We start from the raw sequence: 56,120 nt of genomic DNA on the forward strand, positions 1-56,120 counted from the left end.
CGCCGGGTCGCCGGGTCGCCGGGTCGCCGGGTCGCCGGGTCGCCGGGTCGCCGGGTCGCCGGGTCGCCGGGTCGCCGGGTCGCCGGGTCGCCGGGTCGCCGGGTCGCCGGGTCGCCGGGTCGCCGGGTCGCCGGGTCGGGGTTCATGGCGGTGAGAGCGGGGGAACGTCGGGCGCATGCGTCCTGGGGCGCTCGAAGGTCTTTCATGCCCGACTCTGTTGGTGGGGGCCCAGAGCCCGCCCCGCTGGGGCGAACGTAACCGGGGCCACGCGTGGCCTGTCAAACGGTTGATCCGGGAACCTGTGGATAACGGGTGGATTGTGGATAACTCTCGCGCAAAACGCGCTTGCGGATCGCGCAAGGCTGTCTCATGATCTGTCGGGCTCGGCTTCGGCCGCCTTCGCTCGACCCTCGACCCCTGACCTCCGCCCCCGGCTTCCGGGATCTGGATCTCGGGTGCTCGTTCGGGTCGTCGGAGTCGCCGAGGCCGCTGGACCCGCCAAGCTCCACCGAGTCCCTCGGGCCCTCCGGGCAACTTCCGGCGAACTCGCGGTGGCTTGCGCGTGGTCTCCGGGTGGCCGTCGTGTAAGTGGCGGTCGGGGTTTCGGTCCGTACGCTTGTGACCTCGGCAACGGGGGGTGGGCCGGGCCACTCTCGTTCGGCGTTCGCCGGGCGCGCTCGACCAGTGTTTTCGCTGGTAGCGGGGGTGCGGCTGTCGTCGGCCGGTCATGTGGCGTCCACAGTGGCTTAAGAATCCTCGGCGGGTGAGCGCCCTCACCTTAAAAACGCTGGCATACAAGGGCTTGTGGTGGTGTTATTGAAGGGCATCAAGGAACGAACCTCACGCCCCTGGGGGAAACTGAAATGAACGCCTTCTTCTCTACTCGCAAGCAGCTTCGCGCCGAGCGCGCCCACCGTCGGGCCGTCGCTCGCGCCACCGCTCACGTCTCCTCCCAGGCGGTTCGCCGGGAGATGCTGATGTGGAGCACCACCAGCCGCATGGGGATGTAAATCCCACAAGCCTCTACACTCCTCCCTCCAAGGGGCCGCCACCGACGGGTGGCGGCCCCTTTACTACGTTCACCGCGCGTGCGTCGGTGTGCACCTTGGTCGGGTTCCCGCAGCGTGCATGAGAGATGTAGCGTGTACCACTGTTGAAAAATGGCGCAGCGAGGAGGCGCAATGACTGAGCCGACCAATCCGACCGGCGAACCCGGCGACAAGCCGGGCGCCACGCCGCCGGAGGACGTCGACGCGGAGCGCACTACCGTACTGCGCCCCGCCGAGGCGGCCGCTTCGGAGACTTCGGCGCCCGCTCCGGCGGGCGACGACGAGAAGACCACGGTGATCCCGGTCCCTGCGGCGCAGGTGCCCCCCGCGCCGGTGACCCCGCCCACCGCACCGCCCACCGCCCCGCCCGCCGCGCCGGTGACGCCGCCCGCGGCTCCGCCGGTCGCGCCTCCCGCGCCGCCGGTGGCCCAGCCGCCCGCCGCGCCCGTCCCGCCGCCCGTGGCTCCGCCGGTGACGTCCGTGCCGCCGGTCGCGCCCCCGCAGGCTCCGCCGGTGCCTCCGCAGGCCCCGCCGGTCGCTCCGCCCGCGCCTTACGGCGCTCCGGTGCCGCCGCCTCCGGGCGCGGTTCCGCCGCCGGGCTTCCAGCAGCCGCCGGTCGCCCCGGGCTCGGAGGCCACGCAGCCCATCCAGCTGCCGCAGACTCCGTCCCAGGCCCCGCCGCCGCAGCTGCCGAGCGTCCCGACGCCGCCCCCGGGCGCGCCGGTGCCGCCGCCGCCCGCGCCTTACGGTGCCCCGGTGCCGCCGCCGGTCTCGGGTCCGCCGACCTCCGGCGCGCCCCTCGACCCGAACGCGCCCGTCTGGGGAGCCCCCGGGACGCCCGCCGCGACCCCGCCGCAGGCGGCCGCGACGCCCGGCTACCCCGGCGCGTACGACCCCAACCAGCAGCAGGGTGTGCCCGGCTCCTACGACCCGAACCAGTACGGCGGCGCGTACACGCCGCCTCCCGGCGACCCGAACCTGACGGGGCAGCAGCCCGTCACCGGCGTCCCCGGCGCCTACGACCCGAACGCGCCCATGGGCGCGCCGTGGGGTGCCCCGCCCGCGCCGCAGAAGAAGAAGGGCCCGCTCATCGCGATCATCGCGGTGGTGGCCGTGATCGTGATCGTCGGCGGCATCGTCGGCGGGATCCTCCTCTTCGGCAAGGGCGGCTTCGAGACCGGCGACTGCGTCAAGCAGAAGCCCGGCGGCATGGAGGGCGTCGCGGTCGAGTGCACCGAGAAGGGCGCGGGCGTCTACAAGATCGGCGACAAGGTCAAGACCGCCGCCGACTGCCCCGACCCGTCCCTGCCGACGCTGACCGTCGACGGTGACACCTACTGCCTCACCCCGAACGAGTAAGAGCGCTTGGACGAAGCCCCCGGCCGCGTGCCGGGGGCTTCGTCGTGCCCGGGGCGGGGCGGACGGTGACCCGGCGGCCTAGATCAATCCCCGCCCGGATATGGCACCCTTGCCCCATGACGGCCGCCGTTTCCCCGACTCCCCGCCAGGCCCGTGTCCGCGCCGCCGAGCTCACCGGGCGCGGGTGGCTGAACACCGGCGGGAAGGCGCTCACCCTCGCCGACCTGCGCGGCAAGATCGTCCTGCTCGACTTCTGGACCACGTGCTGCGTCAACTGCCTGCACGTCCTGGACGAGCTGCGCCCGCTGGAGCACGAGTACGCCGACGTGCTGGTCATCGTGGGCGTGCACTCCCCGAAGTTCGAGCACGAGCGGGCCGCGGCGACCGTGACGGCCGCCGTCGAGCGCTACGACGTCACCCACCCGGTGCTGGACGACCCGGATCTCACCACGTGGGGCCAGTACGCCGCGCGCGCGTGGCCGACGCTGTCGGTGATCGACCCGGAGGGCTACCTGGTGGCGTCCATGGCGGGCGAGGGCCACGCCGAGGGCCTGCGCCGGATGGTCGAGGAGCTGATCGCCGTCCATGAGGCCAAGGGCACCCTCCACCGGGGCTACGGGCCGTACGTCCCGCCCGCGCCGGCCGCCACCACGTTGCGGTACCCGGGGAAGGCGATCGCCCTGCCGGAGGGGCGGCTGCTGGTCTCCGACTCGTCCCGGCACCGGCTGGTCGAGCTGGAGGCCGACGGCGAGACGCTCGTCCGCGTCATCGGCACCGGCGAGCGGGGCCGCGCCGACGGCGACGCCCCGGAGTTCTCCGAGCCGGCGGGCATGGCGCTGCTGCCGCCGCACGTCGCCGAGATCGCCGGTTACGACCTGGTCGTCGCCGACACGGTCAACCACCTGCTGCGTGGTGTGCGCCTGTCCGACGGGCACACGACCACGGTCGCGGGCACGGGACGCCAGTGGCGTGGCGAGGTCGACTTCGCCGCGCACGACGCGCTGGCGGTCGACCTGTCGTCGCCGTGGGACGTGGCGTGGTTCGGCGAGCGGGTCGTCGTGGCGATGGCGGGCATCCACCAGCTGTGGTGGTACGACCCGGTGAAGCGCACGGCGGGCGTGTGGGCGGGCACGACGGTGGAGTCGCTGAAGGACGGCCCGCTGCCGGACGTGTTCCTCTCGCAGCCCTCGGGCGTGGCCTCCGACGGCGCGCGCCTGTGGTTCGCCGACTCCGAGACCTCGGCGCTGCGCTACGTCGAGGACGACGTCATGCACACCGCCGTCGGCCAGGGCCTGTTCGACTTCGGGCACGTGGACGGCAAGGCCGCCGACGCGCTCCTCCAGCACCCGCTGGGCCTGTGCGTGCTGCCGGACGGCTCGATCGCTATCGCCGACACCTACAACGGCGCGGTCCGCCGCTACGACCCCGCCACGGGCGAGGTCTCCACGGTGGCGCGGGACCTGGCCGAGCCCAGCGACGTCCTCTTCGCCGACGGCCGCCTGCTGGTGGTGGAGTCGGCCGCGCACCGGATCGTCGCGGTGCCGCTGGAGTCGTCGGTGGTGGCCGGTGAGCGGCACCAGGTCAAGCGCGAGGCGATGGACCTGGCGCCCGGCGAGCTGGCGTTCACCGTCGTCTACGAGCCGCCGCCGGGGCAGAAGCTGGACGACTCGTTCGGCCCGCCGACGCGCCTGGAGGTCACCGCCGACCCGCCGGAGCTGCTGCTGGACGGCACGGGCGTCGGCACCGACCTGACCCGCCGCCTGGTGCTGAACCCGGATGTGCCCGGTGGCGTCCTGCAGGTCGTGGCGCAGGCCGCCTCGTGCGATGTGGACGTGGAGAACGCCGCCTGCCACCTGACGCGGCAGGACTGGGGCGTCCCGGTGCGGGTCGTGGACGGCGCGGTGAGGGAGCTGAGTTTGATCCTGCGGGGTTAGAGCCAGCCGTTGCGGCGGAACAGCCACAGCAGCAGCAGGCAGACCCCGGCCATCAGCCCGAGCACGATGTAGTACCCGTAGTGCCAGTTCAGCTCGGGCATGAACGCGAAGTTCATGCCGTAGATGCCGGCGATGGCGGTGGGGACGGCGATGACGGCCGCCCACGCCGAGATCCGGCGCATGTCGTTGTTCTGCCAGGTGCTCACCTTCGCCTGGTGCGCGGTCAGCACCGAGGTGAGCAGGTCGGAGAAGGACGACACGCGCGTGTTGACGCGTTCGGCGTGGTCGGCGACGTCCCGCAGCCACGGGCGGACGGTGCTGGGCAGGTGCCGGATCTCGGCGAGGTCGGCGAGCATGCCGGGCACCGGTCCCACGCCGTCGGCGAACTCCAGGATCTCGCGTTTGAGGAAGTAGATGGAGTCGGTGACGTCCTCGCGGCTGGCGGAGAACACCCGCCGCTCCAGCCGCCCGATGTCGTTGCCGACCTCGTCGGCGATGACCTGGTACTCGTCGACGACGGCGTCCAGGACGGCGTAGACGATGCCGCCGGGGCCGTGCGAGCGCGCCTTCCCGTCCTCCTCGACGCGGGCCCGGGCATGCTCGAAGACGTCGGTGGGGCCGTGCCGGACGGTGACCACGAAGTCGCGGCCGACGAACATGTCGATCTCGCCGAGCTCGATCTGCTCGGTCGCCTGCACCCACTCCACGGTCTTGATGACGAGGAAGAGGGTGTCGCCGTACTCGTCGACCTTGGCGCGCTGGTGGGCCTGCACGGCGTCCTCGACGGCCAGGGGGTGCAGGCCGAAGCGGATCGCGTCGGCCCGGAACTCCTCCATGGTCGGTTCCACCGAGTCGACCCACAGGTAGGCGTCGCCGCCGAGTTCGCGGACGCGCGCGACGGCGGTGTCCAGGTCCGCGCCGTGCTCTTCGGACCGTCCGGCGTGGATCACGACGCACCGCACGGTGGTCTCCATGGAGACCACTAGAACACGGACAGGCCCGTCGCGGTGGTGAACGCGTCGAGAGCCGCCACGCCCGCCACGGAGTTGCCCTGCGCGTCCAGGCCCGGGCTCCACACGCAGATCGCGCCCACGCCCGGCAGGACCGCGAGGATGCCCCCGCCGACGCCGGACTTGCCGGGCAGGCCCACGCGGTAGGCGAACTCCCCGGCCGCGTCGTAGGTGCCGCAGGTGAGCATGACGGCGTTGACGCGCTTGGCCTCGCTGCGGGTGAGCAGGCGCGTCCCGTCGGCGCGGACGCCGTGCCGGGCGAGGAAACCGCCCGCCAGGGCCAGGTCCCGGCAGCTGGCGGCGATCGCGCAGTGCGCGTAGTAGTGGTCCAGGACCGTGGCGACGGGGTTCTCCAGGTTGCCGTAGGACGCCAGGAAGTGCGCCAGCGCCGAGTTGCGGTGCCCGTGCCCGGCCTCGGAGACGGCGACCTCGGCGTCGGTCCCGATGACCGCGCCCGATTCGGCGCGCAGGAACTCCCGGACCGTCTCGGCGGCGTCACCGGTCAGTGAATGCAGCCGGTCGGTGACGACGAGCGCGCCCGCGTTGATGAACGGGTTGCGCGGGACGCCGTCCTCGAACTCCAGTTGCACCAGCGAGTTGAAGGGCGTGCCGGACGGCTCGCGGCCCACCCGCTCCCACAGCCCGTCACCGCCGAGGGCGAGCGTGAGGGTCAGCGTGAACAGCTTGGAGATGGACTGGATGGAGAACGCGCGCTCGAAGTCGCCGACGCCGTGGACCTCACCGTCCACCGTGGCCAGCGCCATCCCGAACGACGACGGATCCGCCGCCGCGAGCGCGGGGATGTAGTCGGCGACGCGTCCACGGTGGAGATGGGGGACGGCGGCGGCCATGGCGTCGGCGATAAGGCGCTGGTAGGGCATGCGGGTAATGGTGCATTATCTCGCTCACCCCTGAGACGGATAGAGGATGTGCCCGATGGACGTGCCCCCGTACACCGGTGAACGGATCGCGCCCCGCCCGATCGACTGCTTCCGCGCCCGCATGCCGCTGGTCGCGCCGGTGGTGATCTCCGCCGTGGCCGTGGGCGTGTGGTTCTCGTGGCCGATGAGCGCGCTCATGTGCCTGGCGATCCCGGGGCTGGTGCTCCTCGCCGTCGCCGACACCCTCGTGAGCGTGCGCGTCGACGCCGCCGGGATCCTCGCCGAGAACCGGTGGACGCGCGCCCGGGTGCCCTGGCTGGTGGCGGGCTCGGTGGATCTGGCGCTCCCGGAGCCGGGGTCGAGGTCCTTCGCGAGGGCGTACCTGACGACCCGGGCGGGCGAGCGCGTCCCACTGGATGTGGTCGTGACCGGCGCGACCCGCGCCTCGGCCGCCGCGCTGGCGGCATGGCTCGCGGCGGAGGTCGAGGCGCGGCGGCCGGAGGGACCGGCCGCGGGCGACTTCGTGGTGGAGAGGCCGGCGGGGCGGATCGCGCTGCGGGTGGCGGGGATCGTGCTCGTGGCGGTGTCGCTGGGGGCGCTGGTCATGCTGTTCGGGGCGTGGCTGGTGACGACGCTGTTCGAGCTGCTTCCGTCCCTGTGACGAGCGTGGTGATCCGCCGCGTGGGGGAGGTCGCGGTCGGCTACCTCTTCGCGTTCGTGCCGATCGTCCTCTTCGCCGTCGCGGCCGGGCTGAACCTTGCGTGGTGGGCCGGAGCGTGGTTCGGCGCGGTCGCGGCCGGGCTGGTGCTGCTCGCGGCCGCCGACGCGCTCGTGTGCGTGCGGCTCGGCCCGGACGCGCTGGTCGCCGAGAACCGCTGGACGCGGGTGCGGGTGCCGTGGGGCGAGGCGGGGAAGGTCGTGACCGAGGTGCCGGGTCTCGTGCACCGGAAGGGCGCCCGGGTGCGCGCGAGGCTCATGACGAGCGCGGGTCCGCTCGCGCTGGACGTCGCGGCCGTGGGCGCGCGTTCGCGGACGGCCGCGTCGGAGGTGGCCGACCGGCTCGACGACGAGGTCGAGGCCCGGCGCACGGCCGCGCGGGGCCGGATCGTGCGCGAACGACCGTGGGGACGGATCGCGCTGCGCGTGGCCGGGCTGGCGCTCGCGGTGGGGCCGCTGGTGGCGGTGTTCGCGCTGGGATTCGTCTTCCGGGCCCGATGAGTGCCGGGACACCCGCGACAGGCCTCACGCCGCACCGGCGGCGGCTCGGGGTGATGGGACCGGTCGTGGTCGCGCTGCTGATCCTGGTCCGGTCCCGGTGAACGACCTCACCGTCACCCGCCGCAACGAGTGCCTGGCCATGCTCCTCGCCCTGCTCGTGTTCGGCGGGGTGTCCGTCTTCATACCGCCGGGGCGGCCGCTCGCGCCGACCGTCTGCATGGTGCTCGGGATCGCGTTGATCATCGGCACCGACGCCCTCGTCGCGGTCCGTTTCACGCCCGATGCCCTGGTCGCGGACAACCGGTGGTCGCGGGTGCGGGTGCCGTGGCACGAGGTGGGCGAGGTCGAGGCGGACGTGCCGTACTCCACTCGCGGGCGGGCGCGGCTGGCGGTCCGGTTGCGGTCGGGTGGTGAGGTGCCGCTGGATGTGGTGCGGGTGGGGTGGCGGATCCGGAGCCGTCGGCTGGATTGCGCGTGGCGGGTGGGGGAGGAGGCCGCCGCGCGGCGGAGGCGGCGGCCCGGCGACGCGTCCGTCACGGTCGAGCGGCGCTGGGGGCGGGTGGTGGCGCGGGGAGCGGGGATCGGGCTGCTCGTGGCGACCGTCGTGTGGGTGGTGCTGCTCAGCTCTCGCGCTGGGTGAGCATCCGGCCGACGACGTTGCCCATGGCGCGGCGGACGCGTTCGTCCTGGTAGCCCTCTTCGGCCAGGGCCAGGGACCAGTGGTAGGTCCCGGCGACGAACATCATGGTGCCGCGCTTGTTGACGCACAGGCTGGTGTTCTGGATGCGGGTGCCGCGGCCGAGGCTGTCGGGGTAGGGGGAGTTCGACAGGAGGACCTGCTGGACGCCCTTGGGGCGGGGCATGTCGGGGTCGAAGCCGTCGGCCTCACCGGCGACGAGGTTGGGGAGCGCGTCGCCGTCCTTGAGGCCGGTGCCCTCCCAGACCCAGTGGTCGGTGTTCTGGACCAGCATCGGCATGGGGTAGTCGAGGATGCCGTTGTACTGGACGCCCAGGAAGCCCTGCTCGGCGGCCTTGCCCTTCTTCTGGAGCTTGCGCCAGCGGATGGTGGGGCCGTTCTCGCCGCCGTCGGGGTCCTTGAGGTCCTTCTCCTTGTAGCAGGTGACGGTGCGGCCCTCGTCCTCCACGCGGACGTGCCAGTACATGCTGTTGGCGGCCAGGAACGCCTGGTGGGTCCCGGCGGCGTAGGCGGCCTCGGCGTGCCGGCGCATCTCGGTCGACCAGTACTCGTCGTGGCCGGCGTAGACCATCGTGGAGTACTTCTCGGGGTCGATGCGGCCCTCGTGGAGGTCGACGCTGGTGGCGTAGGTGACGTCGTGGCCGTGCTCCTCGGCCCAGCGGGCGAAGGCGGCGTCCAGCTCGAACAGGAGCGGGAGGCCGTGCTGGGCGTAGGGGCGGTTGTAGGACACCTTGATCGCCCGGTACTCCAGGCTGCCGAGGACGCCCCGGTCGTCGTAGCCCTTGTAGAAGCTCTTGCCGGTGACCTTGTCCATCGGCCAGATGTTGTACGCCTGGTAGGTCGTGGTCGGCTGGATCGCCAGGATGTCGGAGCCGCGGTCCAGTTCCCGGACGGTGAAGGGGTGGTAGCCGCGGTGGCCGTCGGCGCCGTCGAAGGCGGCGATGTAGATGCCGGACTTCCAGTCCTTCGGGATCTCCAGGCTCCACGTCTTGGGCCAGGGGCAGTTGATGGTGCCGAAGTCCTTGGCGAACTTCGGGACCTCGCACGCCTTCGCCTGCACGGTCGGGCTGGTGGTCATCAGCCGCGAACCGGTGCCGCCGTAGTGGCCGACGCGGTAGATGGAGATCGTGCAGTCGGGGGACGAGGCGTGCGTCGACACGTGGAAGTCGATCGTCTCGCCGCGGCTCACCGAGTCCGTGGACGCCCAGCCCTGGATCTGCCGCTTGAGGTCGTTCACGTCCTTCTTGCCGTTGGCCTTGGCGCGCCAGTCGTGGCCGGCCTGGGCGTTCTCGGGCACGAGGGGGTTGTCGCCGGTGCGGGCGGCGGGACGCATGGGGTAGCGGATCTCCGAGTCGAGCACCTCGTACGCGGCGATGGCGACGGCACCCGTCCCGAAGACCTTGAAGGCCTGACGCCGGGACACGCCCGGCTTCGACGAGCCGAACAAGCGCATGGATCCCCCTGGAACTCACGAAAGCGGCTAGGGAATTGAACTGCCAACAAGGCGAATCGGCAACACCGCCGGTGAATTGGCCCCCAGTCGCAACGAAACCGTGACCAACATGTATACGTCCCCGTGGCAACCTGATCGGCTTTGCCGTGCTCGCGGGTGACGTGGGCTACCTGACCTGGGGCCTTTCCGGACGAACCGGTGCCAACCAGGTGTGTCCCCGGTCATTTTCGCATAATGCCGAATATGGGCAGGCTCACGCGAAGCGCGCATTTCTCTCCGTTTCGCGGCGAACCCCGATGTGCCGGTCGGCGATTCGTGCGGCGGACGGAAAAGCGCCCCACCGGGACCAGCGTCCCGATGGGGCGAAGTGTTACTCCGAGACCGTCGGCGTCAGTACTCGCCACCCGTGGTGCGGGCCCGCTTACGGCGCGCCACGATCACGAAGGCGGCACCGGCGGCCAGGAGGGCCGCCGCGGCCACGCCCATGATGGTGAGGCCCGCACCGGTGGTCGGCAGGCCGCCGCCGTCGGTGGGCGACGGGGACGGGGACTGCGTCGGGCCGGCGGTCACCTTGAAGGTGATCGGCGCGGTGTTGTTCGCCGCGACGGTGTCCGGCTGGCCGGAGGCGACCTTCACGACGCCGTCGGCGCCGATCTTCTCGACGTCGGCGCGCAGGACGAACTCGAAGTCCTTCGTGGCGCCCTTGTCGAACTTGCCGGTGATGACGCACTTGTAGGTCGAGCCCTCGGCGACGCAACCGGCGGGGGCCTTCAAGACCGTCGTGCCGGTCGGCGCGGTGAACGTGACCGTGTAGGACTCGTCGATCGCCCACGGGCCGTTGTTGGTGACGGTGACCTTGGCGGTGGTCTGGCCGCCGACGGTGGTGTCGGGGGTGGTGGCGGCGATGCCGAGGTCGGCGGTGTCCTCGCGGGTGAAGACGGCGAACTCCGCGGCGTTGTCCTGGCCGGAGGAGTCGTCCTCGAAGTGCTCCTCGATGGCCTTGGCCGACACCGACGGGGCCGCCAGTGCGAGCACCGGCTCACCGCCCTCGGGGGTGGCCTTGCCCTCCAGCGCGTTGGCGATGGCCCACGACACCACGCCGCCCTTCAGCTTCGCGCGCGCCGGGGCGTCGGCGTCGACGGCGTAGGCGAGCCCGCCCGGCAGGACGTACTTGCCGTGCCCGGCGACGGTGGCCTTCGGGAGGTCGCACTGGATGGCGCGCTTCTCGCCGTTGTCCTCGTCGGTGAAGCGGCAGCCCTCGGGCAGCTTCGTCACGCGCATGTGCTGCGGCAGCATGATCGAGAACTGCAGGCCCACGGCGGTGGACGCGGAGTCGTTCTCGATGGCGAAGTCGTCGCCGTCGAGGACGCCGGTCTCGCCCGGGCGGACCACCAGGTCGGTGCCGCGCACCCAGACCGCCATGTCGAAGCCCTTGTCGAGCAGGACGGTGGCGGCGAACTCGGAGGAGTTGTCCGCCTCGTCGCGCTCGGGCTGGTCGGCGGTCACCGACACGCTCACCTGGCCGATGCGCTCGGGCGTGTCACCGATCTCCGACACGTTCGAGGTGACGGTGAAGGCCCGCAGATTGCGGATGGAGCCGGGGGCGATGTCACCGAGGTTGCAGGTGCCCGAGCCGTCGCCATTGACCGCGCACTTGGCGGCCAGGTCGGCGGCGAGGGTGATGCTCCCGGCGTCGGTCGCGGCGGGGAGCTTGAAGTGGAGGACGACGTTGGTCGCGGTCACGGTGGAGTCGGCGTTGTTCCGCACGTCCACGCGGAGGTCCTTGCGGCCGCCGTCGAGGGGGAGGCCGACGACGCGGCCGTCGTCACCGTCATAGGCCGGGATCTCGACGCTCAGGTCGACCTGGCCCTCGTCCGCCATCGCGGGGGCCGCGGCCAGACCCGCGATCAGGGCGGCGGCGCCGGCCAGGGAGGCGGCGCGTCGCAGCGCCCGCCGGGAGGGGGTGAAGGGCATTCGGGGTCTCCACGGAGCAGGAGAGATGGGGGTACGCCGGGGTGACGTTAACGGTGCACACGCCGAAGTGGCACGGCTCTGTTGCCACCGAATCGGGTTCGATGCGCAACCGTTACCGGGAAACTCGGCAAGCCGGACACAAGGTCACCCGGGTGGGAGGTGACCCGCACGAGAGGTCACCGGGACCAGTGGCGCCCGGGGCGGGGCGATGGATGTGGCTCGCGTGGGACGGGGAGGGACGCCTGGCGCGGGGCGGGACAGGGGCGGGCCGTGCGTGGCGGCGGGGGCAGGGCTGAACCCGGCCGGACGCCGCTCGGCCCGGAGGCGCGGTGGCATGCCCCGGCCCGCCGGGAAGGCGGCCCCGGGAGACGCGGTGGACCATGCCGCCCGCGACCACCAACCCACCGCCTGCCACCCACCGCCCGGCGGTCTCACAGGATAAGTGCCCGGCGGAGGGCAGGACCTCGCTTACCACCCACTCGGAGATGCGGCGGCACGCCCCGGCCCGCCAAAAGGCGGCCCCGGGGACGAGTGAGGGGCCGGGTCGTGTTCGCCGCTCGGCGCGGAAGGCGCTGCGGACCCGCCACCCGGCGGCCTCGCGGCGTGAGTGCCCGGCGGAGGGCAGGACCTCGCTCACCGCTCGGCCCGGAGGTGCCCTGGCGCTGCGGGACGCGGCTGGCGGCGGGCCTGCCGCCAGCCGCGCGACGGGTGGGGCCGGGATGCGCGAGACGGTGGGCTGGGTGGGCCGGGTGCTTCGGTGGCTCGGGCGGCCTGCGGCAGGTGGCTCGCGGTGGCCGTGCCGCCGGGTCCCCTGCGGGGGTGGGCCGGGGCCGCACGGACTGGTGCTCGGGGTGGCCCCGCCGGGTCTGGCTCACCGTTCGGTCAGCCCCAGCCCCAGCCCGACCCCGGGCAGCGCGTCACCCACCGAACCACCCCGTCAATCAGCAGGGACCCTTCCCATTGCCGCAACATTTCCGTAGGCTCCCGGGGCATGTCCATCGTGCGCGCACGCGTGGCCGTGGTGGCCTGTTTCATCGCCCACGGCGTCCTTTACACCTCCTGGCTGTCCCGGATCCCCGAGATCAAGGGTGAGCTCGGCCTGTCCGAGGGCGGGCTGGGCCTGCTTCTGCTGGCACCGCCGGCGGGGGCGATCGCGGCGATGCCGTTCGCGGGGACGGCGTGCGCGAGGTTCGGCACCAAGCGGACCGCGAGGGCGCTGCTGGTGGCGTACTGCCTGCTCATCTCGCTGATCGGGTTCACCGGCGGGTCGGTGTGGACTCTCGCGGGGGCGCTGGTCGTCGCCGGTGCGGTGGTGGGGGCGTTCGATGTGGCGATGAACGCGCAGGGCGCGACGGTGGAGCGGACGGCGGGCAGGCCGCTGATGGGTGGTTTTCACGCGTCCTGGAGCCTCGGGGCGGCCGCGGGGGCGGCGCTGGGGGGTTTGTGCGCGCAGTACTCGGTGGCGTTGTGGGTGCAGCTGGGCGGGCTGGGGATACTGCTGCTTCTGGTGGCGTGGCCGCTGACGGCGCCGATGCTGCCCGACCGGGAGCGGGAGGGGGACGGCGCGAAGCGCAAGGGGTTCCGGCTGGAACTGCCCCTGGTCCTGCTGGGGATCGTGGCGTTCGCGGGTCTGCTCGCCGAGGGCGCGGCGGCCGACTGGACGGCGGTGTTCCTCAAGCAGGAGCTGGACGCCTCGGCGCTGGTGGCCGGGTGGGGTTACGGGGTGTTCGCGCTGGCGATGTTCGCCGGGCGGCTGGTCTCCGACGTGATCGTGGGGCGGTTCGGGCGGGGCGCGGCGATCGCGGCGTGCGCGGTGGTCGGCGCGGTGGGGATGAGCGCGGGGATGCTGGTCTCGCGGGTGTGGGCGGGGCAGGTCACGTTCATCGTGGGCCTGGCGCTGCTGGGGCTGGGGCTGGCGGTGATCGTGCCGACGCTGTTCGGGGCGGCGGGCGACGGGCCGGGCATCGCGGTGGTGTCGGCGATCGGCTACGCGGGGTGGTTGCTGGGGCCGGTCATCATCGGCGGGCTGGCGGAGGCGCTGACGCTGCCGGTGGCGATGTGGACCATCCCGGCGCTGACGCTGCTGGGCGGCATCGCCGCGCCGCTGGGCGTCCGCGCGCTACAAAGGAAGGACCGCCGAGAGGTCGGCGCGGGAACCCTCGGCTGAGACCTTCGCGGCGTCCATCGCCTCGTCCCAGGTCTGACGGCCGAGGGCCAGGCGCAGCCAGGTCGCCGGATCGGTCTCGATGACGTTCGGGGGCGTGCCGCGGGTGTGGCGAGGGCCTTCGCCGCACTGGACGGCCCCGTACGGCGGGACGCGGACCTCGACGTTGCGGCCGGGCCACTTCTCGGCCAGCACGGTGAGGGTGTCGCGGACGGCGGCGCGCAGCTCGGCGCGTTCGGGGCGCTCACCGGCGTCGATGGCGTCGAGCACGGCGGCGGCGGAGGAGAGATCGCTCACCCGCTGAGGCTAACCGCACATAACAATGACCGATCGACCGATGGCGGCTCCCGCCCCGAACGCCGGGAGACTGTTGCGGGCACCCATGGCCACTCAGCGGTGGGGCCGTGCGGCATAGTGGCCGTCGGATCGATGTAAGGCGACCCTGGAGGCGATGGACGTGGCGGCAGACCGGAAGTTGTCGCGCTTTGTGCGCGGCCTCGCGGCCTCGACGCTGGCGATGCTGGCCCTGGTGGTGGTCCCGGCGACGGCGGCGCACGCCGACCAGGAGATCGGGGTCCAGTTCAGCCCACCGCAGGTGAGCGTGCAGATCGGCGGCCAGAACGCCACCTCCGCGCTCTACCTGGTCAACCATGACGCGGCGCGCACGTTCGCGATGAACGTGCAGGTCAGCATGCAGGGCCTCCAGCAGGTGGCGGGCATGGAGAGCCAGGCCGGATCGGGCTGCCAGGGCGGCGGCGGGAACTTCCAGTGCCAGGTCGGACCGGGGCAGACCGCCCAGATCAACCTGTCGATCGCGCCGAAGACCGAGAGCAACCTCGCCGAGGGGCAGCCGGTCAGCGGCATGGTGAACGTGGCCGTGCAGGCGCGCGACCAGGCCAACCAGGGCGGCAACAGCAGCGGCCAGATGCAGGTCACCGTCACCGGTGGCAAGTCCAAGAACACCGTGACCTCGGTGACCGGCATCATCACCGACGCCAAGGGCGAGCCCCTGGACGCCGTCGACGTCACCATGAAGGACAGCGCGGGCGGCACCTTCACGGCCAAGACGAACGCCTCGGGCAAGTACGAGTTCAAGTCCACGCAGGGCAAGGAGATCCAGCCCGGCGAGCTGACGGTGACGGCCAAGAAGGACGGCTACACCGAGAAGACCCAGACGACCAACGCGGTCAAGGGCACCCCGGCCAACATCAACTTCTCCATGGTCAAGGAGGGCGCCTCCGACGCGCCCAGCCAGGCGCAGCCGGCCGGTCCGTCCGGCAACAACGGCGCCGCGCCCAAGGCCGAGGACGAGGGCTGGGGCACCGGTACGTGGATCCTGGCGATCGTCGGCGTGCTGTTCGTCGTCGGCGGCATCGTCGCCATCGTGCTGCTGCTCAAGCGCGGCAAGAACGACGAGGACGACGAGGACATGTTCTCCGACCGTCCTCCGGCGCACACCCCCAAGGCCGCCCAGACCGGGACGCCGGGCGTGTACGACGCCGGTCCGCGCAGCCCCGTCATGGACGCGCCCACGATGATCCACAACGGGCCGCTGCTGGACCTGGACAACGACGACGACCTGGCGCGCTACGGCTCCGGCGGTTCCCCGACCGGCGGCTTCGGCCCGGCCTACGGCTCGCGCGGTGACAACGCGCCCACGCAGATGTTCGACCCGCGCGACGCGGCCGGACCGGGCGCCCGCGGCGACAACGCGGCGACCCAGATGTTCGACCCGCGCGGCGGGGAGTCCGGCTACGGCCAGCAGGGCGCGCAGCAGCCCGGTTACGGCTCCGACCAGCGCGGTGGCTACGGCGACCAGCGCGGTGGGTACGCCCCCGACCAGGGCGGCTACGGGCAGCAGCAGGGCGGCGGCTACGACCAGCGCGGCCGGGACGCCTACCCCGACCAGCGCGGCGGCTACGGCTCCGAGCAGGGCGGCTACGGCCAGCAGGGCTCGCAGGGCTACGGCGGCCAGCAGCAGGGCTACGGCTCCGACCAGCGGGGCTACCAGCAGGGCGGCTACGACCAGCGCGGCGGCCAGGCCGGTGGCTACGGCCAGCAGCAGGGCGGCGGTGGCGGGTACGCCGACCAGCGCGGCTACGACCAGGACCCGCGCACCGGCTACGGCCAGCAGGGCGGCTCCCAGCAGCAGGGCTATGGTCAGCAGCAGGGCGGCCAGCAGGGCTACGACCAGCGCGGCGGCTACGACCAGCAGCGCGGCTCCTACGGCACCGAGCAGCCCGGCCAGGCCGGGCAGGGCGGCTACGGCCAGCAGGGCGGCCAGCAGTCCTACGAGGCCGACCCGCGTTACGACACCCGGCCCCCGCAGCCGGGCGGGTACGACCAGCGCGACCCGCGTGACCCGGGTTACGACGAGCGCGGCGGATACGACGACCGTCCCCGCTGGTGATCTCGCGCACGGGCCGGGGCGACCCGGCCCGTGTGTTATTCCCCCGAACGGGGGATGAAGCGCCCTACCGTGACGTGGGGGTGACTTTTCCGTCCTCCGGCCGCCGCGCTCCTCGCGGTCGGTGCTTGTACAGTTGACCGCGAAAAGACCCCTGCTCAGCGAGGAGTGCCGCGTGCCCAGAGGCGATGGGCGGCTAAGCCACGAGCTCGATCCTCAACTCCCCGGTCCCCAGGACGAATGCGGCGTCTTCGGCGTGTGGGCCCCGGGCGAAGAGGTCGCCAAACTCACCTACTTCGGTATGTACGCCCTCCAGCACCGCGGGCAGGAGGCCGCCGGAATGGCGGTCAGCGACGGGTCCGGGATCACCGTCTACAAGGACCTCGGCCTGGTCTCCCAGGTCTTCGACGAGCAGACCCTGGCGCCCCTGACCGGCCACATGGCCGTCGGGCACACGCGCTACTCGACCACCGGCGGCTCGACCTGGGAGAACTCCCAGCCGACGCTGATGGCGACCAACACCGGCACCACCATCGCGCTCGCACACAACGGCAACCTGGTCAACACCGCCGACCTGGCGCGCGAGCTGGCCGAGATCGGGCACGACCCGGGCGGTACGACGTCCGATTCGTTCCTGGCCGCGGCGATGCTGACGGCCAACGCCGACGAGTCGGTGTGGTCGGCGGCGCTGCGCACGCTGCCGAAGTTCCGGGGCGCGTTCTGCCTGGTCTTCTGCGACGAGCAGACCCTGTACGCCGCGCGTGACGCGCAGGGTGTGCACCCGCTCGTCCTCGGCCGCCTCGACCGCGGCTGGGTGGTCGCCTCCGAGACGGTCGCGCTGGACATCGTGGGCGCGACGTTCGTCCGCGAGGTCGAGCCGGGCGAGCTCATCGCCGTCGACGAGCACGGCCTGCGGTCGGAGCGGTTCGCCAACCCCGATCCGAAGGGCTGCCTCTTCGAGTACGTGTACCTGGCGCGTCCCGACAGCACCATCGCCGGGCGCAACGTGTACGCCTCGCGCGTCGAGATCGGCCGCCGCCTGGCCAAGGAGCACCCGGTCGAGGCGGACCTCGTCATCCCCGTGCCGGAGTCCGGGACGCCCGCCGCGATCGGCTACGCCGAGGCCAGCGGGATCCCCTACGGCCAGGGTCTCATCAAGAACTCCTACGTCGGCCGGACCTTCATCCAGCCGTCCCAGGCGATCCGCGAGCGCGGCATCCGCCTGAAGCTGAACCCGCTCCGCGAGAACATCCGCGGCAAGCGCCTCGTGGTCGTCGACGACACGATCGTGCGCGGCAACACCCAGCGCCAGGTCGTGCGGCTGCTGCGGGAGGCGGGCGCGCTGGAGGTGCACGTCCGCATCTCGGCGCCGCCGGTGACGTGGCCGTGCTTCTACGGCATCGACTTCGCCACCAAGGCCGAGCTGATCGCCGATGGCCTCGACACCGAGGGCATCCGGCGGAGCATCGGCGCCGACTCGCTGGGGTACGTGTCCCTGGACGGCCTGATCGGGGCGACCGAGCAGCCGAAGACGCGCCTGTGCCGGGCGTGCTTCGACGGGGTCTACCCGATCGAGCTGCCCGCCGCCGACCTCCTGGGGAAGCATCTCCTGGAGGGGCTGGACAAGTCGGTCGCGCGGCCGGTGAACGGAAAAACGGCCGGCGCCCGTCTCTAGGGTGTGCCGGAAGCGACAAGGGCGTGGAGCCGATGAACCTGGAAGGTGTGGGAACAGTGGACGGTGGCCGCAAGGTGACGCCGTGGCGCGGAGGCAACCGGCGGGGCTCGTCCTACGCCGAGGCGGGCGTGAGCATCGAGGCCGGTGACCGTGCCGTCGAGCTGCTGAAGCCCGCCATCCGCAAGACGCGGCGTCCCGAGGTGGTCGGCGGCATCGGCGGTTTCGCCGGGCTGTTCGCCCTCGACACGGACAAGTACAAGAAGCCGCTCCTGGCGTCCTCGACCGACGGCGTCGGCACCAAGCTCGTGGTGGCGCAGCAGATGGGCATCCACGACACCGTCGGCATCGACCTGGTGGCGATGGTCGTGGACGACCTCGTCGTCTGCGGCGCCGAGCCGCTGTTCCTGCTGGACTACATCGCCTGCGGTGAGGTCGTCCCGGAGCGCATCGCCGAGATCGCCGGTGGCATCGCCGACGGCTGCCGTTACGCGGGCTGCGCCCTCGTCGGCGGCGAGATCGCCGAGCACCCGGGCGTCCTGAAGGCCGACGAGTACGACGTGTCGGCGACGGGCGTGGGCGTCGTCGAGGCCGATGAGCTGCTCGGGCCGGAGCGCGTCCAGGTCGGTGACGTGATCATCGCGATGGGCTCCTCGGGTCTGCACAGCAACGGGTACTCCCTCGTGCGGCACGTGCTGCTGGGCGCGGGCCGGATGCGCCTGGACCAGGTGGTCGAGGAGTTCGGCAACCAGCGCACCCTCGGCGAGGAGCTGCTGACGCCGACGCGCGTGTACGCCAAGGACTGCCTGGCGCTGATCGCCGAGACCGACGTGCACGCCTTCGCGCACATCACCGGCGGCGGCCTGCCCGGCAACGTCGTGCGGGCCCTGCCGGGCGGCGCCGACGCGGTCCTGGACCGTTCGTCGTGGCGCCCGCAGCCGATCTTCGACCTGATCCGCGACAAGGGACGCGTCGAGGACGGCGAGCTGGACCGCACGTTCAACATGGGCGTCGGCATGGTCGCCATGCTGCCGCGCGAGGACGTGGACCGCGCGCTGGCCGTGCTGGCGGCCCGGCACGTCGACGCGTGGGTGATCGGTGAGATCGTCTCCGGTCAGGGCGAGGTGCGCATGCTCGGGTCGCACCCGAAGTAGAGCGTTTTCGAGACGGCCCGGACCGAAGAGGTCCGGGCCGTTTTCGCGTTCGGGCCCGGGTGGTTTCGGCGGTGTTGGGAGCCGGTGGGCGGGGTGTCCGGGTCGGCCCGGTGGGCGGTGAGGGACGGTCGTCTCACCCCGTGTGATTCCTGAGCGTGGGCTGAACACGTGCGCCCGGAGAGGGCCGAAGTGCCAGTTCCGAGCACATCTCGGTTCGGTAACCTTGCCCCTGCCATGGATACCGTCACCCAGCACCTGCAGGCCTTCGCCGACACCGCCGCCTTCAACCCGCTCAGCCCGAAGGACTGGCTGTCCACCTTCGGGGCCGTGGGCGTACTCGTCATCATGTTCGCCGAGACCGGTCTGCTGATCGGGTTCTTCCTCCCCGGCGACTCCCTTCTGTTCATCGCCGGTGTGGCCACGACGAACGTCATGACGGCCACCCTCGGGTTCAAGCTGCCGCTGTGGACGCTGCTGATCGGATCGCCGTTGTGCGCGATCGCGGGGGCGCAGCTCGGGCACTTCCTGGGGGCGAGGTACGGGCGGAAGATGTTCGACCGCCCGAACTCGAAGCTCTTCAAGAAGGAGTACGTCGAGAAGGCCGAGCACTACTTCCAGAAGTTCGGGCCGGGCAAGGCGGTCATCCTGGCCCGGTTCATCCCGATCGTGCGGACCTTCCTGAACCCGGTCGCGGGGATGCTGGAGATGCCGGCGGGCAAGTTCTTCCTGTACAACGTGATCGGCGGGGTCCTGTGGACCGACGGGGTCATCCTGGCCGGGCACTTCCTGGCCGACGTGATCCCGGACGCCGCGATCGACAAGTACCTGCTGCCGCTGGTGGCGCTGATCGTGCTGATCTCGCTGCTGCCGATCTTCATCGAGATCCTGCGCGGCCGCAAGGAGAAGAAGCGCGAGGCGGAGGCCGGTGGGGCCAACGCGGAGGCGGCGTCCTTCTCGGATTTCGCCGACCTGCGCGAGGACGTCTCGGACGCGCGCACGCAGGTCATCGACACCGGCGCGGTCCGGCGGGGGCGGCCGCAGGCGCACCAGGGGCCGCAGGAGACCCAGGAGATCCGGCTGGAGCAGGCGCAGCGCGAGGCGCGGCAGCAGGCGCAGCGGGACGCCCGGCAGGCGCCGGACGCGCGCGGGCCGCAGGAGTACGGGCGGCACGGGTACGGGCCGCAGGAGGGCTCTCAGGGCTACGGACAGGGCCAGGCGGGCCATGGACGGAGCCAGGGCGGCGGTCAGCCGGGCTACGGGCAGCAGCAGGGCGGCCAGGGTGGCCAGCCGGGCTACGGGCAGGGCCAGGTTTACGGCCAGCCGCAGGGCCACGGTCAGCAGGGTTACGGCCAGCAGCAGGGCTATGGGCAGGCGAGCCAGGGGCGTCCCAGCACCGGTGACGGACGGCACTCGCAGGCGCCCGACGCGCGCGGTTACGGGCAGCCGGGTTACGGCCAGGACCAGCGTGCGCAGGGCGGGCACGGCCATGGTCAGCACGGCTCTGGCCAGCAGTACGGCCGGCAGGGATACGAGGGCCACCAGCCGCCTCCGCAGGATCAGCGGGGGCACTGACGGGCGTCTATGCCCCTGAATGGCCCATACTTGTGGAGCGCGGTGGCCTCGGCCGCCGCGCTCTTTACGAATTCCCTTGTGGACGGCGTGATCGCCGGGCGGCCGATGGGGTGCCCGGGGTGGCGCGCGCGGGGGATACTGTTCCCTGCCACGTGTGTTAAATCCGGGTGAGGCTGAGAGACATGCCATCCACAGGACGTGCGCTCGGCCCTTTCGCCGACGTGTCCACCGAGCGGGTCGAGGGCGCCTACGAGGTGTGCCACGGCACCGACGAGCAGGGTCGTCGCGTCGAGATCCTCACCCTGGGCACCACGTCGGCGAAGGATCCGGCGCGGCGCAGGATGCTGGCCGACGCGGTGGGCTGGGCGAGGTCCACGCACACTCCGGCCGACGCGCCGATCCTGGACGTGGAGCTGGAGGCCGAGCAGCCGTACGTGGTGATGCTGCGCGAGGAGCGTCTGCGCGGCATTACGCGGGTCCTGGACTGGCTGCTGCGGATGGGGCCGGCCACGGGCCCGATCCGGCGGATCACGACGCCCGTGCCGCCGCATCTGATGCGGGTGCAGCCGGTGTCGGGTCCGGTGCCGCCGCCGGTGAGCGCGATCCCGAAGCGCAAGACGAACGGGCCGTTCGTGGCCCTGGTCGTGATGGCGCTGGTGCTGGTCGTGTTCGGTGGTGGCGCGCTGGCCATCTGGGTGGCGCGCGACAGTCCGGCGGTGAGTTCGGACGGTCCGCAGGGCGGGGACAAGGAGCCGGGCGGGAAGCCGCCCGGGGAGACCGCGACCGAGCCGCCCCGGCCCGTCATCGACGAGGACCGCAAGGCGAAGTTGCCCGGCACCGAGTCGATGTGGGACGAGGCGAATTCGGTGGGCGCGGCGGTGTCGAGCGAGCCCGGCTGGCCCTTCGCGTGGCGTTACGACAAGCGCCTCGGGTGTGACGCGGAGGAGAAGGAGATCGACTGTGTCGTCCGCGCGGACGTGCCCGGCTCGGATGAGCTGAAGGACGCGCGCCTGGCGGTGGCCCTGCGGCCCTGCCCGGGTATCTGCGACGCGAAGGCGCGGGCGGCGGTGCTCCCGGCGGACGTCTCGTGGACGCCCGTCGATGAGAACACGTATTACGTGCTGGTCGGGACGGGTGGGGTGTTCCGGCTGGAGATGGTCATGTACGTGACGGACCCGCAGAACCCGGAGCGGCACTGGCAGGTGCTGGCGAGTGGGCTGGGTGAAGGGGCGCACGGTCGCGAGATCGTGGAGAAGAGCATCAACGACGTGTACGCGCAGGCGGGCTGACGGACTGGGGAGCCGCGGGCGGCCATCTGGCATGGCGGTACCGGATGGGCCGCCCGAGTTCCGGCGGGCGCTGGGAGGTAAGTCCCGGGGGATGTGGCGTGCTTCGGCTTCGATGGCGGGGCGGCACGGCCATAGGACGGTGTTGTTGGAGCGGTTGGTGGAGTTCTTGCGGGTGCAGTGGGCGCAGAACTCGCCGGTGTTGCCGTCGGGGCCGTGGGGGCCGTAGTCGACGCCGGGGATCTTCAGGCGGCGGAGCATAAGAACCGCACCTCCCGCCGCCGGGACTGCCGGCGGAGTCGGGCGATGATCCCGTCGAGGCGGTGTGTCCACCCGAAGTTGTGGCGGAGGAGAAAGAGAAGGTCCCGGCAGGGCCAGATCCGGTCGCAGCAGGTGCAGCGGGCGACCAGGGCGAGGACGGGGAATCCGGCGAGGAAGACGAAGCGCAGGCGGCGGCGCGTGGGACGGTGCCGCATGATCTGGTGCCGCAGGATCGAGACGGGCATGACCGTCATGAGGGTGACCCGCACTTCGGGCAGCCGGCGGCGTGGCGTTTGAAGACGGCGGTGAGTTCGCGCTCCAGTAGCCGTCTGCGAGCGGATCGGTACGGATCGTAGGTGAGGGTTGTCGGACCCTCGTGGTAGACAGGTTTCTGATCGGGTTTCGCCACGGCGAACCTCCGGTTGTGAGGACCGGGGCGGGTTTGGATGCCAACCAAGAGGGCCCGCCCCGGTCGTTCTGAGCCTGCGGAAGGTCTTGCCGGACCTTCCGCAGGCGTGATTTCCCCTTCGTGCCCGTCTCGCATTTACTGCTTGCATTGACGGGCTAACTCTGTTGTAACATTCTGAAGAAGCGCATGCAAGTATGGTGGGAAGATCAATTCAAGGAGTCGCAACATGAGGGGACCTCGCCGATCTGGCGCCAAGGTGAAGCAGCCTCGTATTCGCGCGATCTGGCTCGGCCGGGCGCTTCAAGAGCTGCGTATCGAGGCGGGCGTGGTGGCGAAGGATGTGGCCACGCACATCTATCGCGATCAAGGCACGGTCAGTCGAATCGAAGATGGTCAAATTCCGGTGACCGAGGCGATCTTGAACGGATACTTCGAGATCTGCGGCGTGACGGACCCGCACCGGCGCGCCGACCTGACGGTGATCTGCCGTGACGCGGCACAGTCGGGCTGGTGGGACGGCTACAAGAGCGACGTGGCGGGGATCCTGATGGATCGCACGTGGCTGGAGTCGAAGGCGATCTCGATCAGCAACCTCGACGTGAACCAGGTGCCCGGGCTTCTACAAACCGCCGAGTACGCCGAGCTGCTCATGCGCAGTGTCGAGCCATGGCGCGGCGATGCTGACGTGGCGCGTTTCGTGGAACTGCGAATGACGCGGCAGCACGTTCTGTCGCGGTACAAGCCGGTCGAGTTTCAGACGATCATTGAGCAGGCTGTGCTGACCCGATCGGTCGGTGGGGTGGCGGTGATGCGTGAGCAGCTTGACCGTCTGCTGGTGGAGTCGGAGCGGTCGAACATCGAGATTCGCGTGCTCCCGAGCGACAAGTATGTCGGGATCACCGGTTCATTCGAGGTGTTCGAACTCGCCGCGCCATATCCCGAGATCGCTTACATAGGAACGCCTTCGGGTGACATCTGCGTGGAAGGAGAAGCGGTCGACAGGCTCGCCGGCGCGTATGATCGGCTTCTGGATGCCAGCCTGGACGCCGAGGCGTCCCGGGCACTGATCATGGCCGAGAGGGACAAACTGTGACCCCCGAGATTGAAGTCGGCGCGTGGCGTAAGAGCACCCGTAGCGGCAGCGGTGGCGGGAGCAACTGCGTCGAAGTCGGCGCATGGCGCACGAGCACCTGCAGCTCTGGCGACGGCGGCCAGTGCATCGAAGCCGGTGCCTGCACGCACGGCATCGCCATCCGCGACACCAAGGACCGCACAGGCCCCGTCCTGACCGTCACCCCCGGGAACTGGGCGGGGTTCGTCGCGAGCTTGACGAACTAGCCTTTCCGCTCGCGGTACGCGCCGACCTTGTGCCGGTTGCCGCACCGCTGCATGGAGCACCACCGGCGGTTGCCAGGGCGGGACGTGTCCAGGAACGTCAAGAGACATCTACTGCCCTGACATTGGCGGACACGTTCTCTAAGGTCCGTGCCGATGATGCCTACGGCATCCCTGGCAGCCGCCGCCAAGATCTGGGTCCCCGTCACGGGCGGGGCCCAGGTCGTGCGACCGGTCTTCGTATCTATCGCGATGCGGGGTGGGGCGCCTACGGCCTCGTTGATGACCACCAAATCCTCTGGCGCGGGCTGGTCGCCTGCGGCCAGTGCGGGAGCGACCCTCCAGAGGGTGTTGCGGAACTCCCTCAGCGCGCGCATCTCCTCGTCTGTCGCCACGACATCGGCCGGATCGAGGGGGATGCCGATGGTCATCCGGGACTCGGCGATCCAGGGCCCCAGGTTCTCGACCTTATCGAAGACCTCGTAGACGCTAAATCTCCCCGGCGCGCCCGTGACCAGCAGTTCCAGGGCGAAACTCCCCGCATCGAACATGAAGGGCTCCCCGGTCAACGGAGTCAGCCGCCTTGCGCCAACGCTCATGTAACCACTATAGTCAGTGTCGAACCGGTTATACAGGTTACGGATTCACCCAGACCCAGGAGGCAGCATGAGCACCGACCCCAAGGCCGAAGCCGAACTGATCGCCCTCGAAGAGGCCATGTGGGACGCCAACCGCGCAGGCGACGGCGCCTACTACGACAAGGTCCTCCGCGACGACGCCATGGGCGTCTCGAAGTGGGGCCTCCTCGACAAGGCCACGGCCGTCGCGGGCATCTCGGCCAACCACAACCCGTACCTGAAGACCGACCTCTCCCAGATCAAGGTCCTGATGGTCAACGAGGACGCCGCCGTCGTCACCTACAAGGCCGACGTCCTGGTCCTGGTCAACGGCGAGGAAACCCCGACCTCCGCCTACGCGAGCACCGTCTATGCCCGCGAGAACGGCACCTGGACCCCGGTCTTCTTCCAGCACACTCCGCTGTAGGACGGCTAGGCGCTGCCGCGGACCCAGTACGCCTTCACCGCCGGCACCGACACCAGCTCACGCTCGGGATACCGGAGGGCGGTCAGCCGCCCTCCGTAAACAACCCCCGTGTCAACGCACATCGTGTTGTTGACCCACGTCGCCTCGGGATGCGGCGTGTGCCCGTAGACCACCGCCGCCTTCCCGCGATAGTCCTTGGCCCAGTCCCGCCGGATCGGCAGGCCGTCCTCATCCACCTCACCGGTGGGATCGCCGTACAGCGCGAAAGACCGCACGGCCGCCCCCCTCTTCCCGTGAAAGTGCTCGGGAAGCCCGGCGTGGGCGATGACCAGCTTCCCCTCATCAAGGCTCAGCTGCTCGGGCAGCTCGTCCAGAAAATCCCGGACGTGCCGCCGGAATCCGTGCCCCTCGCGCTTCATCTCGCCGACCGTCGTCTGGAGACCCCTGCCCACCTTGACATTGCGCCCATGCAGCCAGCGCGCCAGCTTGTCATCGTGGTTGCCCACCACCGATAGGGCGTACCCGTCGTCCACCATGGACATGACGCGCCTCAATACACCGACAGAAGACGGCCCGCGGTCCACCAGATCCCCCACGAAGACCGCCGTACGCCCCTCGGGATGCCCGCGCTTCCCGTAACCGAGCCGGTCCAGCAGCGAACCCAGCTCCCGCAGGCAGCCGTGGACATCCCCGATCACGTCGTACATGCCCCGACTGTAGATCTCTAGGATGAACGTTCGCCCCAGAACTCCAGGGCCTCCCGGGCCGCCAGGGTCTGCGGATGCCCCGGCCCCAGCAGGTACCGGGCGTCGAAGACCAGGCGCTCGTACTCGTCCTTCACCTCTTCCCCCGCGGCGGCCCGCCAGTTCAGCAGATCGTGCCTGGTCAGCAGCACCACCGGGTTCTGCGGCCCCAGTTCGCGGACGCGCGCGTCCAGCAGCACCCGCAGGCTCCGGGCCGCCGAGGACGCGTGCCCCGACCTCCCGTGCCAGTTCGCCAGGTCGTGCCTGATGTCCAGCGTGTGCGAGTGCAGCGGCCCCAGCGCCCGCGTCGCCGTGGACACCAGCGACGCCAGGACGCGCTCGGCCGCCCACGGCCCCCGCGCGGTCCCCGCCCAGCGCGCGAGCCCCTGCCCGGCCCGCAGGGTCTCGGGATGATCGACCCCGTGAATCCGCGCGCACTGCCCGGCGATGACCGCGTACTGCTCGGCCGCCTCCCGGGCGTCCCCGGAGCGGCCCTGCCACTCCGCCAGCCGCGACCAGGCGTCCAGGGTGCTCGGATGATCCGCCCCGAACGTCCGGAGCCGGTCGGTGAGCAGGCGGGCGAACCCGTCCAGGGCCCCCGCCACGTCCCCGGACTCGCCGCGCCAGTGCGCCTCGCGGGTCATCGAGGTCACCGTCCGGTCGTGGCCGGCTCCCAGGTGCCGCAGCGACAAACGCGCCAGCTGCCCGAAGTGGACGGCCGCCGCGCGCGCCAGCCCCGCCGCGCCCAGCGACTCGCCGAGCCGCAACAGCAGCAGGTGGCAGTCGGGCGTCCACAGCGTCTCCCCGGCCAGATCCCGCAGCAGGATCGCGTTCTGGCGCAGCGAACGGGTCAGCGCGTCATCGTGGTTGGCGGGATCCTCCGGCGGCCAGGCCGTGGTCAGCGCCTCCGCCGCGACGTGCACGACCAGCGGATCGCCGCTCAGGTCCATCGCGCGGGTCGCCTCGGCGGCCTGCACGAGGTGCTCGCCGCGCGTGATGAGCCCCAGCCGGTGCAGGACGTCCAGGGCCCCGGAGGCTCCGGCGACCTCCTCGGCCGAGACCGGACGCCCGGCGGCCCGTCCCAGGTGATGCAGCACCACGGGCTGCGTGAACACCGCCAGCGGGATGCCGCGCCCGTCCAGATGCGCCACCAGCTGCCGCAGCATGCGCGCCACGCCGTCCGGGACCTGCTCGTCGGCCAGATCCGCGCACAGCGCCACCGTCCCCGCAGTCGTGCCCATGACCGTGCCCGCCGCCGCTCGCTCCCGGGTCGCGGCAGCGAGGAGCTTGCGATAGTCGTGGCACGTGACGCGCTGATCGCGGATGTAGGCCGCCGCCTGCGCCAGCGACAGCGGATGATGCCCGAGATCGGCGGCCAGCTCGGCGTACTCGTCCAGCAGCTCGGCCTCATCGAGGAGACTCGCGGCGAGGAACTCGTAGGACTCCACCGGCCGGAACGGGCCCAGCTCGATCACGTGCGCCCCCACCGGCAGGGGAGGCGCGACGCGAGCCGTGACCAGAACGCGGCCATTGGGGTTGCCGGTGGGCCAGAGATCGGCCAGCGGATCGACGGGAACGCCCGAGCCCCCGAGCTCGGCCGGATCGGCCAGATGGCCCAAGTCGGTCAGATCGTCCAGGTCGGCCAGATCGTCCAGGACGATGAACCAGCGCTTGTGGGTGTCGCGCGCCCAGCTCAGGAACCGGGCCGCGCGCGCCTCGGCGTCACCGATCGCCGACGTGCCGCGCTCGACCAGGTCCGCCGCCTCCGCGTAGGCCGAGAGCACCGCCTCACGGGTCGCGCCGGGCACCCAGATCAGCAGATCTATCTCCCCGGCCTTCTCCAGCGTGCGCACGTACCGCGAGGCCGCCTGCGTCTTGCCGACCCCGGACGGCCCCACCAGCACGTGCACCGGCCCGGTCGTCTCATAGCGGCGATCCCGGTTGCGCGGCTCGTCCAGCGCGAAGGTCGCCTCCCGGTGCTGATGGCAGCGCACCTCGGCGGGCGGGACGCCGACCCGGCACGGCCAGGGAATCGGCGTACGCCAGGAGTACTCCCGCGTGTCGCGGGACGCCGCGTCCAGCCACCGTCCATGATGGAGTGCCGGTGGTTCCACGCCACGCCCCCAGTCCTGTCCTGCCAACACGAACCCCGCCGCAAGGTCCACATCGGACACGTAAACACCCTTTGATCAAGGATGCCGCAGTTGTCCCCCGGACGCCAGTCTCGGCGGGTGTCGGCCATCCGTCCGGGGGAGTAACGGGCCGGTACCCGGGCCCGCCGGAGGCGAGCTGATCCGGGGTCGCGTCCCACACTCCGGAATCTGCACTACCCTCACCAGCGTGACCGGAAACGCAGACCTCAAGAGCGCGGTCGTCATCGGGGCGGGCACCATGGGCGCGGGCATCGCGTACGTGGCCGCCACCGCGGGCTACACCGTCGACCTCGTCGAACCCGACGGCACCCGCCGCGCGGCCGTCGGCCCACAGCTGCGGACCGTCTTCGACAAGGCCGTCGCACGCGGCAAGGCCACCGCGCAGGACGCCGACGCCGCCCACGCGCGCATCGCCTACCGCGCGTCCCTCACCGAAGTCGCCGAAGGCGCCGACGTGATCGTGGAGGCCGTCCCCGAGCGCCCGGAGCTCAAGCGGGCCGTGCTCGCCGAGGCCGCCGCCCGCAAGCCGCGCCTCCTCGCGTCCAACACCTCCAGCATCCCCATCGCCAGCCTCGCCGAGGGACTGCCCCGGCCCGAGGCGTTCCTGGGCCTGCACTTCTTCAACCCGGTCTACGCGATGCCGCTACTGGAGATCGTCATCGGGCGCGAGACCTCCGAGGACGCCCGCGAGCAGGCCCTGGCGCTCGCCCGCGAGCTCGGCAAGGACCCCATCGTGGTCAACGACTTCCCCGGCTTCGCCACCTCCCGCCTCGGCGTCGCCCTCGGGCTGGAGGCCATCCGGATGCTGGAGGACGGCGTCGCCTCGGCCGCCGACATCGACAAGGCCATGGTCCTCGGCTACCGGCACCCCATGGGACCCCTCGAACTCACCGACATCGTCGGCCTCGACGTGCGCCTCGACATCGCCCGGACCCTCCAGAAGGCCTACGGCGACCGCTTCGCGCCGCCGGAGCTGCTCGTCTCGAAGGTCGCCGAAGGCAAACTCGGCAAGAAGACCGGCGAGGGCTTCCACGTGTGGGAGGGCCGGTAATGGCCGTCCGCGTCGAAGAGCGCGAGGACCGCGTCGTCGCCGTCCTCGACCGGCCCGAACGCCGCAACGCCATCGACCAGGAGATGGTCGACGAACTCCACGAACTGTGCGCCAAGCTGGAGCGCGAGCCCAAACCGCTGCTGCTCACCGGCGGCGCCGACGGGATCTTCGCCTCCGGGGCCGACATCGCCCAACTGCGCGAACGCACCTCCGCCGACGCGCTGCGGGCCATCAACCAGGGCGTGTTCGCGCGCGTCCGGGCCCTCCCGCTGCCCACCGTCGCCGCCATCGACGGGCCCGCCCTCGGCGGCGGCGCCGAACTCGCCTACGCCTGCGACATCCGCGTCTGCACCGACCGGGCCTTCTTCGGGCAGCCCGAGGCGCGCCTGGGGATCCTCGCCGGTGCCGGGGCGACCTGGCGGCTGCCCGCACTGGTCGGCGAGTCCCTCGCCAAGGAACTGCTGTTCACCGGACGCCGGATGCCCGCCGAGGAGGCCCTCGCGGCGCGGCTGGTGTCGCGGGTCGTGCCGCCGTCCGAACTACTGGACACCGCGCACGCGATCATCGACGACATCGCCAAGGCCGCGCCGATGGCCCTGCGGCTCACCAAACTCGCCGTGGACGCCCCGGGCGCCCACCCCGGGCTGGAGCTGGCCGCGCAGTCGCTGCTGTTCGACTCCGCCGACAAGCGCGAGCGGATGACGGCGTTCCTGGAACGCGGCAAGAGGACATGATGGGGCCGGCCCGGCGAACCCCTCCGACCGGGCCGGCCACCTTTCAACCGGGTTAGGCGCCGCTGACCTTGGCGATCCCGGAGTCCGCGGCCACCCGCACCTTGTAGGGCGAGGTGGCCGTACTGGCCATGTTCACTTCCGTGCTCATGGCCGACACGTCCAATTGATATCCCGCCGCGACTGAGGGGAGCCTGAGATCGATGTTCCCCGAGGAGGATGTGATGTCCACCATGGACGGACTTGAGACGTAGGTCACGTCCACGTTCCCGTGGTCGGAGTGGTAGGTCGCGCCAGGTGACGAGATGTCCTCGGCGGTCACGTTCCCGCTCGACACGCGCACGTCGAGTGGCCCGGCGAGCCCGGACAGGTCGGCGTTGCCGTGCGACAGGGACAGCGTCACCGCGCCGGTCAGGTCGGCCACGTCCACGTTCCCGGCCGACGAGGTGACCTTCACGGGCGTGGCCGGGGGGACCCACACCGTGTAGTCGATCTGGCAGTCGTCGCCGCACGTGCCGTTCAGGCGCAGGATTCCGCGGTCCAGCACGCCCCGGCCCCCCGGCTCGTCGCCCTCGTACCAGCGGACCGCCCGGTCCACCCGGGCCTGGCCGTCCCCGCCGCGCATGACCTTCACGTTGCCCCGGTCCGTCGTGATCTCCAGCGCGACGGGGGCGGGGTGGGTCTCGGTCGAGGACGCCCGCTCCGGCCCGGCGAAGTGCTGCGCCATCCACACGATCATCGCCACGACCGTGGCGACCACGGTCCCGGTGATGACCAGGCGGGGGAAGGTGCGGCGGGTGCCGGACTGCGGGACGGTCATGAAACCAACGTAGAACCGCCCGGTTGCTGGCGGTATGGGGAATGACCCTTAAGTTCGGCTCCGGGGAAAGGGGGCCTACCCCCACCCGGGAATCGGGGCATCACCCCATGGTTGACGGCCCCGGACCTCCATAGATTTATGAACGTAAACGCGGTGAGCCGAAACGGAGCACCGGAACCCCGGAACCACCCCGAACAAGGAGCCCCTCATGTCCGAGCGCAACCCCGATCCGTCGAGCCGGGTCATCATCCTCATCGGTCTGGTCGTGCTCGGCCTGCTGATCGCCGGCGGCGTGGTCGCCTGGGGCCTGAGCCACGGCTTCGGGCCGCAGAAGAAGGAGACCCAGAGCCAGACCTACACCGACGCCGTCACCGCCATCGACATCCACTCCGACTCCGGCGAGGTCACCATCAAGGCCGGCGCCGAGGGCGAGATCAAGGTCGAGCGGACCCTGCACTGGTACAACACCAAGCCCAAGGTCGACGAGAAGTTCGAGGGCACGACCTTCAAGGTCTACGACGACCAGAACTGCAACTGCGGCATCGACTACGTGATCACCGTCCCGAAGAGCGTGTCGGCCAAGCTCGACATCGACTCCGGTGACCTGAGCATCGAGGGCGTGACCGGTGCCGTGGACGTCACGGCCGACTCGGGCAACGTGACCCTGGAGGACCTGCCCGGCGCGCTCACCATCAACGCCTCCTCCGGCGACATCCGCGGCGACCGGCTGAGCGGGGCCACCGCGACCGTCACCGCCAGCTCCGGCTCGGTGAACCTGACCTTCACCACCGCGCCCAGCTCGCTGGACCTGAACGTGGACTCCGGCGACGTCGACGTCACCGTCCCGAACGTCGCCGAGGGCTACAAGACCAACGTCAAGGCCGACTCCGGCGACGTGGACACCGACGGGCTCACCAAGAACGACTCCTCGGCCCGCAGCATCACCATCGACGTGGACTCCGGGAACGTCACGGTCAAGTCGTGACCCGGTAGGGACCGGAAAGGGTCGGAGGGGTTCGCCCACCCGGTCCCGCAACGCAAGAGACGAAGGGCGGCGCGTGAGGCGCCGCCCTTCGGCGTGTCCGGCTAGTCGCCCGCTTCGGCGGGCTTCTTGTAATGGGCGAGGTAGGCGGCGATCTCGTCGGTCAGCTCGCCGCCGAAGTACTTCGAGACCACGTACCAGGCCTTGCATTCGAGCCAGTAGCGGTAGGCGAACTCCTCGATGGACGGGCCGGTCCAGGAGAAGCGGACCTCGCCGCCCTCCTCTTCGCCGCCGCCGTCATCGGTCTCGGGCTCGTCGTCCTCGTCTTCTTCGTCGTCGTGGTCGGCCCATTCGTCGGACCACTCCGACTCGGCGATGAACGAGGTGCCGTCCGGGCGCAGGTAGAGGTACCAGAACAGGCAGTCCTGCTGGTCGCGGAAGAAGCGGATGACCACCGCGTCCTTCTCCACCGGGCTCGGGACCGGCGCGGAGATGTCGATGTAGCAGGAGGTGGTGGACACCTCGTCGAGCTGCTCGTACAGCTCGGGGCGGGTGGCGAAGTGCACGAAGGCGTCCGGGAGGACCATGCACTCGGGCAGCGATCCGGCGATCTCGGCCAGGAACTCCACCTGCTCGGGATCGGGTGCGCTCCCGGCGGCCTCCCCGGCCCAGGCGAAACCCTTCAGGCGCGCCGGATCCAGTGGTGGGAGCGTGTCGTAGTCCCAGCCCGAGTAGGTGGCGAACATCGACGCGGGACGGTGGTCCTCCAGGTCGGTGGCGGCCCAGACGCGGGGGAAGACGGGACGCGGTTGGTCAGTCAAGGACGGCTACTCCCTCCAGTTCGACGAGAGCCGCATCGTCCCAGAGACGTGTGACACCGATCCCGGCCATCGCCGGGTACTCGGTGCCGGCCAGTTCCCGCCAGACCGCGCCGATCTCGCGGGCGGCGGCCTTGTAGGCGGGCACGTCCACGATGTAGATCCGCAGCTGCGCGAGCTGTGCGGGGTGTCCACCGGCCTCGGCGAGGGCGGCCAGGATGTTGGCCAGGGCCTGCCGGAACTGCGGTACCAGCCCACCGTCCACGATGGACCCGTCGGGGGCCATGCCGGTCTGCCCGGCCAGGTAGACGTGCGTGCCGGTGGCGACCACGGCGTGGCTGAAGCCCGAGGGCTTGGCGAGACTCTGCGGGTTGACGCGCTTCATGACTGGACCGCTCCTCCGTCCACATTGATCCCCTGGCCGGTGAGGGCGGCGTTGGCCACGCAGAACGCGACCGTCTCGGCGACCTCGGCCGGGGACACCAGTCTGCCGATCGGCTGCCGCGAGGCCAGCAGGTGCCGGGCCTCGTCCTCGCTGCGGATGGTGCGCGCGGCGATCAGCTCGATCGAGCGCTCGGTCATCGGAGTGTCCACATAGCCCGGACACACCGCGTTGGCGGTGACGCCCTTGCCCGCCAGCTCCGCCGCCGTGCTGCGGACCAGGCCCAGGACGCCGTGCTTGGCGGCGGTGTAGGCCGCGACGTAGGGATCGCCGCGCTTGGCGGCCATCGAGGCCACCACGACGATCCGGCCCCACTGCGCCTCGACCATCCCCGGGATCGCGCGGCGGACGAAGCGGAAGGGCGCGGTGAGGTTCAGGTCCAGGGCCTGGGCCCACTCCTCGTCGGTGATCCGCGCGACCGGCGCCGAGGTCGCGCCACCCGCGTTGGCCACCAGGATCCCGACCGGGCCGCCCCACTCCTCGGCCTTCGCGAAGACCTCCTCGGCGGCGTCCTTCGCGGTCACGTCGGCGGGGATCGCCAAGGTCGGACCCGGGCACTCGGCGGCCACGGCGGTCAGCTCGCGGGCGGTGCGGGCGGTCAGGACGACGCGGTGGCCGTCGCGGGACAGGCGCAGCGCGACCTCGCGTCCGATGCCGCGCCCGGCACCGGTGACCACGGCCGTGCGTGTGTCATGCATGCGGTCACTCTAGGGTTTCCGGACGCGCAGGAGGGCGATCACGGTGAGCGCCCCGGCGGCGGCCAGGGCGGCGGTCGCCCACGAGACGGCGTGCCAGGCATCGGTCAGGGCACCGGTAAGGGCGGGCTCGGCCTTGCCGGAGACCGCGCGGGCGGCGGCCTCGGGGTCCCCGGCCCGTGCGGTCAGCGCGATGAGGACCGCGCCGAAAGCGGACATGACCAGCGCGTTGCCCGCGCCGCGGATCGTCCCGAGCAGGCCGGAGGCCATGCCCACGCGGTCCGGCGAGACGCGGCCCATGGCCTGCGCGTCGATCATCCCGGCGGCCAGGCCGTTGCCCGCGCCGATCAGCGCGAGCGGGCCGAGCAGGCCCGTCAGGTCCGCCGACAGCGTGGTCAGCCAGGCGTTCCCCCCGGCGATGGCCAGCAGCGCGACGCCGATGAGCGCCCTCGCCGGGACCCCCTTGTTGATCAAGAAGGCCGCGATCTGCGGCACCACCAGGATCGGGACGGTCATCATGAGCATCATCAGCCCGGCCGTGCGCGGGCTGACGCCCCCGGCGCCCTGGAGGTAGCCGGGCAGGCTCACCAGCAGCCCCGACACACCCACCGCGAGGGTGACGGCGGCCAGCAGCCAGCCGAGGAAGCCCCGGTCCCGCAGCAGCGCCAGGTCCAGCACGGGTGTCTTCACCTTGCGCTCGATGAGGACGAACGCGGCCAGCAGCGCCAGCGCCGCCGCGCCGACGGTGAGCGGGACGGCGTCCGTCCACGCGCTCTTGGCGCCCTGCGTCACGCCGTACATGAGCGCGGCCAGGCCCGCGACGAACGTGGCGACGCCCGCCTTGTCGATGCGGGGGCGGCCCTCGCGGCGTCCGGGGGCCATGAAGAGGGTCCCGGTGAGCATGGCGGCGGCGACCACCGCGAACAGCGCGAAGGTGAGCCGCCAGTCGAGGAGCTCGACGAGCAGCCCGGACAGCGTCGGGCCGACCGCCATGCCGACGCCCGCGATGGTGCCCATGGCCGCGAAGGCGCGGTTGCGGGCCCGGCCGGTGAAGGTCTGCGCGAGGATCGCCGCGCCCGTGGTCATCACCGCGCCGCCGCCGACGCCGGAGACGACCCGGGCGACGTCCAGGGCCAGGATCGTGGGCGCGGCGGCGGACAGCGTCACGCCCACCAGGTAGACCGACAGGCCGGCGACGAAGACCCGGCGACGGCCGAACAGGTCGCCCAGCGAGCCCGCGACCAGGCCGAAGGAGGCCACCGCGAGGAAGTAGCCGGAGACGACCCACTGGAGCGAGGCGCCCGCCGCGTTCAGGTCGGCGCCGATGCGCGGCATGGCGACGGTGGTGCCGGACATGAGCATCGGGAGCGTGAGGAAGCCCGCGAGGACGACGGTGAGGGTGACCGCGGGGGACGGGCGCAGCCGGGGGATCGGGATGGGGATCGAGGGGTTCGTCATGGAGGCGACGCTAGGACCTCAATATTGGTTCAGGTCAAAGCGATGTGACGGTGAACATGGGTCAGCCCAGGATCGCGTTGACCAGGCGGTCGACCTGGCCGTCCAGTGCATCCCACGGCAGGCCCGGCTCGTTGATGCGCAGCGAGACCGCGCCCAGGACCGCCGAACGCAGATCGAGGGCCGCGGCGACCGGGTCGGTGCGCGTGCAGGGGTGGACGGCGTCGACCAGGCGCTCGAACATCGCGGCCTTGAAGGGCATGGCGGGGCTCGTGCGGCTCTCGTGCATGACCTTGGTGAGGCCCGGATTCGCCAGGGCCCAGGCGGCCATGGCCTTGAGGCGGACGCGGAGGGCCTGGCGGGGTCCGGGGGCCTCGGCTCGGGCGGCTTCTTCGAGCCGCGCGTCCACCGCCGCCGACATGTCGGCGTGGCAGCGGGTCATCGCGGCGATGACGAGGGCGTCGCGGTCGGGGAAGTGCAGGTAGACCGAGGTCGGGGAGATGCCCAGGGCCTTGGCGACCGCGCGCAGCGACATCGCCTCGTCGTCGCCGAGCTCGGCGAGCATCGCGGCGGCGGCGGCGACGATCTCCTCGCGGAGCAGGTCGCCGTGCCCCCGGGCGTTGGGGCGGCGGGTCGGGCGCTCGGGTGCGGTCACGGGGTGATTCTAGTGCTTGCCGGACGGGCGTCCTTGAGAGTACGGTCGTTCATTAGTGGACAGGTGTCCACTGAACATTGTGGAGGATGCGCGATGACTCTGACCCCTGCCCCGACCATGACCCAGGACGAGGTCTCGGCCGCGATCGCCCGCGCGCAGGCGAGGGCGGTGGAGCTGGGCGCGCGCGTGTCCGTGGCCGTCGTGGACGCGGGCGGGCACGTGCGGGGCCTGTCGCGGATGGCGGGCGCGGCTCCGCTGTCGGCGCGGGTCGCCGAGGCGAAGGCGGCGAGCGCGGCCCTCGTCGGCCGCGACGGGGACGGGCTGCGCGCGATGCAGGAGGCGTGGCCCGCGCTGTTCGCGGGACTGGGCGAGGTCGCGGGCCGCCCGATCGTGGCGGGCGCGGGGATCAGGTTGCTGCGGGAGGGTGACGCGGGCGGGGACGGGCCGGGTGGGGAGATCGTGGGCGCGATCGCGGTGAGCGGAGGCGCGCCGGAGGTGGACGAGGAGTGCGCGGCGGTGGGGGTGGGGTAGCGCTTGGGTGGATGGAAGGGAGTGGGGCCGGGAGACGCCATGAGCCGGGGGTGCACTCGTGCGCACGGCCTTCGCGGAGGCTGCGGGCTTGTCGCGTCACCGCTCGCCACAACGTGGGGTGCGGCGTGCTCGCCGATCTCCGTGACCGCGAGTTCGGCCTGGCTCGCAGGGCCTTCGCCGGTGCCGTTCTCGTCCCCGGGCCTCGTCGCCGGCCCTGGCCCGTGCCGATGGCCACCTCGGGCGAGGGCCTGGGTCGGTGAAAGGCCGCGCGAACGCCGTTGTCCGCGCGGCCCGTTCCCCGCTCGCCCGGCCCACCCGCCGGGTGAGCGCGGGTCCTACTCGGCGGTCTCGCCGCCGAAGATCTCCGTGATGAGGCGTCCCACCGCTTCCTGGAAGGTCGTGCTGAGCGACAGTCCGGCGTCGTCGACGTAGTTCAGCGAGGCGGTCATCGTGGTGCGGCCGTCGGGGGTGGCGTACATCAAGGCGGCGTGCCCGGCGATGCCGCCGTTGTGGGTGATGACGGTGCCGCCGCCGTCGACGGGCTGGATCATGACGCCGAGGCCGTAGGGGACCTTGGGGTGGGGCGTGAACATCTCTTCCATGAGTTCCCGGGGCAGCAGCTTGCCGGTGACCAGGGCGGTGATGAAGCGGTGCAGGTCGCGGGTCGTGGAGATCATGTCGCCGCCGGCCGAGATCCAGGAGGGGTTCTGGCGGCTCACGTCGGTGGTCTGCTCCACACCGTCCACGTCGTAGCGGTAGTAGGCGTGGGCGTAGGGCTCGGGAAGGTCGGTGGCGGTGCCGGGGACGATGGTGCCGGTCAGGGCCAGGGGGTCGAGGACGCGGCGGTGGGTCTCCTCGGCGATGGGGCGGCCGGTGAGGCGCTCGACGAGGAGGCGGGCCAGGACGTAGTTGGTGTTGGCGTAGCTCCAGTCGGCGCCGGGCTCGAAGCGGGCGGGGCGGGCCAGGGCGAAGCGGACGAGCTCGTCGTCGGTGTAGGTCCGGAAGCGGTTCTCGACCCAGGCCCGGCCGCTCCAGTCGATGCCGGGGGTGACGGTGCCGTCCTCGAAGTACTCGCCGGTGAAGTTGAAGAGGCCGCTGGTGTGCTGGAGGATCATCCGGACGGTGATGCGGCGGTCGAGGCCGAACTCCGGCAGGTGATCGGCGAGCACGTCCTCAAGTCCGACACGGCCTTCGGCCACGAGCTGGAGCACCAGGACGGCGGTGAAGGTCTTGGTGTTGCTGCCGATGCGGAAGTGGCCCTCGGTCGAAGGAGCCTCCGTGCCGCCCAGTTCGGCGAGTCCGGCGCTGCCGGTCCATTCGCCGCGCTCGTCGTTGACGCGCATGTGGATGCCGGTGAAGCCCTTGGCGGCGATCTCCTCAATGGCCTGCTGCAATTCGGGACGCTCGACGCGCTCGCGGGTGGTGAAGGTGGTGGGGAAGTCCTTGTCCTCAGTCATGCGGCAAGCTTCGGCGGGCCCGCTGTCACCGGGCTGTCTCCGCGCCTACACGCCCGCTGACATGGCCGGACGTCGCTAGAGCATGCGCGCCACGTGCAGCGCGGCCGGTTCGGCGAGGCGTTCGCGCAGGCGCTCGAAGAGCTCCACCGCGCGGGTGGCCGGCCAGTCGTCCGGGAGCAGCTCCTTCGGGAGGCCCGGGTCGAGGTAGGGGAGGCGGCGCCAGGCGTCGACGGCGGTGACCCAGTGGGCGAAGGCGTCGGCGGGTTCCGGGGACGCCTCCGGGGTCTCGTGGGCGGCGATCCACTCCTCGTACATCGCGCGCAGGGCGTCCAGGTCCCACCAGCGGGCGACCTCGGTGCGCAGGTCGGCGGGGCCGAGGTGGTCGGAGCGGAAGAGGGAGGCGTAGCCGTCGAGCCCGGCGCGGCGGAGGGTCTCGGCGGCGGCGCCGGCCACGTGCGCGGGGGCGATCCAGACGCCGGAGGCGGCCACGCCGAAACCGAGCCAGGTGAGCTTCGAGCGGAGGGTGTGCCGCTTGGTGCGCTGGGACTCCGGCACCGAGAACACGCACAGGACCCAGCCGTCGGCGACCCCGGCCTCGGGGTGGCCGAAGATGCGGCCGTCGCCCTCCTCCAGGACCTCCCGGCCCCAGGTGGTGAGGGCGTAACCGGCGGAGTCGGCGACCCGGGCGGGTTCGATGACGCCACGGCGTTTCAGGCGCGAGACGGCCGAGCGGACGGCGGGCTCGTCGACGCCGAGGGAGCTCATCAGCCGGATGAGACCGGCCACGGGGAGGGCGCCGCCGCTGTCGCGGGCGTAGAGCCCGTAGACGGTGACGATCAGGGAGCGAGGGGTCGCCATCCGGCAAAGATATGCCTTTTCGATGACGACCGTCGCGGGGATACCCCATCGGGCCCGAAAACCGGGATACTGCGAGGGACTGACCACTGAGGACCCAGTGGAGGGACGCGATGCCACCGACGCCACCGTCGCCTACTTCATCAGCACACGTGGACACCTTCGCGCGCGACAACCTCCCGCCGCGCGAGCTGTGGCCGCACATGCCCTACGAGCTGCCCGAGCTCGCCTACCCGCCCCGGCTGAACTGCGCGCACGCGCTGCTGGACGCCGTGATCGCACGTCACGGCGCCGGGCGGCCCTGCGTCCTGACCCCCGGCGACGCCTGGACCTACGGCGATCTGCTGGACCGCGCCAACCGCCTGGCGAACGTGCTCACCGGCGACCTGGGCGTGGTCCCCGGCAACCGGGTGCTGCTGCGCGCCCCGAACAACCCGTGGCTGGTGGCCTGCTGGTTCGCCGTCCTGAAGGCGGGCGCGATCGCGGTGACCACGATGCCGCTGCTGAAGGAGGCCGAGCTGCGGGCCATCGGCGAGATCGCCCAGGTCGATCTGTCGCTTGTGGACGACCGTTTCGCCGCCGATCTGCTGTCGGCCGACATCTCGCCGGTGCACACCTTCGACGAGCTGCGCGACCGCAGCGCCACCCGCTCGCCGGAGTTCGCCACCGTGGACACCGCCGCCGATGACGTGGCGCTGCTGGCCTTCACGTCCGGCACCACCGGGCGTCCCAAGGCCACCATGCACTTCCACCGCGACGTGCTGGCCAACGCCGACACCTTCTCCCGGCACATCCTCAAACCCCGGGCCACCGACCTGTTCATCGGCTCGCCGCCCCTGGGCTTCACCTTCGGCCTGGGCATGGAGGTGGTCTTCCCGATGCACGCGGGCGCGGCCACTCTGCTGCTGGAGAAGGGCACGCCGGACCTGCTGCTGCCCGCGATCGCCGAATTCGGCGCGACCGTGGTGGCCACCGCCCCCACCGCCTACCGGGCGATGCTCAAGGAGTTCCGCGAGCTGCCGAGCCTGCGCCGCTGCGTCTCGGCGGGCGAGCCGCTGCCCGAACCCACCTGGCACGACTGGCGCGCGGCCACCGGGATCCCGCTCATCGACGGGATCGGCGCCACCGAGATGCTGCACATCTTCATCTCGGCCGCCGACGCCGACATCCGGCCCGGCGCCACGGGCAAGGCGATTCCCGGCTACGAGGCGCGCATCGTCGGTGAGGACGGCGAACCGCTCCCGGACGGCGAGCTCGGGCGGCTGGCGGTGCGCGGCCCGACGGGCTGCCGCTACCTGGCCGATCCCCGGCAGGCCGACTACGTCCGCGGCGGCTGGAACCACACCGGCGACATCTACTCCCGCGACGCAGACGGCTACTTCTGGTACCACTCCAGGGGAGACGACATGATCATCTCCGCCGGGTACAACATCTCAGGCGCGGAGGTGGAGTGGGCGCTGCTGTCGCATCCGGCGGTGGCCGAGTGCGCGGTCGTGGGCGTGCCCGACGCCGAGCGGACCATGACCGTCAAGGCCTGCGTGGTCCTGCGTCCGGGCCTCACCGCGACCCCGGACGACCTGATCGCGCACTGCCGCGACCGCATCGCCGTCTACAAGCGACCGCGGGTGGTGGAGTTCCTGGACGCCCTGCCGCGCACCTCCACCGGGAAAGTGCAGCGCTTCAAACTCCGCTGATCGGGTACCTTGCGGCCATGCGGAACGGAAAACGGCCGGTGGCCGTGGTCACCGGCGTGGGACGCCGCGCCGGCATCGGTGCGGCCCTCGTGGACAAGCTCGCCGCCACCGGCTGGGACATCGCGTTCAGCTACTGGCGTCCCTACGACGACCGGATGGAGTGGACCACCGCCGATGACGAGGCCCGCGACGCGATCGGCACGCGCCTGACCGCGCACGGCGCGAAGTGGCTGGCCGTGGAGTCCGATCTGTCCGATGTGGACGCCCCCGGGCGCCTGCTGGACGCCGCCGTCGCCGGGCTGGGACCGGTGCGCGCGCTGGTCATGGCGCACTGCGAGTCGGTCGACTCGTCCATCATGGACACCACCGTCGGCGCCTTCGACCGGCACTTCGCGGTCAACGCCCGCGCGGTCTGGCTGCTCATCAAGGCCTACGCCGAGCGCTACACCGAACCCCACGGCAGCGGCCGCATCGTCGCCCTCACCAGCGACCACACCGCCCACAACCTGCCCTATGGCGCGAGCAAGGGCGCGCTGGACCGGATCGTGCTGGCCGCCGCGCGCGAACTGGCGCACCTGGGCGTCACCGCCAACGTCATCAACCCCGGCCCGGTCGACACCGGCTGGATGACCGACGAGATCCGCAGGGCCGCGCTGGAGGCCACGCCCCTCGGGCGCGGCGGGCGTCCCGCCGACACCGCGAACCTGCTCGGGTTCCTGTGCTCGGAGGAGGGCGGCTGGATGAACGGCCAGCTGCTCATGAGCAACGGGGGCTTCGCGCCCTAAAGGATCAGTACTCCCACCACAGGAACCGCCGCACCCGCCGCACCCGCAGCGAGGACGCCGTCAGCTGCCCGCTGAAGCGGAAGTGCAGCGGGCTCGGGCCGGTCTCGGAAGGATCGGTCTCGGCGGCGTTCTTGGCCGAGGAGGCGAACAGCTGGACGCCGTGGTCCTCGGCGGTGGCGTGCCGGGGCAGCACGATGGTGATGCCGCTGGCCTTGGCGTCCAGCTCGACCTCCACCAGCGTCTGCGGGATCACCGCGTGCGACATGTCGAGGCGGACCCCGCCCGCCTTCGCGCTGATCTTCAGCTTCCCCGGGACCAGCCAGCGGCCCCGCCGCTTCACCGCCGAGGCCATCGCCTTCAGCTCCAGCTCGGAGGCGGCGGCCACCGGCGCGCCCTGGGAACCTCGCTGCGGCAGGTCGGCCAGGATGGGCTCCAGGTCGCCGAAGGTCTTGGCCGCGTAGACCCGGTCCACGCGCTCGGCGAACTCGTCGAGTTCGAGGCGGCCCTCGGCGGTGCAGGCCTGGAGGTGGGCGATCACCGATTCGCGATCGGCGGTGGAGATACGCAGGTCGTGACGCTGGAGCTCGCCCGCCATGGCGCACCCTCTTTCGATGTCGGGGTTTGGTGACATCTTAGTGACGTCATCAAGGTGGGGCCAGAGCCATAAAAAGGGGCAGAGCCTTAGAGCTCGCTCAGGAAGCTCTCGTGGGTGCCGGGGACGGTGACGGCGTAGGCGCCGCCGCGCAGGCCCGCCGCGACGGCGTCCCCGCCGGTGAGGCTGGCGGCGAGGTAGGCGGCCACGAAGGAGTCGCCCGCGCCGTTGGTGTCGGCGACCGGCCCGGGCGGGGCCACGGCCGGGTGCTCGCGCAGGCCGCCGCCGTCCAGGACGAGGCAGCCGTCCGCGCCCGACATCGCCACCACCGTCGCGCCCCTGATCGCGCGGATCTCGCGCATGGCGGCCGCCGGGTCGGCGAGGTTCGCGGTGGAGACGAAGACCAGGCCGGCGCGCTCGGCGAAGCGCCGGTGGTAGGGGTCGCGGCCGTCCCAGTCGTGCAGGTCGGTGGACGAGGGCACGCCCAGCCGCGCGGCGGCGTCCAGCACCGGCAGCGCGTAGGAGGCGATCGACACGTGCACGTGCCGGGCCTTGGCCAGGTGCGGCAGGAAGAAGTCCTCCGGCAGGTCGCGGCCGGGATCGCGCGGGTCGTAGAAGGACATGCGGCGGCCCCCGGCGTCCACGAGGTTCACCGAGCGCGAGGTGCCCGCCGGGTTGGGCAGCCAGTGGAAGTCGAGGCCGCGCCGGGCGTAGGAGTCCAGGATCAGGCGGCCGTGGTCGTCCTCGCCGAGGAAGTCCAGGAAGGTGGTGGCCAGGCCCAGGGCGTGGCAGCCGAGGGCGACGCCGTTGCCGGTGTGCCCGACGTAGTCGGTGATGCCGGGGGCCATGACCGAGTCGCGGTAGGGGACGGGTAGCGCGTCGACGCCGACGATGGTGTCGACGCCGGTCAGCGCGACGACCAGGACGTCGCTCACATGCACGACCCGTGCGCGCCCTCGGCCCCATCGGCCAGCGCCAGGCGGGTCAGGACGCGCAGGAAGGCCGCCTTGTCCTCGGCGGGGATGCCGTCCAGCATCGCCTTCTCCACGGCGTCGCGGCAGGCGGTGAGCTTGTCGTGCACCTCCAGGCCCTTCTCGGTGGCCTCGGGCACGCGGACGCGGCGGTCGCGCGGATCGACCTTGCGCACGACGAACCCGTCGCGCTCCAGGCGGTCCAGGATCGCGGTGAGGGTGGTCTTGTCCAGGCCCACGGAGGCGGCCAGGGCCAGCTGGGTGCGCTTCTCGCCCATCGCGAGGGAGCCCAGCACGATCCAGTCGCGGAAGCCGGATAGGCCGAACCGGTGGGCGACCTGGTCCAGCTCGATGCGGAACAGCTGCGAGGCGCGCGCCAGCATCCACGACACGTCCCCGTTCGGGCAGGACCGGTCGGGGCCCGGACAGAGGTCCTCGTCGTGGTGCAGGTCGGTGGGCGCGCTCATGGCACCACTCTAGCGCGGACCGTTCGTCCGTGATACGTTCCGAGTCGAGAACATCTTGACTCGGAAGATCTCAAGTCGTAAGTTCTGAGTTGGGAAGACCTAGACTTCTGAAAGAGGCGAGAACCCCATGGCGACCCTCCTGCACATCGACTCCTCTCTGAACGGCGACAACTCCTTCTCCCGCAAGGTGACGGCGACCTTCGCCGAGGAGTGGAAGCGGGCGAACCCCGAAGGCCGGTACGTGTACCGCGACCTGGACGCCGACCCGATCCCGCACCTCAACGCCGACGCGTACTACGGCTTCAGCGCCGAGGACCCCACCCCCGCGCAGGCGGCGGCCAACGCGGTCACCGGGCCGATCGTGGCCGAGGCGAAGGACGCCGACGTGATCCTGCTGGGCGTCCCCATGTACAACTTCACGATCCCCTCGACCCTGAAGTCGTGGCTGGACCGGCTGGCCGTGGTCGGCGCGTTCCCGCAGGACGAGAACGGCAAGACCGGGCTGTCGGACAAGCACCTGGTCATCGCCACCTCGCGCGGCGGGTCCTACCTGCCGGGCACGCCCCGGGCGAGCTGGGAGCACCAGGACTCCTACCTCAAGTCGTTCTTCGGCTTCCTCGGGCTGACCGAGAACCTGCACGTCCTGCACACCGAGATGGCGCTGTCGCACGTGGTCCCGGCGCTCTTCGAGTTCAAGCACATCTTCGAGGCCTCCCACGGCGAGGCGCACGAGAAGGCCCGCGAGCTCGCCGCCCGGACCCCGGTCGCGGTCTGAGGAATCTTTTCGGCCCCGGGGCGTAACCCCCGGGGCCGCCGCGCACGTATATAAGTGAAGGACCCTCCCGGGAACAGGTCAGTTCGGGGAGGCCGGGACGGGGCGCCGCCGGGGACGGGTTGGCGTCCCGTCCGTCACGTCCGGGGGCGCAGGCCGTCCAGGATGAGGTCGACGACCTCCGGGACGCGCAGCAGGTGCGCCTCGCCGGCGCCCAGCAGCATCCGCTGGTACAGGCTCGCGTAGAGCAGGTCGCACATGGTGCGCAACGGCACGTCCGGGCGCAGCTCGCCGCGCTCGACGGCGATCGCCAGCCGGTCGCCGCACTGCTTGGCGCGCGGGCCGATGATGGTGGCGCGCACGGCCTCCACCAGGTCCGGATCGCCCTGCGCCTCGGCGATGACGCCCCGGTAGATGATGCCGATGTCCCCGGCGAACAACCGCGAGACCGAGGCCATCTGCGCGCGCAGGTCGGCGGCGACGTCGCCGGTGTCGGGGAAGTCGGTGGCGTGGCCGATGCGCACGTGCAGCGCCTCCAGCGCCAGCGCGCCCTTCGACGGCCACCACCGGTAGATCGTCGGCTTGCCGACCGCGGCACGCGCGGCGATGGCCTCGATGGTGACCTTCGCGTATCCGCGCTCGACGCACAGGTCGAAGACCGCGTCGAGGATGGCGGAGTGGGCGCGCTCGGAGCGTCTTTCGGGGGCGGGCATGGAGCCATGATAGCCGACACGTTACGAACCGTTCCGTCTTGACGTTTCGGCCTGCGGTGTTCTAGCTTGGCGTTACGAAACGTAACGTCACGTCTGGGAGTTCGCATGAACCGTTATGAAGAAGGCCTGGAGCGGCTGCGGGAGGTCTCCGGCGAGGCCGGGCCCGCCGTCCTCGACTCGCTGTCCGACATCGCGCCGGGCTTCGCGCGCCTGGTCGCCGAGTTCGGCTACGCCGACATTTACGGGCGTCCCGGGCTGAACCTGAGGCAGCGGCAGCTGATCAACGTGGCCGCGCTGACCGCGATGGGCACGGCGGCACCGCAGCTGCGCTTCCACGCCGATGCCGCGCTGCACGTCGGTGTGACCCCCGAGGAGCTGGTGGAGGCCGTGCTCCACATGGCCATCTACGCCGGGTTCCCCGCCGCGCTGAACGGGCTCGCCGTGGTCCGGGAGGTCTTCGCGGCCCGGGGAGTGGTCTTCGAACCGCCCGCGCCTTTGGAGGGGGACCGGTACGCGCGCGGCGCGCGGCTGCTGGAAGAAGTCGACGGGCACGCCGGGACGGCGGTCGTGGACGCCCTGGCCGACATCGCACCCGACTTCGCCCGCATGATCATCGAGTTCTCCTTCGGCGAGATCTACGCGCGCCCGGGGCTGGACCTGAAGTCGCGCGAGCTGGCGACGGTGGGGGCGTGTGTGGCGCTGGGGACGGCACGGCCGCAGTTGCGGGTGCACTTGCACGGGTTGCTGAATGTGGGTGGGACGCGTGAGGAGGCGGTGGAGACGATCATTCAGGTGGCGGGGTATGCGGGGTTCCCGGCGGCACTGAACGGGTTGGGGGTGGCTCGGGAGGTCTTTGGGGAGCGGGACGCGAGCCAGAGCGAAAGCAGGGACACGAGCGCGGCCACCGACTAGCGGGAAGTGTTTTGACTGGGTGGTGAAGAAGGGCGCGCGCGTGCAGCGGCGCAACCAGCCCGGTCGGCCACGATGCACCGTGTGCCGAGGAGCAAAGCCCGCCTCCGGCTCGGGGGAAGTGTTTTGACTTCCGGGGTCCAGGGGACGGAGTTCCCTGGTGGGTCCAGGGCAAGGCCCTGGTCTGGTGCAGGGCGAAGCGCCTGCTACCTCGACCCGAACGGTCGTGAGGCGAGGTGACACCGCAGGTGTCACTCGCCCGAAATGAGGGCCGGAGCGCCGCCCCGGCCTCGCTCCGTCCCGGCCGGGCCTCGCTCCACCCCGGCTTCTCTTCGCGGCTGTGTGGGTGCTTGCGGTCGTGGTTTGTCTTGTTCTCCGCTTGGTGCCCAAGGGGCTTTGCCCCCTGGACCCCCACCAGGGAACTCCGTCCCCTGGACCCCGGGAGCTCACAACATTTCCCCCGAGCCGGAGGCGGGCTTTGTTCTTCGACACACGGTGCGTCGTGGCTCTGGGGGTTGGTTGCGCCGCTGCACGCGCGCGTCATTCTTCGACACGCGATCAAAACCCCACCCTCGCGCCCACGGCCGCCCCTCGGCCTCCGGCCTCAGGCGACCTCGGCGGCCTCCGCCCGCCTCCGCGGTGGCCCACACGCGCTTCGCTCGCGCGCACCGCTCGCCTACACCGCCCTACCCCTGCGGTGGCATCTACTTCACCCGTCGCGGCCTGCGTGCCAGCCCGCCGTCACACCAATCGGCGTAATCGAACAACCCCGGCTCGGCGATCAGGGCGCGCGTGTTGTGAACCCACAGGCTCACCCACGGGTCGCCCTTCGTGTCGGCGACCTCCAGGACCTTCACCAGCCGGCGCTTCGGGTGCGCCCGGAAGCCGGTGCGGACCGCGTCACCCGCGTAGATGTACAGGCAGTGGAGGGCGAAGGTGCGCTTCGGGCACACGGGGTCGGCGGCGAGATCGACGAGCGCGGGGGCGATGTCGTCCTCGGCGACCATGAGGTCCCAGTCCTGGGACATGGGGACGCCGGCGGCCGGGTCGTAGGCCCACGCCACGACTTCCTCGCGCGTGGGATTCACCGGATCGGCGAACCCCGCGAACGCGTCCCGCTCCACCATGCGGTCCTCCCCGGTTCGGTCTCGCGCCAACCTACTGGCGCGCCCGGCGGGTCGCCAGGGCCGAACCGGCATCGGTATGCAACCGAAACCCTCCGCCTCGCCGCTCGGGTGGGCGATTTGCTACTCTGTTCGGCGGTCCGCACAGATGCTGTGGACCACCTGAGACAGAGAGGCAGGTGAGCGGCACATGGCCAGTGGCAGTCTTGGTCGAACCCGTTGGCCGCTTGCCGCGACTGTCTCGGCCTCCATCTGACGGAGGCCCCGCGCGCGGCGGGCGGCGGCGCGTTCGAACCGAGAACTACCCAGCCGACACGGCCGCGTCTCCATGGCGGCCGTGCCGACCCGTGTGTGCGCACACCCTCCATTCAAGGAGGTCGTGTGGTGATGATCGTGGACAACTGCGTGTACGCGTCGGGACGCCCTGTGGCGCGCCCGGACTCGCTCGCGGAGACCTACCGGCTCGTACGAAAGAACCACGGACTGGCCTGGATCGGCCTGTTCGAGCCCGACATGGGCGAACTGACGTCCCTGGCCAGAGAGTTCGACCTGCACGAACTCGCCGTCGAGGACGCCCTCAAGGCCCACCAGCGGCCCAAGATCGAGCGCTACGGCTCGACGCTGTACGTCGTCCTGCGCCCCGCGCGCTACGTCGACGCCACCGAAAAGGTCGAGTTCAGTGAGCTGCACGTGTTCACCGGGCAGGACTTCGTCCTGACCGTGCGGCACGGCGGCTCCCCGAACCTGGCGAAGGTCCGGGCCCGCGCCGAGACCGACCCGCAGCTCCTCGCGCAGGGGCCCGAGGCGGTCCTCTACGCGATCCTCGACCAGGTCGTCGACGACTACCTCCCGGTCGTCGACGGGCTGGAGAACGACATCGACGAGATCGAGGCGGAGGTCTTCTCCGGCAAGCCCCGGGTCTCGCAGCGCATCTACGAGCTGTCCCGGCAGGTCGTGGAGTTCCAGCGCGCCGCCCGGCCCCTCGCCACCGTCCTGGTGCGCCTGGCCGCCGGGTTCTCCAAGTACGAGGTCGGCGACGAGCTCCAGCGCCGCCTGCGCGACGTCCAGGACCACCTCGTGCGCGTCATCGAGCGCCTCGACGGGTTCCGGCAGCTGCTCCAGGCGGTGCTGAACGTGAACGCGACCCTCGTCGCGCAGCAGCAGAACGAGGAGATGCAGCGGCTCACCGAGGCGTCCCTGGCGCAGAACGAGGAGGTCAAGAAGATCTCCGCGTGGGCCGCGATCCTGTTCGCGCCGACCCTCATCGGGACGGTGTACGGGATGAACTTCGACGTCATGCCCGAACTGAAGTGGGCGTGGGGGTACCCGTTCGCGATCGTGCTCATGGGCGCGGTGTGCGGAGGGCTGTTCCTGACCTTCAAGCGGCGGAACTGGCTTTAGCCGCAGACGAACCCCGCACGACGGCCGTCACCCACGAGGGTGGCGGCCGTTTCGCCGTCCGCGCCGCACCTCTTTTCGGTGGGGGCCCGAAGCCCGCCCCGCTGGGGCGAACGTACCGGCCCCCACGCGAGGGGTGTCAAACGGCCGATCCCGACACCTGTGGATAACCCCCCGGTTGTGGATAACTCGCCCGGTTTCTGTGGAAAGTCCTGTGGACAACCTGTGGATAACCGTGTGGACGAACCCTCCGGCGGCAGCAGTGCCAGCACCCGCGCGACCACCTCGTCCAGCGGCGCCCGGGTGTCCACGACCAGGTCCGCGCCACGCCGCAGCAGCGGCTCCACCGTCTCGGTGAAACCCACGATCTCGGCCCACTCCGCCTCGCTCTTGCCGTACGGGTTCGAGCTCCGCTCGTCGACGCGGCGGCGCATCACGTCCAGGGGCGCGGTGAACAGGACGACGTGGGTGAAGCTGGGGCCGTCCGCGCCCGGGTAGAACCGCACCTGGTTGGTCTTCGTGCCGCTCACGAACAGCGGGACGCCGGTGCGCTCGTGCTCGGCCAGCAGGCCGCCGACGCGGTCCTCGCGCCAGATCCAGTCGCCGCCGTCCCACTCCGACCACTCGTCGGTGTCGGTCTCCACCGCCCGGTGCCCGCGGCGGGCCAGCTCGTCGACGGCGGTGGTCTTGCCGGTGCCGGACATGCCGGTGATCAGGACGCGGGTCACGCCTTCTTTCTACCGCTGTTCCCTGCCTCATAGGGCAGGGTGCGCCCCTCGCGCGTGAAACTTGAGCGGGCTAGACTCAACTTCGAGTTCGGGACCTGAGCAGGGGGATTCGATTGAACGTCGACCGGTTGACCACCAAGAGCCGCGAGGCCATCTCCGCCGCCGTCCACTCCGCGACCGAGCGCGGGCACGGCACCGTCGAACCGTGGCACCTGTTCCAGGCGCTGCTGGACCTCCAGGGCTCGACCACGGTCGCGCTGCTGCGGGCGGTCGGCGCGGACACGGCGGCGCTGGCGCGGCAGAGCGAGCAGGGCCTCCTGCGCATGCCCAGCGCCAAGGGCAGCACCGTGGGCGAGCCGTCCATGGCGCGCGAGCTGCTGAACGTCCTCAACGCCGCCGAGCGGCTGGCCACCAGCCAGGGTGACGAGTACACCTCCACCGAGCACCTGCTGGCGGGCCTCGCCGAGGTCGGCGGGGCCGTCGGGACGGCGCTGACCGGCGCGGGCGCGACGCCCAAGGCGCTCATCGAGGCGTTCCCGTCGGTGCGCGGCGGCGACCGCAAGGTCACCAGCGCCGACCCGGAGGAGCAGTACCAGGCCCTGGAGAAGTACGGCGTGGACCTCACCACCGCCGCCCGCGACGGCAAGATCGACCCCGTCATCGGGCGCGACACCGAGATCCGCCGCGTCATCCAGGTCCTGTCCCGCCGCACCAAGAACAACCCGGTGCTGATCGGCGAGCCCGGCGTCGGCAAGACCGCCATCGTCGAGGGGCTGGCGCAGCGCGTGGTGGCCGGGGACGTCCCCGAGACCCTGCGCGACCGGCGCGTGGTGTCGCTCGACCTGGGCGCGATGGTCGCCGGCGCGCAGTACCGCGGCCAGTTCGAGGAGCGCCTGAAGTCGGTGCTGGAGGAGATCAAGAACTCCGACGGCAAGGTCATCACGTTCCTCGACGAGCTGCACACCATGGTCGGCGCGGGCAAGACCGAGGGCGCCATGGACGCCTCCAACATGCTCAAGCCGATGCTGGCGCGCGGCGAGCTGCGCATGGTCGGCGCGACCACGCTGGACGAGTACCGCAAGCACATCGAGACCGACGCCGCCCTGGAGCGGCGCTTCCAGCCGATCATGGTCGGCGAGCCGTCCAGCGCCGACGCGGTGGGCATCCTGCGCGGCCTCAAGGAGCGCTACGAGGTCCACCACGGCGTGCGCATCACCGACGCCGCGCTGGTGGCCGCGGTGACCCTCTCCGACCGCTACATCACCGACCGGTTCCTGCCGGACAAGGCCATCGACCTCATCGACGAGGCCGCCTCGCGGCTGCGCATGGAGATCGACTCGCGGCCCGTCGAGGTCGACGAGATCGAGCGGGCCGTGCGGCGCATGGAGATCGAGGAGATGGCGCTGTCCAAAGAGGACGACGAGGCGTCCCGGCTGCGGCTGGAGAAGCTGCGCCGCGAACTCGCCGACCGCCGGGAGGCGCTGACGGCGCTGTCGGAGCGCTGGAACAACGAGAAGCAGCACATCACCCGCATCTCCGATGTCAAGGAGGAGCTGGAGGACCTCAAGAGCAAGGCCGACCGCGCCGAGCGCGACGGCGAGCTGGCGCACGCCTCCGAGCTGCGTTACGGCCGCATCCCGGAGCTGGAGGCGTCCCTGCTGGACGCCGAGGCCGAGCTGGCGCAGCTCCAGGCCAACGGCGCGATGCTGAACGAGGAGGTCGGCCCCGACGACATCGCCGGTGTGGTGTCCTCGTGGACGGGCATCCCCGCCGGGCGGCTCCTGGAGGGCGAGACGGCGAAGCTGCTGCGCATGGAGGAGGAGCTGGAGCACCGGGTCGTCGGCCAGGCCAAGGCCGTCACGGCGGTCTCGGACGCGGTCCGCCGCGCCCGCGCCGGGCTCTCCGACCCCGACCGGCCCACCGGTTCCTTCCTGTTCCTCGGCCCCACCGGTGTCGGCAAGACCGAGCTGGCCAAGGCCCTCGCCGAGTTCCTCTTCGACGACGAGCGCGCCATCGTCCGCATCGACATGAGCGAGTACGGCGAGCGGCACTCCGTGGCGCGCCTGGTGGGCGCGCCCCCCGGGTACGTCGGCTACGAGGAGGGCGGCCAGCTCACCGAGGCCGTGCGGCGGCGCCCCTACTCGGTGGTGCTGCTGGACGAGGTGGAGAAGGCGCACCCGGCGGTCTTCGACGTGCTGCTCCAGGTCCTCGACGACGGGCGGCTCACCGACGGGCAGGGACGCACCGTCGACTTCCGCAACGTGATCCTGATCCTCACCTCCAACCTGGGGTCCACCGCGATCGCCGACCCCGACGCGACACCCGAGGCGCGGCACGAGGCGGCGATGGCGGCGGTGCGGTCCAGTTTCAAGCCGGAGTTCGTCAACCGCCTCGACGACGTGGTCATCTTCGACTCGCTGTCGCGGGAGAACCTCACCGCGATCGTCGACGTCCAGCTGGGCACCCTGTCGCGGCGGCTGGCCGACCGGCGGCTCGTCCTGGAGGTCAGCCCCGAGGCGAAGGAATGGCTGGCCCGCAACGGATTCGATCCCGTGTACGGCGCGCGGCCGCTGCGGCGGCTGGTGCAGACCTCGATCGGCGACTCGCTGGCGCGCAAGCTGCTGGCCGGCGAGATCCACGACGGCGACACCGTCGAGGTCGGCGCCGACGGCGAGGGGCACCTGACGGTCCGGTAGCGGTACATCGCGGCGGACGGCCCGGGTTTCGGCCCGGGCCGTTCGGTTCGTCGCGAGGCCGGTTCGTTGCCAGGTTGTGTCCGTGCCCCGGCGATCGGTGGACGCCGGACGTCGCCCGGTGGCGCTAGAGTGCGCGCATGTACTACCAAGGACAAGCCGCCCCCGCCGAGCAGCCCGAGCGGCCCGGGACGGTGCTGGCCGCGGTCGTGGCGATCTTCTCCACGGTCGTGCTGTGCCTGGCCACGGCGATGACGCTGATCATGTCGTACAAGTACCTGGCCGACGCCTCGAACCTGAGCGGCAGCAAGTCCGACGCGTCCTTCACCGAGTTCGCGCGTTCCAACCTGATCATCGTCATCGGGTTCTACGCCATCATCGGCCTCACCATGGGCGTCGGCGCGATCATGCTGCTGCGCCAGTCGAACGGCGGCCGGGTGATGATCTGGATCACCGGCGGCGTCCTGGCGGCGGTGAACCTGTGCTGCGGCTTCTCCTTCGCGATGATCCTGGCGACCATCTCGCAGGTGTCCCAGAGCTCCGACACCAGCGGCGCGCCCACCACCGAGCTGACCCTGGCGACCGTCTTCAACTTCGCCGCGATGCTGACCGCGATCATCGCGATGGTCGTGGCCGGGCAGCGCAGCGTCGGCCGGTGGATCAACGGGACGCCGGCGCCCGTCGCGCCCGTCACCGGCTACGTGACACCGCCGCCGATGATGTACCCGCAGCCTCCGCAGCCGCAATATCCCCCGCAGCCGCAGTACCCGCCACAGCAGCAGTACCCACCGCAGCAGGGCTACCAGGGCGGCGACCAGTACGGTCCCGGGCCGGTCTCGGGCCCGCCCACCGGCTGGTGACTAGGCTGACGGCATGTACCAACCGCAACCGGACGTGCCCGCCCGCCCGGCCAGCGCCGGACAGGGCGTCGCGGCCGTCGGCGTGGCCGGCGTCGGACTGCTCGTCGAGGTCTTCGCCGCCTTCACCCTGATGAGCTGGCGCGACAGCACCGGCAAGAGCGGTTTCAGCGAGCCCTCCGTAGTCGGGATCATGTACGGGTACCTGGCGTGGGGGATGCTCATGGTCATCCTCCTCATGCTCGGTGCGGTCCTCGTCCTGCGCGGGCGCCCCGGCGGCCGGGTCCTGGTCTACGTGACCGGATCGCTGGCGCTGGCCGGGGTCCTGGGCTGCGGCGGCATGTCCGGCGTCATCGTCGGCGGGCCCTACGGCTCCTCCAGTGACTGGCCGCCGCAGTGGATCGCGATGATCGCGCTCGCCGGGTCCGTCATCGCCCTCGTCGCGCTCATCTTCGCCTTCGTCGCCCTCGGGCGCCGCACCACGACGCTCTGGCTCAAGCCGCCGCCCCCGCCCCCGGCGCCGTACTACCAGGTTCCCTACACCTGGAACGGGTGATTCGCGGTATTCGCGAATAACGCTCTCACCTGCCCGGACAGTCCTAGATTGACCCCATGAAGATCAGATACGCGGCCCTCGGGGCCTCGGCGATCGCCGGACTGGCCGTCTTCGGTCTCGCCCCGGCGGCCTTCGCGACCGGCGTCGTCACGCCCCCTGCGGGCGCCGAACCGCCGGACTACTCGGCGTGCACCGTCAACCGCGACTGGGGCCAGGTCTGCTACGCGCCGGACGGCGACAACGTGTGGGTCGCCGACCTCTCGGCCGACGGGCACCGCACGGTCGGCGTCTGGAGCACCAGCGACGGCAAGAGCGGCGAGTGCTACAACCTCGCCGGCAACGGCCACTGGCTCTACTGCGACTACCACCTGAAGGAGGACGAGGTCATCGTCTTCCAGGCCCAGCTGCGCGAGGGCGAGACCATCCTCGACACCAGCCCGTGGGCCAGCACCTTCGTCTGAGCTCCCACATCGAACGCACACCACACGACGCCGGGCGGCCAGCCCGGCGTCGTTGTTGGTGGTGGGACGGAGGGACGGTGGGATGGGGCGGGGTGGTGGGCGGCCGTGGCTCGGCCGGTTGGGGCGTGCGTGTGGTGTGGCGTGGCCGGTTGCGGGACGCCGTGGGCGGGGGATGGGTGGGCCGGGCGTGGTGGCGGCTGCCGCCCGACGTCGTTGTTGGTGGTGGGACGGGGTGGTGGCCAGTCGCGGCCTGGCCGGTTGGGGCGTGCGTGTGGCGTGGTGTGGCCGGTCGTGGGACGCCGTGGGCGGGGACACGATGGGCGGGCCGGCCGTGGGCGGCTGCCACTCGGCCGGGTGGGGTGTGCGGCTCGGGCCGTGTGTGTGGCCGGTCCGGGGCGAACCGTGGGCGGTGCTGCGGGCCGGGTGCCGCCGTGCGCGGGCGCCCGTCCGGTGCCCCGCGAAACCGTCTCCCGCGCGAACTTGTGCCCCCCGGATATCGTCGGTCGATGGACGCCCGTCAATCCCGCCCGCGCTCGCTGCGACACGCGCTCGTCGTCGCGCCCTTCGCGTGGGCGGCGATCCTGGCGCACGCCGCCGGGTTCGCCGTGGCGTGGTTCGGGTTCGCCGACCCGTCCCGGGGGGCCGGGCTCGGCTTCGCGGCCGTGCTGTACGTCCTCGTCCTGGTCGCCGCGCTGATCGTGCTGCCCTTCGAGCTCCTGCGGCTCCACCGCGGCGTCGCCGCCGGGCGCGTCGGGGCGACCGTGGCGGGCCTGGCGGCCATGCCGGGCTTCCTGTGCTGCTCCGGCTTCATCGGGGTGGCCGTGCTGTTCCGCGACGGCATCGAGCGGCCCGAACCGCTGCGGGACTCCATGGCCCTGCTGTCCGGGGTGGCCGCGGGCGTCGCGGCGGCCACCGCGCTGCTGATGGTCCTGTACCTGTGGCGCTCCGACGTGGGCCGCTGGCTCGCCCCGCCCCTGCGGGCGCCGCGCCCGGCACCGCACTCGTCCCCGGCCCCGCCCCCGCCGCCGAAGGACGTCCCGCACCCGCCCGCGCCGGGCGAATGGTAGGAAACGCGGCAATCACCCCGGTTTAGAAACCCGCAGGTGGTGACCGTGATCGAGACGTGTCCTGCCGGGTCGCCACCCTTTTGACCCGGGCGGTTACCTTGGATTCCGTGGACGCACTCCTCGTCATCCTCATCGCGCTCGTCGCGGTCGTCGCCATCGCCGGACTCGTCGTCGTCCTGCTCGCGCGCAACGCCGCCAAGAAGCAGGCCGCCAAGCTCCACTACGAGGCCAACCGGCCCCGCGACCCGCTCGCCGAAGCCGACGCCGACGCCCTGCGCGGCGACCCCCGCAAGATCAAGGCCGGGGACATGATCGACGTCAAGGGCGAGGGCTACGCCGTGCGCGGCACCCTGCGGCTGACCGAGGGGTCCTACACCTGGACGGAGAACCTGCTCGACACCGGCACCGGCAAGCGCCGCTGGCTGTCCGTCGAAGAGGACCCCGCCCTCGAACTGGTGCTCTGGGCCGAACTCGACGGCGGGCACGGCCTCCAGCCGGGCGCGCGCGAGATCCACTTCGACGGCCGCGTCTTCCGCTCCAAGGAGCACGGGCGCGCGTCCTTCGCCGGTGAGGGCACCACCGGCCTGCACCCCACCGGGTGGATGCGGTACCACGACTACACCGCGCCCGACGGCGTCCGGCTGTCCTTCGAGGACTTCGGCGAGAGCGGCAAATGGGAGGCCGCGCTCGGCCAGGTCATCGGCCGGTACGACGTGAACATCTTCGCCGCGTAAATGCGCGCAGCCCTCACGGTGCCCTACCTCGACACCGCACACGACCAGCTGTCCTTCACCCTGGACGGGCCCGAGCTGCCCGCGCTCGCCGTCCGGGAACTGCGCCTGCCGATGGGCACGCTGGAGCTGCGGCTGCTCGGCGCCAGCCACCAGGTGCGACTGTCCACACCGGACGGATCGCTGCTGGAGACGGTGGCCTGCCTGCCCGGGCGGCCCGCCGACCTGCCGTCCACAGTGGAACGCGACGGATACCGGTTCACCGCCGAAGTGGCCGATCCCGCCGACTTCGCCACGGTGGTCGCCGGTGTCCGGCGGGACGTCGAGGCCAGTCCCCACGGCCTGGTCGGCGTCTTCCCCGGGGACGAGCACGCGATCACCGCGCTGCTCGCCGAGCCCGGTGACGGCACCGTCTCCTGGCGCACCTGGCACGCCTACCCGCAGACGGGGCACCTGGTGACCACCCGGACCATCGTGACCGCCGACAGAAGGAACCCTCGGTAATGTCGACCGCCGCCAGCCCGACCTGGTCCAGCAAGAAGAAGATCATCTGGTTCGTCGTCCTGCTCACCGTCGCCGGCGGGCTCATCGCCGCCTGCGCCATCGCGACGAGCGCCAACAACGCCCCCGACTCCTGGATCCGCAACAACTACACCCGCGACGTCAGCCTCGACGAGGACGACATCGACGCCTTCACCAGTACCGCCGTCCCCACCACCGTGGCGGCCGCGATCAGCGGTCAGTCCAAGCCCGTGGACACCAAGACCGCCTCCGACGGCTCGATCTGGCTCCAGTACAGCGACGACATCGTCGCGATCTTCCCGTACAACGGGGGATCGAAGATCATGATCGACGAGTACGAGCGGGTCCATCGCCACTACTACGGCTACGTCGGCGGCTGGTGGGTGTCCAGCCCGCCCGGCGGCGGCTGGGGCCGCGGCGGCGGTTCCGGCGGCGGCGGCAAGTGACCCCCTCGGCCCACCAGAAACCCGGAAGGAAGACATGATCAAGGACCTCGCCCAGGAGGCGGTCGCCGCGCTGGCCTACAGCGGAGCCGGCGTCGCCCTCATGGCCCTTGGATACCTGCTCGTCGACATCATCACCCCCGGCAAGCTGCACGAGCTGATCTGGGTGCGCCGCAACCGGAACGCCTCGGTGCTGCTCGCGTCCAACATCCTCGGCGTCGGCATCATCGTGGTCGCCGCGATCGTGGCCAGTGAGGGCGGCATCGCCAAGGGCGTCCTCTACAGCTTCGCCTACGGCATCATCGGCCTCGTCGTCATGGCGCTGGCGTTCCTCCTCCTCGACCTGGTCACGCCCGGCAAGCTCGGCGAG

Annotated in this window: 53 protein-coding genes and 1 pseudogene (1 of these 54 running past the window's edge); 32 read left to right on the top strand and 22 right to left on the bottom strand. The window is 71.4% G+C overall.

The genetic code is table 11. The annotated features are described in order from the left end of the window. The first annotated feature begins 1,181 nt into the window (after nt 1-1,181). Nucleotides 1,182-2,408, top strand: coding sequence for a hypothetical protein (locus QSK10_RS26155; protein WP_285665695.1), 1,227 nt, complete (start codon nt 1,182-1,184; stop codon nt 2,406-2,408). Between the two features lie 116 nt (nt 2,409-2,524). Further along, nucleotides 2,525-4,342 carry an NHL domain-containing thioredoxin family protein gene (locus QSK10_RS26160; protein ID WP_285665697.1) on the top strand — a complete coding sequence of 606 codons (1,818 nt, stop codon included), beginning with the start codon at nt 2,525-2,527 and terminating at the stop codon, nt 4,340-4,342. On the opposite strand, the gene corA is transcribed toward QSK10_RS26160, so the two are convergent. Next, the gene (gene corA / locus QSK10_RS26165) at nt 4,339-5,316 is read right to left on the bottom strand and encodes a magnesium/cobalt transporter CorA (protein ID WP_285665698.1); all 978 of its coding nucleotides are present in this window, start codon (nt 5,314-5,316) and stop codon (nt 4,339-4,341) included. The genes QSK10_RS26160 and corA overlap by 4 nt on opposite strands. Nucleotides 5,317-5,324: 8 nt before the next feature. Further along, nucleotides 5,325-6,233, bottom strand: a complete 909-nt coding sequence (locus QSK10_RS26170) for a glutaminase (protein WP_285665700.1) — start codon at nt 6,231-6,233, stop codon at nt 5,325-5,327. Nucleotides 6,234-6,288: 55 nt separating this feature from the next. Between QSK10_RS26170 and QSK10_RS26175 the strand changes: the two genes are divergently transcribed. The 3 genes from QSK10_RS26175 (at nt 6,289) to QSK10_RS26185 (ending at nt 8,091) form a co-directional block, all read left to right on the top strand. Continuing rightward, complete coding sequence (locus QSK10_RS26175) at nt 6,289-6,894, top strand: hypothetical protein (RefSeq protein WP_285665701.1); 606 nt, start codon at nt 6,289-6,291, stop codon at nt 6,892-6,894. 8 nt (nt 6,895-6,902) lie between these two features. Then, the gene (locus QSK10_RS26180) at nt 6,903-7,451 is read left to right on the top strand and encodes a hypothetical protein (RefSeq protein ID WP_285665704.1); all 549 of its coding nucleotides are present in this window, start codon (nt 6,903-6,905) and stop codon (nt 7,449-7,451) included. 97 nt (nt 7,452-7,548) lie between these two features. Further along, nucleotides 7,549-8,091 carry a hypothetical protein gene (locus tag QSK10_RS26185; protein ID WP_285665706.1) on the top strand — a complete coding sequence of 181 codons (543 nt, stop codon included), beginning with the start codon at nt 7,549-7,551 and terminating at the stop codon, nt 8,089-8,091. Here the strand turns inward: QSK10_RS26185 and QSK10_RS26190 are convergent. Together QSK10_RS26190 and QSK10_RS26195 are read right to left on the bottom strand one after the other, a co-directional pair. Then, nucleotides 8,072-9,601 carry a N,N-dimethylformamidase beta subunit family domain-containing protein gene (locus QSK10_RS26190; RefSeq protein WP_285665709.1) on the bottom strand — a complete coding sequence of 510 codons (1,530 nt, stop codon included), beginning with the start codon at nt 9,599-9,601 and terminating at the stop codon, nt 8,072-8,074. The genes QSK10_RS26185 and QSK10_RS26190 overlap by 20 nt on opposite strands. A gap of 390 nt (nt 9,602-9,991) precedes the next feature. Continuing rightward, nucleotides 9,992-11,575, bottom strand: a complete 1,584-nt coding sequence (locus tag QSK10_RS26195) for an LPXTG cell wall anchor domain-containing protein (protein ID WP_285665711.1) — start codon at nt 11,573-11,575, stop codon at nt 9,992-9,994. A gap of 991 nt (nt 11,576-12,566) precedes the next feature. Here QSK10_RS26195 and QSK10_RS26200 point away from each other — a divergent pair. Next, complete coding sequence (locus QSK10_RS26200) at nt 12,567-13,742, top strand: MFS transporter (protein ID WP_285665713.1); 1,176 nt, start codon at nt 12,567-12,569, stop codon at nt 13,740-13,742. On the opposite strand, the gene QSK10_RS26205 is transcribed toward QSK10_RS26200, so the two are convergent. Further along, entirely contained in the window at nt 13,695-14,036 is a 342-nt protein-coding gene (locus tag QSK10_RS26205; protein ID WP_285665715.1) for a sterol carrier family protein, read from the bottom strand. The two genes, QSK10_RS26200 and QSK10_RS26205, sit on opposite strands and share 48 nt — an antisense overlap. Nucleotides 14,037-14,190: 154 nt before the next feature. Between QSK10_RS26205 and QSK10_RS26210 the strand changes: the two genes are divergently transcribed. From QSK10_RS26210 to QSK10_RS26240, 7 genes and pseudogenes are all read left to right on the top strand, one after another. Next, a complete protein-coding gene (locus tag QSK10_RS26210) occupies nt 14,191-16,149 on the top strand; it encodes a carboxypeptidase-like regulatory domain-containing protein (protein WP_285665716.1) in 1,959 nt (652 codons plus the stop codon). Nucleotides 16,150-16,321: 172 nt separating this feature from the next. Continuing rightward, nucleotides 16,322-17,782, top strand: a pseudogene (gene purF, locus QSK10_RS26215) (amidophosphoribosyltransferase); the annotation flags it as partial. A 71-nt stretch (nt 17,783-17,853) separates the two neighbouring features. After that, a complete protein-coding gene (gene purM, locus QSK10_RS26220; RefSeq protein WP_285665718.1) occupies nt 17,854-18,972 on the top strand; it encodes a phosphoribosylformylglycinamidine cyclo-ligase in 1,119 nt (372 codons plus the stop codon). Between the two features lie 234 nt (nt 18,973-19,206). Further along, nucleotides 19,207-20,544: a DedA family protein gene (locus QSK10_RS34215; RefSeq protein WP_349497706.1), complete on the top strand. Its 1,338-nt coding sequence runs from the start codon at nt 19,207-19,209 to the stop codon at nt 20,542-20,544. A 182-nt stretch (nt 20,545-20,726) separates the two neighbouring features. Continuing rightward, nucleotides 20,727-21,833: a hypothetical protein gene (locus tag QSK10_RS26230; RefSeq protein ID WP_285665720.1), complete on the top strand. Its 1,107-nt coding sequence runs from the start codon at nt 20,727-20,729 to the stop codon at nt 21,831-21,833. Between the two features lie 893 nt (nt 21,834-22,726). After that, nucleotides 22,727-23,593, top strand: a complete 867-nt coding sequence (locus QSK10_RS26235) for a helix-turn-helix domain-containing protein (protein WP_285665722.1) — start codon at nt 22,727-22,729, stop codon at nt 23,591-23,593. Then, complete coding sequence (locus QSK10_RS26240; RefSeq protein ID WP_285665723.1) at nt 23,590-23,838, top strand: DUF397 domain-containing protein; 249 nt, start codon at nt 23,590-23,592, stop codon at nt 23,836-23,838. The genes QSK10_RS26235 and QSK10_RS26240 overlap by 4 nt, the downstream gene beginning before the upstream one ends. On the opposite strand, the gene QSK10_RS26245 is transcribed toward QSK10_RS26240, so the two are convergent. Then, a complete protein-coding gene (locus QSK10_RS26245) occupies nt 23,835-24,434 on the bottom strand; it encodes a CGNR zinc finger domain-containing protein (RefSeq protein WP_285665725.1) in 600 nt (199 codons plus the stop codon). The genes QSK10_RS26240 and QSK10_RS26245 overlap by 4 nt on opposite strands. A gap of 67 nt (nt 24,435-24,501) precedes the next feature. On the opposite strand from QSK10_RS26245, the gene QSK10_RS26250 reads away from it, so the two are divergent. After that, nucleotides 24,502-24,879 carry a nuclear transport factor 2 family protein gene (locus QSK10_RS26250; protein WP_285665727.1) on the top strand — a complete coding sequence of 126 codons (378 nt, stop codon included), beginning with the start codon at nt 24,502-24,504 and terminating at the stop codon, nt 24,877-24,879. 5 nt (nt 24,880-24,884) lie between these two features. Here QSK10_RS26250 and prpE read toward each other — a convergent pair whose 3' ends face one another. Both prpE and QSK10_RS26260 read right to left on the bottom strand, forming a co-directional pair. Continuing rightward, nucleotides 24,885-25,586, bottom strand: coding sequence for a bis(5'-nucleosyl)-tetraphosphatase PrpE (gene prpE, locus QSK10_RS26255; RefSeq protein ID WP_285665729.1), 702 nt, complete (start codon nt 25,584-25,586; stop codon nt 24,885-24,887). Nucleotides 25,587-25,603: 17 nt separating this feature from the next. Continuing rightward, nucleotides 25,604-27,736 (bottom strand): hypothetical protein, encoded by a 2,133-nt coding sequence (locus tag QSK10_RS26260; protein WP_285665731.1) that lies wholly within the window; start codon nt 27,734-27,736, stop codon nt 25,604-25,606. Between the two features lie 226 nt (nt 27,737-27,962). Here QSK10_RS26260 and QSK10_RS26265 point away from each other — a divergent pair, with 226 nt between their 5' ends. Beyond that, entirely contained in the window at nt 27,963-28,826 is an 864-nt protein-coding gene (locus QSK10_RS26265; RefSeq protein WP_285665733.1) for a 3-hydroxyacyl-CoA dehydrogenase family protein, read from the top strand. Next, a complete protein-coding gene (locus tag QSK10_RS26270) occupies nt 28,826-29,560 on the top strand; it encodes an enoyl-CoA hydratase/isomerase family protein (protein WP_285665735.1) in 735 nt (244 codons plus the stop codon). The genes QSK10_RS26265 and QSK10_RS26270 overlap by 1 nt, the downstream gene beginning before the upstream one ends. Before the next feature lie 52 nt (nt 29,561-29,612). On the opposite strand, the gene QSK10_RS26275 is transcribed toward QSK10_RS26270, so the two are convergent. Continuing rightward, nucleotides 29,613-30,377 carry a DUF4097 family beta strand repeat-containing protein gene (locus QSK10_RS26275; RefSeq protein WP_285665737.1) on the bottom strand — a complete coding sequence of 255 codons (765 nt, stop codon included), beginning with the start codon at nt 30,375-30,377 and terminating at the stop codon, nt 29,613-29,615. Nucleotides 30,378-30,585: 208 nt separating this feature from the next. Here QSK10_RS26275 and QSK10_RS26280 point away from each other — a divergent pair, with 208 nt between their 5' ends. Then, nucleotides 30,586-31,362, top strand: a complete 777-nt coding sequence (locus QSK10_RS26280) for a DUF4097 family beta strand repeat-containing protein (protein ID WP_285665738.1) — start codon at nt 30,586-30,588, stop codon at nt 31,360-31,362. Between the two features lie 101 nt (nt 31,363-31,463). On the opposite strand, the gene QSK10_RS26285 is transcribed toward QSK10_RS26280, so the two are convergent. The 5 genes from QSK10_RS26285 to QSK10_RS26305 form a co-directional block, all read right to left on the bottom strand. Continuing rightward, entirely contained in the window at nt 31,464-32,180 is a 717-nt protein-coding gene (locus tag QSK10_RS26285) for a hypothetical protein (RefSeq protein ID WP_285665739.1), read from the bottom strand. Continuing rightward, nucleotides 32,173-32,562, bottom strand: a complete 390-nt coding sequence (locus tag QSK10_RS26290; RefSeq protein WP_285665740.1) for a RidA family protein — start codon at nt 32,560-32,562, stop codon at nt 32,173-32,175. Before QSK10_RS26290 ends, QSK10_RS26285 begins: the two co-directional genes overlap by 8 nt. Beyond that, the gene (locus tag QSK10_RS26295; protein ID WP_285665741.1) at nt 32,559-33,317 is read right to left on the bottom strand and encodes an SDR family NAD(P)-dependent oxidoreductase; all 759 of its coding nucleotides are present in this window, start codon (nt 33,315-33,317) and stop codon (nt 32,559-32,561) included. The genes QSK10_RS26290 and QSK10_RS26295 overlap by 4 nt, the downstream gene beginning before the upstream one ends. Before the next feature lie 9 nt (nt 33,318-33,326). After that, nucleotides 33,327-34,772, bottom strand: a complete 1,446-nt coding sequence (locus QSK10_RS26300; protein WP_285665742.1) for an MFS transporter — start codon at nt 34,770-34,772, stop codon at nt 33,327-33,329. Between the two features lie 61 nt (nt 34,773-34,833). Further along, nucleotides 34,834-35,424: a TetR/AcrR family transcriptional regulator gene (locus tag QSK10_RS26305; protein WP_285665743.1), complete on the bottom strand. Its 591-nt coding sequence runs from the start codon at nt 35,422-35,424 to the stop codon at nt 34,834-34,836. Nucleotides 35,425-35,517: 93 nt separating this feature from the next. Between QSK10_RS26305 and QSK10_RS26310 the strand changes: the two genes are divergently transcribed. Continuing rightward, entirely contained in the window at nt 35,518-35,955 is a 438-nt protein-coding gene (locus QSK10_RS26310; protein WP_285665744.1) for a heme-binding protein, read from the top strand. 335 nt (nt 35,956-36,290) lie between these two features. Here the strand turns inward: QSK10_RS26310 and QSK10_RS26315 are convergent, their stop codons facing one another. Further along, nucleotides 36,291-37,412, bottom strand: coding sequence for a serine hydrolase domain-containing protein (locus QSK10_RS26315; RefSeq protein ID WP_285665745.1), 1,122 nt, complete (start codon nt 37,410-37,412; stop codon nt 36,291-36,293). A gap of 75 nt (nt 37,413-37,487) precedes the next feature. Continuing rightward, a complete protein-coding gene (locus QSK10_RS26320) occupies nt 37,488-38,270 on the bottom strand; it encodes a PaaX family transcriptional regulator (protein ID WP_285665746.1) in 783 nt (260 codons plus the stop codon). A gap of 149 nt (nt 38,271-38,419) precedes the next feature. Between QSK10_RS26320 and QSK10_RS26325 the strand changes: the two genes are divergently transcribed. Together QSK10_RS26325 and QSK10_RS26330 are read left to right on the top strand one after the other, a co-directional pair. Then, nucleotides 38,420-39,961: an AMP-binding protein gene (locus tag QSK10_RS26325; RefSeq protein WP_285665747.1), complete on the top strand. Its 1,542-nt coding sequence runs from the start codon at nt 38,420-38,422 to the stop codon at nt 39,959-39,961. Nucleotides 39,962-39,978: 17 nt separating this feature from the next. Next, nucleotides 39,979-40,746, top strand: a complete 768-nt coding sequence (locus tag QSK10_RS26330) for an SDR family oxidoreductase (protein WP_285665748.1) — start codon at nt 39,979-39,981, stop codon at nt 40,744-40,746. Between the two features lie 4 nt (nt 40,747-40,750). Here the strand turns inward: QSK10_RS26330 and QSK10_RS26335 are convergent, their stop codons facing one another. The 3 genes from QSK10_RS26335 to QSK10_RS26345 form a co-directional block, all read right to left on the bottom strand. Continuing rightward, nucleotides 40,751-41,341, bottom strand: coding sequence for a DUF1707 SHOCT-like domain-containing protein (locus tag QSK10_RS26335; RefSeq protein ID WP_285665749.1), 591 nt, complete (start codon nt 41,339-41,341; stop codon nt 40,751-40,753). An 86-nt stretch (nt 41,342-41,427) separates the two neighbouring features. After that, on the bottom strand, nt 41,428-42,273 hold the full coding sequence (locus QSK10_RS26340) for a carbohydrate kinase family protein (protein WP_285665750.1): 846 nt from the start codon (nt 42,271-42,273) through the stop codon (nt 41,428-41,430). Next, on the bottom strand, nt 42,270-42,776 hold the full coding sequence (locus QSK10_RS26345; RefSeq protein WP_285665751.1) for a MarR family winged helix-turn-helix transcriptional regulator: 507 nt from the start codon (nt 42,774-42,776) through the stop codon (nt 42,270-42,272). Before QSK10_RS26345 ends, QSK10_RS26340 begins: the two co-directional genes overlap by 4 nt. A 127-nt stretch (nt 42,777-42,903) precedes the next feature. On the opposite strand from QSK10_RS26345, the gene QSK10_RS26350 reads away from it, so the two are divergent. Then, nucleotides 42,904-43,551, top strand: coding sequence for an FMN-dependent NADH-azoreductase (locus QSK10_RS26350; protein WP_285665752.1), 648 nt, complete (start codon nt 42,904-42,906; stop codon nt 43,549-43,551). Between the two features lie 134 nt (nt 43,552-43,685). Here QSK10_RS26350 and QSK10_RS26355 read toward each other — a convergent pair whose 3' ends face one another. Next, complete coding sequence (locus QSK10_RS26355; RefSeq protein ID WP_285665753.1) at nt 43,686-44,261, bottom strand: TetR/AcrR family transcriptional regulator; 576 nt, start codon at nt 44,259-44,261, stop codon at nt 43,686-43,688. A 105-nt stretch (nt 44,262-44,366) separates the two neighbouring features. Between QSK10_RS26355 and QSK10_RS26360 the strand changes: the two genes are divergently transcribed. Then, a complete protein-coding gene (locus QSK10_RS26360) occupies nt 44,367-45,173 on the top strand; it encodes a carboxymuconolactone decarboxylase family protein (RefSeq protein WP_285665754.1) in 807 nt (268 codons plus the stop codon). A gap of 701 nt (nt 45,174-45,874) precedes the next feature. On the opposite strand, the gene QSK10_RS26365 is transcribed toward QSK10_RS26360, so the two are convergent. Then, nucleotides 45,875-46,297: a hypothetical protein gene (locus QSK10_RS26365; protein WP_285665756.1), complete on the bottom strand. Its 423-nt coding sequence runs from the start codon at nt 46,295-46,297 to the stop codon at nt 45,875-45,877. Nucleotides 46,298-46,681: 384 nt separating this feature from the next. On the opposite strand from QSK10_RS26365, the gene QSK10_RS26370 reads away from it, so the two are divergent. Continuing rightward, nucleotides 46,682-47,695 carry a magnesium and cobalt transport protein CorA gene (locus QSK10_RS26370; protein ID WP_285666439.1) on the top strand — a complete coding sequence of 338 codons (1,014 nt, stop codon included), beginning with the start codon at nt 46,682-46,684 and terminating at the stop codon, nt 47,693-47,695. Here QSK10_RS26370 and QSK10_RS26375 read toward each other — a convergent pair. After that, the gene (locus QSK10_RS26375) at nt 47,692-48,420 is read right to left on the bottom strand and encodes an AAA family ATPase (protein WP_285665757.1); all 729 of its coding nucleotides are present in this window, start codon (nt 48,418-48,420) and stop codon (nt 47,692-47,694) included. The two genes, QSK10_RS26370 and QSK10_RS26375, sit on opposite strands and share 4 nt — an antisense overlap. Before the next feature lie 113 nt (nt 48,421-48,533). Here QSK10_RS26375 and clpB point away from each other — a divergent pair, with 113 nt between their 5' ends. The 9 genes from clpB to QSK10_RS26420 form a co-directional block, all read left to right on the top strand. After that, nucleotides 48,534-51,116: an ATP-dependent chaperone ClpB gene (gene clpB, locus QSK10_RS26380; protein ID WP_285665758.1), complete on the top strand. Its 2,583-nt coding sequence runs from the start codon at nt 48,534-48,536 to the stop codon at nt 51,114-51,116. 137 nt (nt 51,117-51,253) lie between these two features. Continuing rightward, nucleotides 51,254-51,973, top strand: a complete 720-nt coding sequence (locus tag QSK10_RS26385; protein ID WP_285665759.1) for a hypothetical protein — start codon at nt 51,254-51,256, stop codon at nt 51,971-51,973. 13 nt (nt 51,974-51,986) lie between these two features. Further along, nucleotides 51,987-52,526, top strand: a complete 540-nt coding sequence (locus tag QSK10_RS26390) for a hypothetical protein (RefSeq protein WP_285665760.1) — start codon at nt 51,987-51,989, stop codon at nt 52,524-52,526. Nucleotides 52,527-52,582: 56 nt separating this feature from the next. Beyond that, complete coding sequence (locus QSK10_RS26395; RefSeq protein ID WP_285665761.1) at nt 52,583-52,987, top strand: hypothetical protein; 405 nt, start codon at nt 52,583-52,585, stop codon at nt 52,985-52,987. A gap of 506 nt (nt 52,988-53,493) precedes the next feature. After that, nucleotides 53,494-54,054 (top strand): hypothetical protein, encoded by a 561-nt coding sequence (locus QSK10_RS26400; protein WP_285665763.1) that lies wholly within the window; start codon nt 53,494-53,496, stop codon nt 54,052-54,054. Nucleotides 54,055-54,161: 107 nt separating this feature from the next. Beyond that, the gene (locus QSK10_RS26405) at nt 54,162-54,788 is read left to right on the top strand and encodes a DUF4178 domain-containing protein (protein ID WP_285665766.1); all 627 of its coding nucleotides are present in this window, start codon (nt 54,162-54,164) and stop codon (nt 54,786-54,788) included. After that, the gene (locus QSK10_RS26410; RefSeq protein WP_285665767.1) at nt 54,789-55,289 is read left to right on the top strand and encodes a DUF2617 family protein; all 501 of its coding nucleotides are present in this window, start codon (nt 54,789-54,791) and stop codon (nt 55,287-55,289) included. Further along, nucleotides 55,289-55,753: a DUF4247 domain-containing protein gene (locus QSK10_RS26415; RefSeq protein WP_285665769.1), complete on the top strand. Its 465-nt coding sequence runs from the start codon at nt 55,289-55,291 to the stop codon at nt 55,751-55,753. The genes QSK10_RS26410 and QSK10_RS26415 overlap by 1 nt, the downstream gene beginning before the upstream one ends. Before the next feature lie 34 nt (nt 55,754-55,787). Further along, on the top strand, nt 55,788-56,120 hold the 5' portion of the coding sequence (locus tag QSK10_RS26420; protein ID WP_285665772.1) for a DUF350 domain-containing protein. Its footprint extends 93 nt past the window's final position; only the first 333 of its 426 coding nucleotides appear in the window; the start codon lies at nt 55,788-55,790; its stop codon lies beyond the right edge, outside the window.

This window comes from Actinorhabdospora filicis (genome assembly GCF_030269765.1).
Lineage (GTDB): Bacteria > Actinomycetota > Actinomycetes > Mycobacteriales > Micromonosporaceae > Actinorhabdospora > Actinorhabdospora filicis.

Excerpts from the sequence above, each read along its gene's own strand:
- QSK10_RS26245 (WP_285665725.1), bottom strand. The coding sequence starts at position 24,434 with ATGAGCGTTGGCGCAAGGCGGCTGACTCCGTTGACCGGGGAGCCCTTC.
- purM (WP_285665718.1), top strand. The coding sequence starts at position 17,854 with ATGAACCTGGAAGGTGTGGGAACAGTGGACGGTGGCCGCAAGGTGACG.
- QSK10_RS26330 (WP_285665748.1), top strand. The coding sequence starts at position 39,979 with ATGCGGAACGGAAAACGGCCGGTGGCCGTGGTCACCGGCGTGGGACGC.
- QSK10_RS26230 (WP_285665720.1), top strand. The coding sequence starts at position 20,727 with ATGCCATCCACAGGACGTGCGCTCGGCCCTTTCGCCGACGTGTCCACC.
- QSK10_RS26275 (WP_285665737.1), bottom strand. The coding sequence starts at position 30,377 with ATGACCGTCCCGCAGTCCGGCACCCGCCGCACCTTCCCCCGCCTGGTC.
- QSK10_RS26385 (WP_285665759.1), top strand. The coding sequence starts at position 51,254 with ATGTACTACCAAGGACAAGCCGCCCCCGCCGAGCAGCCCGAGCGGCCC.
- QSK10_RS26310 (WP_285665744.1), top strand. The coding sequence starts at position 35,518 with ATGACTCTGACCCCTGCCCCGACCATGACCCAGGACGAGGTCTCGGCC.
- QSK10_RS26235 (WP_285665722.1), top strand. The coding sequence starts at position 22,727 with ATGAGGGGACCTCGCCGATCTGGCGCCAAGGTGAAGCAGCCTCGTATT.
- QSK10_RS26270 (WP_285665735.1), top strand. The coding sequence starts at position 28,826 with ATGGCCGTCCGCGTCGAAGAGCGCGAGGACCGCGTCGTCGCCGTCCTC.
- QSK10_RS26320 (WP_285665746.1), bottom strand. The coding sequence starts at position 38,270 with ATGGCGACCCCTCGCTCCCTGATCGTCACCGTCTACGGGCTCTACGCC.
- QSK10_RS26250 (WP_285665727.1), top strand. The coding sequence starts at position 24,502 with ATGAGCACCGACCCCAAGGCCGAAGCCGAACTGATCGCCCTCGAAGAG.
- QSK10_RS26370 (WP_285666439.1), top strand. The coding sequence starts at position 46,682 with ATGATCGTGGACAACTGCGTGTACGCGTCGGGACGCCCTGTGGCGCGC.
- QSK10_RS26280 (WP_285665738.1), top strand. The coding sequence starts at position 30,586 with ATGTCCGAGCGCAACCCCGATCCGTCGAGCCGGGTCATCATCCTCATC.
- QSK10_RS26315 (WP_285665745.1), bottom strand. The coding sequence starts at position 37,412 with ATGACTGAGGACAAGGACTTCCCCACCACCTTCACCACCCGCGAGCGC.
- QSK10_RS26170 (WP_285665700.1), bottom strand. The coding sequence starts at position 6,233 with ATGCCCTACCAGCGCCTTATCGCCGACGCCATGGCCGCCGCCGTCCCC.
- prpE (WP_285665729.1), bottom strand. The coding sequence starts at position 25,586 with ATGTACGACGTGATCGGGGATGTCCACGGCTGCCTGCGGGAGCTGGGT.
- QSK10_RS26295 (WP_285665741.1), bottom strand. The coding sequence starts at position 33,317 with ATGCATGACACACGCACGGCCGTGGTCACCGGTGCCGGGCGCGGCATC.
- QSK10_RS26160 (WP_285665697.1), top strand. The coding sequence starts at position 2,525 with ATGACGGCCGCCGTTTCCCCGACTCCCCGCCAGGCCCGTGTCCGCGCC.
- QSK10_RS26335 (WP_285665749.1), bottom strand. The coding sequence starts at position 41,341 with ATGGCGGGCGAGCTCCAGCGTCACGACCTGCGTATCTCCACCGCCGAT.
- QSK10_RS26350 (WP_285665752.1), top strand. The coding sequence starts at position 42,904 with ATGGCGACCCTCCTGCACATCGACTCCTCTCTGAACGGCGACAACTCC.
- QSK10_RS26290 (WP_285665740.1), bottom strand. The coding sequence starts at position 32,562 with ATGAAGCGCGTCAACCCGCAGAGTCTCGCCAAGCCCTCGGGCTTCAGC.
- QSK10_RS26355 (WP_285665753.1), bottom strand. The coding sequence starts at position 44,261 with ATGCCCGCCCCCGAAAGACGCTCCGAGCGCGCCCACTCCGCCATCCTC.
- QSK10_RS26155 (WP_285665695.1), top strand. The coding sequence starts at position 1,182 with ATGACTGAGCCGACCAATCCGACCGGCGAACCCGGCGACAAGCCGGGC.
- QSK10_RS26190 (WP_285665709.1), bottom strand. The coding sequence starts at position 9,601 with ATGCGCTTGTTCGGCTCGTCGAAGCCGGGCGTGTCCCGGCGTCAGGCC.
- QSK10_RS26360 (WP_285665754.1), top strand. The coding sequence starts at position 44,367 with ATGAACCGTTATGAAGAAGGCCTGGAGCGGCTGCGGGAGGTCTCCGGC.
- QSK10_RS26365 (WP_285665756.1), bottom strand. The coding sequence starts at position 46,297 with ATGGTGGAGCGGGACGCGTTCGCGGGGTTCGCCGATCCGGTGAATCCC.
- QSK10_RS26410 (WP_285665767.1), top strand. The coding sequence starts at position 54,789 with ATGCGCGCAGCCCTCACGGTGCCCTACCTCGACACCGCACACGACCAG.
- QSK10_RS26400 (WP_285665763.1), top strand. The coding sequence starts at position 53,494 with ATGGACGCCCGTCAATCCCGCCCGCGCTCGCTGCGACACGCGCTCGTC.
- QSK10_RS26390 (WP_285665760.1), top strand. The coding sequence starts at position 51,987 with ATGTACCAACCGCAACCGGACGTGCCCGCCCGCCCGGCCAGCGCCGGA.
- QSK10_RS34215 (WP_349497706.1), top strand. The coding sequence starts at position 19,207 with ATGGATACCGTCACCCAGCACCTGCAGGCCTTCGCCGACACCGCCGCC.
- corA (WP_285665698.1), bottom strand. The coding sequence starts at position 5,316 with ATGGAGACCACCGTGCGGTGCGTCGTGATCCACGCCGGACGGTCCGAA.
- QSK10_RS26175 (WP_285665701.1), top strand. The coding sequence starts at position 6,289 with ATGGACGTGCCCCCGTACACCGGTGAACGGATCGCGCCCCGCCCGATC.
- QSK10_RS26210 (WP_285665716.1), top strand. The coding sequence starts at position 14,191 with ATGGACGTGGCGGCAGACCGGAAGTTGTCGCGCTTTGTGCGCGGCCTC.
- QSK10_RS26300 (WP_285665742.1), bottom strand. The coding sequence starts at position 34,772 with ATGACGAACCCCTCGATCCCCATCCCGATCCCCCGGCTGCGCCCGTCC.
- QSK10_RS26345 (WP_285665751.1), bottom strand. The coding sequence starts at position 42,776 with ATGAGCGCGCCCACCGACCTGCACCACGACGAGGACCTCTGTCCGGGC.
- QSK10_RS26200 (WP_285665713.1), top strand. The coding sequence starts at position 12,567 with ATGTCCATCGTGCGCGCACGCGTGGCCGTGGTGGCCTGTTTCATCGCC.
- QSK10_RS26195 (WP_285665711.1), bottom strand. The coding sequence starts at position 11,575 with ATGCCCTTCACCCCCTCCCGGCGGGCGCTGCGACGCGCCGCCTCCCTG.
- QSK10_RS26415 (WP_285665769.1), top strand. The coding sequence starts at position 55,289 with ATGTCGACCGCCGCCAGCCCGACCTGGTCCAGCAAGAAGAAGATCATC.
- QSK10_RS26395 (WP_285665761.1), top strand. The coding sequence starts at position 52,583 with ATGAAGATCAGATACGCGGCCCTCGGGGCCTCGGCGATCGCCGGACTG.